The sequence below is a fragment of the Cellulosimicrobium sp. 22598 genome (genome assembly GCF_052044445.1).
Taxonomy (GTDB): Bacteria; Actinomycetota; Actinomycetes; order Actinomycetales; family Cellulomonadaceae; genus Cellulosimicrobium; species Cellulosimicrobium cellulans_G.
Genome location: NZ_JBQEMZ010000009.1, coordinates 1 through 57,671, shown reverse-complemented (window position 1 = coordinate 57,671; position 57,671 = coordinate 1). Strand labels below are relative to the sequence as shown.

Genomic DNA, 57,671 nt, shown 5'->3' with positions numbered 1-57,671 from the left:
CGCGCGTCAGCGTGCGGCCGCTCACCGGGCACCTCCGGCCGCGAGCGCCTGGCGGTGGGTCCAGCCGCGGAGGGTGGCGATGGCGAGACGGAGGGCCTCGTCGGGGCCGGCGATGCCGTCATGCGCGCCGAGGTGGAGGGCCCAGGCGGCGCGGACGAGGATGTCGGTCTCGGTGATGTCGGGGTCGAGCGCGGCGTGGAGGTAGACGAGGCTCTCCATCTCGGCGAACGCGGCCTCGTAGCGGGCGGCCGCGCGGGTCTCGTCGAGGTCGTCGCGCATGCCGGCGACGTCGGCGCGGATCGCGTCGAGGTCGGCGCCGATGAGAAGGTGCAGGATCTGGACGTCGAGACCGTTGTCGTCGCACACGCAGTCGTTGAGGTACTGCCTGCAGCGGGCGCAGGTTTCGTCGTCGTCGTAGCAGCTCGGGCGGCCCGGCTGGCGGAGCAGTCGCGCGGGGTCGGGGACGGTCGCGCGGCGGTGCGCGGTCCTGGGCAGGGTGGCGGTCGTCATGGGTTCTCCTCGGGGTAGGGCGTGCCGAGCGCGGACGGGGTGAGCGGGATGAGGACGAGGCGGAGGCGGAGCGGTCCGTTCGGGTAGGTGCGCTTGAGCCAGGGGCCTTCGACGACGCCGTCGTGGTCGTCGACGAGCACGCCGGCGTCGACGAGGCCGTCGATCAGGGGCTTGATGGTCGGGTAGAGGTTCGGGGTGTCGCGGCGCCGGTTGTCGGGGAACCGGAACTCGGCCCACACGCGCACAGGTGTGCGGACCGGGTGCGGGAAGCGACGGTCACGACCGAGGACGGCGCCGAGCTGCCGCCACGGGACCGTGAGCCGCGAGAGGTGCCTCGTCTGCCCTCGCAGGTCGTTGACGTTGAGCGGCTTGCCCGGGAAGCGGGTGCCGGGGATCTCGAGCACGACGACGGTCACGCGGCCACCGCCTCGGGCTCGGCGTGGCACCCGCACGCGCACGCGACGAGCTCCTCCGCGACGAAGTCCCACGCCGTTCCGGCGCACGCGCGGTGCTTGCCCTGGGCGCAGTCCGGCGAGTACGGCATCGGCTGCAGCAGGTCGTCGACGGTCACGCGGCCTCACCCCACATCTGCTCGAGGTACTGCCGCTCGAAGTCCGCGAACGTCATGCGCCCGTGCTCGCGCCACCAGGCGATGAGCTCCTCGGACGCCCACCGCTCGGCGTGGTCACGACGGCCCTTGAACAGCGCGAACTCGTCGACGCCGGCGGCACGCCCCTCGCGGTTGAGCAACACGGTGTTGCACGCCTCGACGGCGGCCGCGTACTGCTGCTCGCGATAGAGCTCGTACTCGGCGCGCACCCGCTTCCACTGCTCGACCGCGGCGTCGAAGATCGCGCTCATGCCGTCTCGCCGGCGTGCGTCGCGCGGTGCTTCGCGAGGACCGCCGGCGTCACGTGCAGCACGCGACCCTTCGTCGCGTCGACGTAGTCCGCATGGTGCTCGACGAACCGCTTGCAGACGTGGCACCACAGGGCGACGGCGGTGCCCTCCTCGGCGCTCACGCTTCACCGTCCGCAGCGAGGGCGTAGTCGCCCTTCGTGGTGGCGACGATCCCCGCGACAGCGTGGAGCAGGTCGCCCGCGGCTCGCAGGACGGCGTCGAGGCCGACACCGGGCGTGCGCGCGGCGGCCTGGACGCCGTCGACGAGACCCGCCACGACGTCGGGCACCGCGAGCGCCGGCGGGGTAAGGACGGCGTGCGCGTCGATGCGCTGCGGGATCGTCCCGCCGGTCGTCAGAACGGCAGTGAAAGGCAGCCCGGCGCGGCGCTCGTCGAGCTCGCAGGCGTCGCACCAGTCTCGCGAGGACAGGCACCCGACCAGCTCGCCGCACTCGGCGCACGGGCGCTCGTCGGTCTCGGGGATGCTGTCGTCCGCGAGCGCCAAGGGCGTGGACTCGGGATCGGGACGGGTGAGGGCGAGGTCCGTCACGTCGGGCTCGACGGGCGCGCCGCCGTCGGCGCGCAGGTACGCGCCGAGGAGCCGCTGAGGGACGCGCCCGGTAGCCGGGCACGCGAGGCCGTGCTCGCGCGCCCACGCGCGCACCTGCTGCGTGGTGACGCCCGCGTCCGCGAGCCGCTGCGCCATGAGCTCGGCGGGGCTCGTGCCCGACATGGTCGCCGCGGTGCGCTCGTGCGCGGCCGGGCGTGCCGGGATGTCGTAGCGGGCCATGATGCGCTGGACGACGTGCTGGCCGATGTCGAGGCGCTCCGCGACCTGCGCCTGCGTGAGGCGCTCGTCGCCGGTGTAGAGGGCGCGGACGGCCTCGACGAGGGTCGGGTCGTAGTCCTTGGCGGAAGCGCCACTGTTCGTCTTGCGGTCGTCGCGGATCTCCACGCCGGGCGTGCCCTTGAGCACGCGGCGGACGGTCGATGTCGAGTGGCCGCGGCGCTTCGCGATCTCCGGGATCGAGTGACGGTCCTCGACGTACTCGCGCACGATCCCGGCCGCGTCGAGCGGCGGGTGCGCCCGCGCGGTGCGGGTGGCGGGCTTCGGGGTCGGGCGCGGGATGGGCTTCGGGGCCGGAGCCTCGACGACGGCGAGCGCCTGGTGCTCGTCGTCGCGAGGGCCGGGCTCCGGCGCCGGCTCGGCACCGGGCGAGACGTCCGGCTCTACGTCGGGCGCAGCGGCCTGCTCGACGACCGGCTCAGGCTCAAGGACGGGCGTCGTGTACTTCGCCTCGGCGAGCGCCGACGTGGCCACGGCCGCGGCCTGCGCCTGGGAGGCGATCGCGTCCTTCTCCGACGTCGCGAGCCCGGCGAACGGGGACCGGGCAAGCTGTCGCCCGCGCTTCGCCTCCCTGCGGGCGCGCACGACGTCGCGGTCCTCGCGCTCCTCCATCGGGAGGCCGTGCGCGACGTCGCCGACGACGCCGCCGGCGACGGTGTTGCCGTGGGTGCGCATCACGCGACCTTCCCGAGCTTCGCGGCGAGGTAGTCGGCCTCGAGCTCGGCGCGGCGCGCGTCGACGTACTTGTCCGCGGCTTGCACGACGGCGACCGGGAGGCGCTCGGGCATCGTGATCGACCCGCGGTGGCCGTGCGCGATCGCGTCGAGCGCGGCGTCGACGGCGGCGTGCTCGAACGGGGAGCCGTGCCAGGCGCCGCCCGCCGTCGCGCCGCACGCGCACGTCCAGGTCCAGCCCTCCCCCGACTCGGTCAGCACGACCGCGACGTCGCAGACGGGCACCTCGGCGCCGCGGTGGCGGGCCCGGTGCAGGCGCGCCTCGTGCTCCTCGATCCACGACTTGGCCGTTGGGCCGCACACCCAGGGGCAGTGCTCGCAGCGCGCGAGCCACATGCCCTTGCGGTTCGCAGGGTCGAGCGGCTCGACGACGACGCGCGGGCGGCCGATCCTCACGAGATCAGCCACGGCGCACCTCCTCGACGGCGTCGAGACCGAGCACGGCGTCGCGGAGCGCGTCACCCAGCCGGTAGCCCTCCGACGTCTCCGCTACGACGGTCTGCATCTGCTCCCAGTGCTCGACGAGCTCGCGCGCGGCCGCGACGACGGGGCGCGCGGCGCGCAGCTCGGCGAGGTACGCCTCGACGTGCGCCATGGCGCGCTCGGCGCGGCTCGCGGCTGCGTCGGCGTCGTGCCGCGCACCGGCGAGCAGCGCCTTGAGCGACCCGACGACGGCGTCGTGCGCGGCCTGTACCTGGTAGGCGACGCCGGGCGGCACCAGCTCGAGGCCGGGCAGCAGATCCGACGTCGGCGCGGACGCGGTCGGGTCGAACCCGCAGGGGCACGCCCCCGAGCGCGCGGTGCAGCCGGAGACGGGGCACCATGCGCCCTCGGGGGTCTTGTGCTGAGGGATCTCGACGAGCGCCGGCGTCGGCGCGGTCTGGTCGGTCGTCTCGCTCATCGCGAGGTCCTCTCTGCGTAGGGCTGGTGGGTGATCGCGGGGACGGGCGCCGGGTAGCAGTGCCCGCACGTGCGCTTGGGGTGTCGGACGCCGTGCTCGTCGGGGCCGTGCACGCCGGCGCGGTGGTCGCCGTGGCATCCCCCGCACGTGCCCGCCGACGTGAGGCGGAGGTCGTGTGTCTCGCACCGGCCGCGCGGGACGTCGACGAGCAAGCCCGCCGCACGCACCCGGGCGAGGTTGTCCCTGTGCTCGTCGATCCCGCGGGTGCGCGTCACGTCCGCTCCTCGTGCGTCGCGTCGGCGACGGCCATGAGGCCGTCACGGTGACGCTCGAACCGCAGCACGGTCGCGGGCGTGGCGGGCGGGATCGGGAGTGCGAGGAGCCGGTCAGCACGGCGGCCGACACGCGACGGGACCGGAGGGCTGGCCGCGTACCCGCCGCGGGACGGGGCGACCCACCGGGTCCCCGGCGAGCGCGCGGCGCGCAGCTCGCGGGCGACCGCCCGCTCACCGCGACGCACCTGCCGGCGGGCCCACACTCGACGGCGGCGCGCCCGGTGGGACGCGCGGGCCTCGGCGAACACCGCGGCAGCGATGCCCGACGCGTAGGCCACGAGGACGATCACGGCGCCCGCGACGATCGACGCGGCGAAGATCCACAGGAGCCACAGGAACTCGTTCTGCACGGTCTCGGTCCTTCCTGGGGTGCACGAAGCCACGCGGCCGGAGCGCCGCGAGGGTGAAGCCGGGGTGGGGTCAGGCGGTGCGCGCGGCACGGGCCGCGGCGGCGCGGCGCTCACGACCAGCGCGGATCTTGTCCTCGAGCTGCTTGAGCGTGAGGTGGTGGGACGGGTGCCACGCGAGGCGAGCGGCCTCCTCGACCGTGCGGGCGTCCTGCGCCTTGCACGACGCGGCGAGGATCGCGCCCGCGCGTCGGAACGCCTCCCGCCGCCTGCGCTCCTGGTCCGCGAGCGCCAACGCGGCCGGGACGGTCACGCCGACACCGCGAGGTCGGGAGCGGGCTGGTCGTCCGAGACGATCTCGAACGCCTCACCGAGGCCAAGACCGAACGCGCGGCAGAAGAGCGCGATGAACGTCGCGGACGGCTGCGCGCCGTCGTCGACGCGACGGAGCGTCGTGCGGTCGACCCCGACGAGTCGGGCCTGCGCCTCCTCGGACGGAAGGCTCCTCGCCTCCCGGAGCCTCTTCGCGAGCCCGGGCCGGAGCCGGAGCCGAACCTCGTTCATGACTACCTCCGTTGCAGTCTGTCCGGTTGGTGCTGCAACTATGCATCATGATGGGGACAGAATGCAACACATGGGCGCGATTGCCCGCCCTGTCTCGGATGAACCTGCGCGTTCCCCTTGACGGGTGATGCAAAAGTGCATCACTGTTGGCCCATGAGCGCAGCCACCGACCGCCTTGAGCAGTTCTTCGATCGCATCTCGCGAAACTCGTCCCGCCGCGCGATCGCCGACGCTGCGGGCCTCGATCCGAGCACGCTCACGCGCCAGCTCTCGCGTGGGCGCGTGCCCGTCCAGACCGTCGTCGCGGTCTGCCGCGCCTACGACGCTGACCTCGTCGCGGGCTTCCTCGCGGCCGGCTACGTCTCAGAAGCCGAGGCCGAGCGGATGTCGTCCGGTGGTTCGCTCGAGGCAGCAACGGACGAGCAGCTCGTGAACGAGATCCTCCGGCGCCTGCAAGCCGGGTCTGCTAGCGCCGCGCTGACCGAGCCGATCCCCAGCCCGCAGGAGGACGTCGGCCACGCTGAGGTCGTCGACTTCCGTGAGCGCCGGCCCGAGCTGCCGTCCCACGTGCCCACGCACGTCGCGGCCCTGTACTCCGATGTGTCGCACCACGACGCCGACGTCGAACGAGAGGAACTGCCGTAGATCATGAAGCACTTGCTGGGGGTGGCCGAGGAGCGGGGGCTGTGGGTCGAGTGGGACCCGCGCCTCGGCGAGAACTTGTGGGGGTACACCGACGTCCCCGCGCGAACGGTCGTGCTGAACTCGCACATGTCGGTCACGCGGCAGAAGTATGCGCTCGCGCACGAGCTCGGCCACGCATGGCACAACCACACGTGGACCGGGCGGCCCCACGAGGACGCCGTCGCCGAGCGACTCGCCGACGAGTACGCGGCGCACCTCCTGATCGACCCGGCCGCGTTCGTGCGCGCAGAGCAGCTCGTCGGCCCGCACGCCGGCGCGATCGCGCTCGAGCTCGACACCGTTGCCGAGGTCGTCACGATCTGGCAGCGCCTCCTGCGGAAGGTTCCCCGCGTGGGGTATGCGACGCCCCTGCGCGCGCCGGGGCGGATCGCGTGAGGCCGAACCTCCGAATCGTCGGCGAGCGCCCGCTGCGCGCCGTCCTGTACCTGCGGCAGTCGAAGACCCGCGAGGACTCGATCAGCATCGAGCTGCAAGAGGCGTCGTGCCGTGAGTACGCCGCGCGCATGGGCTACGACGTCGTCGACGTGCTCTCTGACCCGGGGATCTCCGGGCGCACGTGGGACCGGCCCGCGGTACAGCGCAGCCTCGCGATGATCGAGGCCCGCGACGCCGACGTCATCATCGTGTGGAAGTGGTCCCGGCTCGCCCGCAACCGCCGCGATTGGGCCGTCGCTGTCGACAAGATCGAGGGCGCCGGCGGGCGGCTCGAGTCCTCGACCGAGGCCGTCGACACGACGACGAGCACGGGCCGCTTCACGCGCGGCATGCTCGCGGAGCTCGCGGCGTTCGAGTCTGACAGGATCGGCGACATGTGGCGCGAGACTCACACCCGCCGGCGCAAGCTCGGCCTCCCGCACTCCGGGTCACCCCGCATGGGCTACACCTACGACCCCGAGAGCAAGACCTACTCCCCCGACCCCGAGACCGCCGACGTCGTGCGCGAGCTCTACCGGCGCTACACGGCCGGCGACGGGCTGCAAACGCTCTCGACGTGGCTGCGGGACATCGGCATCGAGTCACCCCGCTCCAAGACGCTGTGGACCCACCGCGGCGTCGCATCGTTCATGGACGGCGGGTTCCCCGCCGGCTACCTGCGGATCCATGACCCGGCGTGCCCCGAGCGGCACCCGTCGGGAAAGAGCTGCGGCCGGTGGGCGTTCGTCGAGGGAACGCACGAGGCGCTCATCGATGAGACGACCTGGGAGGCGTACCGCGCCGCACGCGCGAAGCGCACCGTGCTGCCCCGCCGCCTCGTCGCGCCCGCGAGCGCCATGTCCGGGCTCGGGGTCTGCGGCACGTGCGGGCAGCACATGTCACTCCACCGGGGACAGAAGACGATCCACCGCATCCGGTGCGCCAACCGGCAGTGCACCGGCCCCGCGATGATCCGCTACGACGCGTTCGAGGAGGCGGTCCTCGCGTGGCTGCCGACCGTCGCGCAGGGCGTCGACGAGGAGGCCGGAGCAGCCGAGGGCGCGAACGCCGCGCAGTCCGTCGAGCGCGACCGGTTGCGTCGCCAGCTCGACGAGACCGAGCGCGCGCTACAGCGCCTCACGGTCGACCTCGCGCGCGGGCTCGTGCCGGCGTCCGCCTACGAAGGCGCGCGCGACGAACTCGACAGCGAGCGCCAGGCGCTCGAGGCGAAGCTGCGCGCGTTCGAGCGGCGCACCGCGACGCCGGCGCACGCCGAGGCCGCGGCCCTACTCCTCGAGCGGTGGGACGAGCTGCCGCCCGCCGAGGTGTCGAGCATGCTCCGCGAGCTCGTCGTCGTGCGCGTCACGCGACGAACCGATGACCAGCCCGCGACCGCGACCCCGCGCGGCACGTGGGAGACCGACACCGCCTAACCTGCTACTGTCCCGTTCACGAACCATCGCCGTGGCGATGGTGAGCAAGTGGGCTCGTCCTCCCTCGATGACGGTCGCGCGCGGCTGCCAGGACGGCCGCGGCACGCCGGCCATCCCATCACACGCCACCGACAGGACGGCTCCCTCTCCTCACGCGGGCGGCGTGGTCTCGCTCACGCTCACGAGGGCGACGCGGGCGGGCCGGAACGCGCCGGCGAGCACCGCGGAGACCGCGGCGAGCACGGCGAGGACGACGAACCCGACCCGGAGGTGGTGGGCGGTCGCGAAGACGCCCGTGAGCACGCCGCCGAGCACCGCGCCCGCGTAGGTGAAGACGTTGAGGCGCGCGACCGCACGGTCCGTGACCGTCGCGACGATCCCGGCGGGAGGTTCGACCGGCGCCACGCCCGCGTCCACGTCGACGAGCACGTCCTCGACGACCCGGTCCGGGGCGACCGCGTCCTCGACGTGCCCGCCCGGGGTCGCGGGCCCGGTGCTCACCGAGCCCACCGCCACCGCCTCGCGGGCCCGGTCCCCGATCGCCGAGAAGGCGAGCGGCGCGACGACGCCGAGCCCGAGCCCGGTCGCCGCCAGCCCGAGCACCGCGACCGGCCAGGCGGGGGCCGCGGCGACCGCGACGAACCCGAGGGCGCCGAGCGTGCCGCCCAGGCGCACGACCCGCACCCGGCCGAGACGCTCGACGAGACCGTCGCCGACGAGCCGCGACACGATGAGGGCTGCCTGGTACGCCGCGTACCCCAGCGGGGCGGCGGCGCCGCTCGCCGCGAGGACGTCGCGCAGGAACGTCGCGCTCCAGCTCGACACGGCCGAGTCGGCGACGGGGAACGCGAGCATCCCCGCGCCGAGCAGCGCGATCGTGCCCGCCGCGACCCACGGCACGGTCCCGAGCGCTCGCGCGCCGCGACCGTCGCCCGCCACTCCGACAGCTGCCGGGCCTGCCTCGGTCGGCCGCTCGGTGGCCGGAGTCCCGCCCGGGGGAACGGCACCCGGGACGGTGGCGCCGCCGTCGGGCAGCCGCAGCGCGAGCCAGCCGGCGCCCACGGCGACGAGCAGCGCCACGAGCGGGAGCGCGACCGGCTGACCGAGCCCGACGAGCGCGCTGCCCGAGACGGCGAGCGCACCCAGCACGCCCCCGGCGGCGTTGGCCGCGTAGAACGAGGCGAGCAGGCTGCGACCGTGCCCGCGCTCGACGTCGATCCCGAGCATGTTCATCGCGGCGTCGACGGCGCCGAGCGCGAGCCCGTAGAGCCCGATCGCCCCGAAGAAGAGGAGCCACGACGGCGCGGTCCCGATGCCCGCGACCGCGACCGCGGCGAGCAGCAGACCCCCCACGACCACGGCCCGCGCGCCGCGCCGCGCCGCCACGACGCCGGAGAGCGCGCTGCCCAGCCCGGCGAGGACGCACACGCCCAGCACGACGAGCGTGACGACGTCGTCGCCCATGCCGAGCCGTTCCTTGTACCCGGGGATGCTCGTGAGCACCACCGCGAACCCGAAGCCCTGCACGGCGTACGCCGCCGTCGTCGCGATGCGCGCCCTCGTCACCCGCGCAGACTAGCGCCTGCAGGCAAGCCCGGGAACGACGCAGGGCGCGGCCGCGGGACTGCCCACGGCCGCGCCCTGGGGCGTGCTCAGGCGGTAGCGCGCTCCGCCGCGTCGACGACGTTCGCGAGGAGCATCGCGCGCGTCATGGGCCCGACCCCGCCGGGGTTCGGCGAGATCCAGCCCGCGACCTCGGCGACGTCGGGCGCGGCGTCCCCGACGACCCGGCTCTTGCCGGTCTCCGGGTCGACCTCGCGCGAGACGCCGACGTCGATGACGACGGCGCCCGGCTTGACCATGTCGCGCGTGATGATGCCCCGGACGCCCGCCGCCGCGACGACGACGTCGGCGCGGCGCACGAGCTCGGCAAGGTCCGTCGTCCCGGTGTGCGTGAGCGTCACGGTCGCGTTGACGGCCCGGCGCGTGAGCAGCAGGCCGATCGACCGGCCGACGGTCACGCCGCGGCCCACGACCACGACCTCCTTGCCCGCGAGGGAGATCCCGTGCCGCTCGATGAGCTCGATGATCCCGCGCGGCGTGCACGGCAGCGGCGAGGTCACCTCCTCGTTGACGCGCAGCACGAGGCGCCCGAGGTTCGTCGGGTGCAGCCCGTCGGCGTCCTTGGCCGGGTCGATGAGCTCGAGCACGCGGTTGGTGTCGATGCCCTTCGGGAGCGGGAGCTGCACGATGTACCCCGTGCAGGCCGGGTCCTCGTTGAGGCGGCGGACCGCGGCCTCGATCTCCTCCTGCGTCGCGTCGCCGGGCAGGTCCTCGCGGATCGAGGACAGCCCGACCTCGGCGCAGTCGCGGTGCTTGCCCGCGACGTACCACTGCGAGCCCGGGTCGTCGCCCACCAGGAGCGTGCCCAGGCCGGGCACGACGCCCTTCCCGGCGAGGACCTCGAGGCGGTCCTTGAGCTCGGCCTTGATGGTGGCGGCGGTCGCCTTGCCGTCGAGGATCTGCGCGGTCACTGGTGGAGGCCCGGGTACAGCGGGAAGTCGGCCGTGAGCTTCTGCACGCGGGCGCGCAGCGCGTCGGCGTCGGTCGCGGCGCCCTCGCGCAGCGCGGTCGCGATGATCTCGGCGACCTCGGTGAACTCGGCGTCGCCGAAGCCGCGGGTCGCGAGCGCGGGCGTGCCGATGCGCAGGCCGGACGTGACGCGCGGGGGGCGCGGGTCGAACGGCACGGCGTTGCGGTTCACGGTGATGCCGACCTCGTGCAGGAGGTCCTCGGCCTGCTGGCCGTCGAGCGCGGAGTGGCGCAGGTCGACGAGCACGAGGTGGACGTCGGTGCCGCCCGTGAGGACGGAGACGCCGGCCTGGGCCACGTCGGCCTGGGCGAGGCGGTCGGCGATGATGCTCGCGCCGCGCAGCGTGCGCTCCTGGCGGTCGCGGAAGTCGTCCGAGCCCGCGATCTTGAACGAGACGGCCTTGGCGGCGACGACGTGCATGAGCGGGCCGCCCTGCTGGCCCGGGAAGACGGCGGAGTCGATCTTCTTGGCGTACTCCTCCTTGCTCAGGATGAAGCCGGAACGGGGGCCGCCGATCGTCTTGTGCACCGTGGAGGAGACGACGTCCGCGTAGGGCACCGGGGACGGGTGCAGGCCCGCGGCGACGAGGCCCGCGAAGTGCGCCATGTCCACCCAGAGCTTCGCGCCGACCTCGTCCGCGATCTCGCGGAACGCGGCGAAGTCGAGGTGGCGCGGGTAGGCGGACCAGCCGCCGATGATGACGTCGGGGCGCGACTCGAGGGCCTGCTTGCGCACCTCGTCCATCTCGACGCGGTACGACTGCGGGTCCACGCCGTACGCCGCGACGTCGTACAGCTTGCCGGAGAAGTTGATCTTCATGCCGTGCGTGAGGTGGCCGCCGTGCGCGAGCTCGAGGCCGAGGATCTTGTCGCCCTTGTTGATGAGCGCGTGGAGCACGGCCGCGTTCGCCGTGGCGCCCGAGTGCGGCTGGACGTTGGCGTGCTCGGCGCCGAACAGCTCCTTGGCGCGTGCGATCGCGAGGTTCTCCGCGATGTCGACCTGCTCGCAGCCACCGTAGTAGCGGCGGCCCGGGTAGCCCTCGGCGTACTTGTTGGTGAGCACGGAACCCTGCGCCTGCAGGACGGCGCGCGGGACGAAGTTCTCGGACGCGATCATCTCGAGGGTGTCGCGCTGGCGCGCGAGCTCCCCGTCGAGGACGGCCGCGATCTCGGGGTCGAGCTCGGCGAGCGGGGTGTCGAGGACGTTGTCGGCTGGCTGGGCGCTCATGGCGTCTCCTCCGCGGGTGCTTGGCAGTGTGTCGTCGGTGGTCACGTTCCCGGCTCGCCGGGTACGCCCCACCAGGGGGTGACCCGGGGCCCAGGCGAACGACCCGTCGTCTGCACAGCGTGTCGCTCCCCGGTGGTGATCCACCCTGCCCGGGCGAGTTCCACCGGGCGGCGCCAGTCGCGACGCGTCGATCCTAACCCACGTGCCGGGCGGCCGAGGGGGACGACGGCGCGCCGTCGGGCACGACACCCGACGGCGGGCCGCCCGTCCCCGTCAGCGCAGGGACGCCCGGCGCTTGCTCACGAGGTCGAACGCGACCGCCGCGAGCAGTACCAGGCCCTTGATCGCCTGCTGCCACGCCGCGTCGACCGCCATGATCGACAGGCCCATGTTGAGCACGCCCATGATGAGTGCGCCGATCATGGCCCCCGAGATGCGGCCGATCCCGCCCGTCACGGCGGTGCCGCCGATGAAGCACGCCGCGATGGCGTCGAGCTCGTAGTTGACGCCCGCCGCCGCCACGCCTGCCCCGGCGCGGGAGGTCGTGATGACGGCGGCGACCGCCGCGAGCACGCCCATGTTGACGAAGATGCCGAAGTCGACCCGGCGCGCGCTGACCCCCGACAGGACGGCCGCGTGCCGGTTCCCGCCGATCGCGTAGACGTGCCGCCCGAACACGCTGCGGTTCAGGACGAACGAGTAGGCGATGATGAGCGCCCCCACGATGAGCAGCACGATCGGCGTGCCACCCGCGCTCAGGGCGAGCCAGTACGTGACCACGCCGATGAGCAGGGCCGCGACGACGATCTTGACGACGAACGCCGCCATCGGCTCGACCGACAGCCCGTGCTTGCGGAGCGACGTCCGCGAGCGCCACTGCGCGACCGCGAACGCGAGGATGCCGAGCACGCCGATGCCGAGCGTGACGACGTCGAGGTCACCGACGAAGCCGAACCAGTTGGGCACGGAGCCGTTGCTGATCTCCTTGAACCCCTCGGGCAGGCCGGCGACCGTGGTCCCGACGAGGACGATCGCGAGGCCGCGGAAGACGAGCATGCCGGCGAGGGTCACGATGAACGCCGGGATCCCGACGTACGCGACCCAGAAGCCCTGCCAGACGCCGACGAGCGCACCGACGACGAGCGACAGCGCGACCGCGACCAGCCACGGCAGGTCCCACTGGGTCATCATGATCGCGCACAGGCCGCCGACGAACGCCACGACCGACCCGACGGACAGGTCGATGTGGCCGGCCACGATCACCATGACCATGCCGATGGCGAGCACCATGACGTAGGCGTTCTGCTGCACGAGGCTCGCGACGTTGTTCGGGTAGAGCAGGCGCCCGTCGGTGAGCACCTGGAAGAGCAGGACGATGACGAGCAGCGCCGCGACGATGCCGTACTGGCGGACGTTGCGGCCGAGGTACTCCCTGACGGCGTTCATCGGTCGATGACTCCCTTGTCCATGGTCATGTAGTGCATGAGGGTCTCCTGGGTCGCCTCGGCGCGGGAGACCTCGCCCGTGATCCGCCCCTGGCTCATCGCGTAGATGCGGTCGCAGATCCCGAGGAGCTCGGGCAGCTCGGAGGAGATCACGAGGACGGCCTTGCCCGCGTCGGCGAGCGCGTTGACGATCGAGTAGATCTCGTACTTCGCCCCGACGTCGATGCCGCGCGTGGGCTCGTCGAGGATGAGCACGTCGGGGTCCGCGAAGACCCACTTGCCGAGCACGACCTTCTGCTGGTTGCCGCCCGAGAGCTTGCCCGCGAGCGACTCGACCGTGGGCGCCTTGATCCGGAAGTCGCGGCGGTAGCGCTCCGCGACCGTCGCCTCCTCCTCACGCTGGACGAACCCCCAGCGGGCGACCTTGCCGAGCGCGGACGCCGAGATGTTCTCGCGGATCGTCTGGATGAGGTTCAGCCCGTAGCGCTTGCGGTCCTCCGTCGCGTAGGCGAGCCCGTGCGAGATCGCCTCGGCGACAGTCCGCGTGCGGACAGGGACGCCGTCCTTGTAGACCTGCCCGGAGATCCGCGTCCCGTACGCGTGCCCGAACACGCTCATGGCCAGCTCGGTGCGCCCGGCACCCATGAGACCGGCGAGCCCGACGATCTCACCGGCGTGCACAGTGAGGTTCGCGTGGTCGACGACGACGCGCTCGGTGTCGACGGGGTGGTGGGCCGTCCAGTCCTCGATGCGCAGCACCTCGCGCCCGACGGACGGCTCCCGTGCGGGGAACCGGCTCTCGAGCTCGCGACCGACCATGCCGCGGATGATGCGCTCCTCGCTCACGGGCTCCTCGCCGCGGAGGTCGAGCGTCTCGATCGTGCGGCCGTCGCGCAGGATCGTGACGCGGTCCGCGATGGCGGCGATCTCGTTGAGCTTGTGCGAGATGATGATCGAGGTGATCCCCGCCTCGCGGAACTGGTCGATGAGACCGAGCAGGTGGGCGCTGTCCTCGTCGTTCAGGGCTGCCGTCGGCTCGTCGAGGATGAGCAGGTCGACGCGCTTCGACAGCGCCTTCGCGATCTCGACGAGCTGCTGCTTGCCGACGCCGAGGTCCATCGCGAGCGTCGAGGGGTTCTCGTGCAGTCCGACGCGTTCGAGGAGCTGCGAGGCCTCCGCCGCGGTGCGGTTCCAGTCGACGACGCCCCCGCTCGCCTTCTCGTTGCCGAGGAAGATGTTCTCGGCGACCGACAGGAACGGGACGAGCGCCAGCTCCTGGTGGATGATGACGATCCCGCGCGCCTCGCTGTCGCGGATCCCCCGGAACTCGCACGGCTCGCCGTCGAGCACGATGTCGCCCGTGTACGAGCCGTGCGGGTACACGCCCGACAGGACCTTCATGAGGGTCGACTTTCCCGCCCCGTTCTCCCCGCAGATCGCGTGCACCTCGCCGCGACGCACCTCGAGCGTCACGTCCTGCAACGCCTTGACCCCGGGGAACTCCTTGCTGATCGCGTGCATCTCGAGGATGTTCCTCGTCTCGAGCACGTTCTCGAGAACCATCCCTGCTCCTGTCTCGTCACGGGCGCGCCGCGACGCGTCGTGCGGATCGTCCGGCCGCCCCGCGGGCTCGCGGGGCGGCCGGGCGGGTCGGGGCGGCCTGCGCCGCCCCGACCGGGTCACAGACCGAGCTGCTCGGCCGTGTAGAAGCCCGAGTCGACGAGCTTCTGCTGGACCGTGTCGGCCGTGACGACCTCCGGCGGGAGCAGGTACGAGGGGACGACCTTGACCCCGTTGTCGTAGGTCTCGGTGTCGTTGACCTCGACCTCGGCCCCGTCGACGATCTGCTCGACCATGGTCGCGACCTGGTCGCCGAGCGTGCGGGTGTCCTTCCAGACGGTCATCGACTGCGTGCCCGCGAGCATGTTCTTCACGTTGGCCTCGTCGGCGTCCTGGCCGGTGACGATCGGCCAGTCGGCCGACGTGTACGCCGCGCCCTCGAGCGCCTGCTCGATGCCGAGCGCGAGCGAGTCGTTCGGCGACAGGACCACGTCGACCTTCTTGTCCGTGTAGAACGAGTTGAGCCGGTTCTCCATCTCCGACTGCGCCTTCGCGGACTCCCAGCCCTGGATGCCGATCGACGCCCAGTCGTCGACCGTGGCGGGCGCCTTGCCGGAGGGGACGACGAGCTGGCCGGACTCGATGTACGGGCTCAGCACGTCCCACGCGCCCTTGAAGAAGAACTTCGCGTTGTTGTCGTCGGGCGAGCCCGCGAACGGCTCGAGGTTGAACGGGCCCGCGCCGTCGGCGAGCCCGAGCTGCTCCACGATGAACTCGCCCTGGAGCGTTCCGACGAGCTCGTTGTCGAACGTCGCGTAGTAGTCGACGTGCTCGGAGCCGTTGATCAGGCGGTCGTAGGCGATGACGGGGACGTCGTTCTCCGCCGCCTGGTCGAGGACCGGGCCCAGCGCGGTCCCGTCGATGGAGGCGATGACGAGGACGTCAGCGCCCTGGTTGATCATGTTCTGGAGCTGCGTGATCTGCTGGTCGACCTTGTTGTCCGCGTACTGCAGGGTCGTCTCGAAGCCGGCCTCCTGGAGCAGCTCCTCCAGGTGTGCGCCGTCGTTGTTCCAGCGCTCGAGGCTGCGCGTCGGCATCGCGATGCCGACGAGCGTGTCGCCCGAGTCCGCGGCCTCCGAGGCGCCGTCACCCGAGTCGCTCGCCCGCTCCGCGCTGCACGCGGCGAGCGAACCGACCAGGAGTGCGGTCCCCGCGAAGGCGGTGACCTTGCTGCGCCATGACGTCATCGTCGTCTCCCTCTCGTCGTCGAAAGGCCGTACCCCCGAGGTCGGGTGGCACGGCGCTCCGCCGGGCGGTCGTCCGTCGTCGGACGGGAACGCTCCCACGGGCTGGGAGGGACCGTAGCCGCGCTTGAGTTCGCCGGTCAAGCGCACGAGAGACCCCGCAATCATTTTGTGTTCGAGCATCGAAGCCATGAGGATCCGCGCTGCGGCCGACCTCCGCGGCGCCGCACCGTGTAGCCTGCGCGTGTGAACAGCGACCGGTCCACCCCCGGGTCGCAGGCGTCCCTCCGAGAGGCGAACCGACTTCGCATCGTCGACGCGGTGAGGCGCTTCGGGGGTCTCACCCAGGTCGAGCTCGCCGAGGCGACGGGGCTGTCGACAGCGACCGTCTCGACGATCGTCAAGGAGCTCACCGGCGCGGGCGTCGTCGACACCCGCCCGGCGTCCCGGTCCGGGCGGCGTGCGCAGATGGTGACGCTCGCGCGCCGGCTCGGCGTCGTCGCGGCGATCCAGTTCGGGCGCCGCCGCCTCACGGTGGCGATCGCCGACCCGACGCGCGAGATCCTCGCCGAGCAGCACATGCCCCTGCCCGTCGACCACCGCCTCGACACCGGGCTGGACCGGGCCGCCCTGCTCGTCGTCGAGATGCTGGACCGCGTCGGTGCGGCGCCGGACGAGCTGCTCACCGTCGGCGTCGCCCTGCCGGCGCCGGTCGACGAGGACACCGGCATGATCTCCGTGCGCGGGGTGATGCGCGGGTGGGACGACGTCCACGTCGGACAGGTGCTCGCCAAGCGGCTCGCACGGCCCGTCAAGGTCGACAACGACGCGAACCTCGCGGCGCTCGCCGAGCACGAGCTCGGCGCGACGCGCGCGTACCGGGACTCGATCTTCGTGCGCGCCTCCTACGGCACCGGCGCCGGCATCGTGCTCGGGGGCCGAGTCCATCGAGGCTACGCCGGGACGGCGGGCGAGATCGGTCACATGCAGGTCGACCCGGCCGGCCCGATCTGCCGCTGCGGGAACCGCGGGTGCCTCGAGACCGTCGTGGGGTCCGACGCGCTGCTCGCCCTCGTCCGGACGAGCCACGGGGACCTCACCCTGCACGACCTCGTCCAGGGCGCGCTCGACGGCGATCCGGGGTGCCGCCGCGTCGTCGCCGACGCGGGGGACCGGATCGGGTCCGTGGTGGCCGGTCTGGCGACCGCGCTGAACCCGCAGGCGGTCGTCGTCGGGGGCGAGCTCGCCGAGACCGGCGAGGTCCTGCTGGCCCCGTTCCGCGAGTCGATGCGCCGCCACCTCGTCCCGAACACCATCGCCCCCGTCGAGGTCCTCGCGTCGGACCTCGGCTCTCGCGCCGAGGTCCTCGGCGCGCTCTCCCTCGCGCTCGCCGCGACCGACCTGGCCACCGACGGCCCGGTGGTCGCCCCCTCCCCCACCGAAGGTGACCCGACGTGACCACCCGCCCTGCTGTCCCGGCGCTCGCCCTGCACGGGATCGACAAGTCGTTCGGCGCCGTCCAGGCCCTCACCGGCGTCGAGCTCGAGGTCCACCGCCACGAGGTCGTCGCTCTGGTGGGCGACAACGGTGCCGGCAAGTCCACGCTCGCCAAGATCGTCGCGGGCGTGCTGACGCCCGACGCCGGCTTCATCGAGTCCGACGGCGTCCCGGTCGTCATCCCGACCCCGGCCGCCGCCCACGCGCTCGGGATCGCGACCGTCTTCCAGGACCTGGCCCTGTGCGACAACCTCGACGTCGTGTCGAACCTCTACCTCGGCCGCGAGCTGCGCCGGGGGCGGGGCCTCGACGAGGCGACCATGGAGGGGACCGCGCGGCGCGTGCTGGCCGACCTCAACGCGCGCGTGCCGTCGGTACGGGTGCCGGTCTCGTCGCTCTCGGGCGGCCAGCGCCAGAGCGTCGCGATCGCCCGCACCCTCCTGGGCTCCCCCCGCATCGTCGTGCTCGACGAACCGACCGCGGCGCTGTCCGTCGCGCAGTCCGCCGAGGTGCTCACGCACATCCTGCGGCTGCGGGACATGGGCCATGCCGTCATCCTCATCAGCCACAACATGACCGACGTCCGCGCGGTGGCGGACCGGGTCGAGGTGCTGCGGCACGGCCGGAACAACGGGAGCTTCTCCGGCCCCGACGCCAGCTACGAGGAGATCATCGCGGCGATCACCGGCGCCTCGACCCTCACGTCCCCGCGCCACGACCCGTCGGTCTCGGCCACGCAGGACCCACGGCGCGGGTGAGGGCGCCCGGGACTACTCGTGCCCGACGGCGTCCGACTCGTTGCGCGCCTCGGCCTCGCCCAGGATGCGGCGCAGGTAGGTGTAGGTGAGGTCGCCGGCCGCCTTGTCGTACTGCTCCTCGTACCCGTGCTTGGTGTACATCGCGAGGTTCTGCTTGGAGTCCTTGCCCGTGAAGACCCAGATCTCCGAGGTCTGCTCCGGGAGATAGGGCAGCACCTCGAAGAGCATCTGCGTCCCGATGCCCCGGCCCTGCATGTCCGGCGCGACCGCGAGCCGCCCGAGCGTCGCCTTGCTGTCCTCGATCTCGACCCGGACCGAGCCGACCAGGCGCGGGCCGAGCCACGCGCCGATCGTCACGACGTCCTCGCGCGCGAGGTCCTCGCGCAGCTCGTGGAGGGTCTGGGTCAGCGGGGGGATGTTGGGGTCCTGGTAGAGCTGCGCCTCGGTGACGAACGCCGCCCGCCGCAGGGTCAGGAGCTCACCGGCCTCGGCGTCGTCGACGAGGCGGGTCGTGATCTGCGCGTCGTTCATGAAGACATCGTGTCAGACATCGCGCGGCGCGACCGCGCGTGTCCGGGTGATGTCGGGCTGCCGGACGGCGGTCCCGGCACCGCCGGGACGCGGCTACCCTCTGAGGGGTGTCCACGACAGATCCCCGTGGCGCCGACGTCCCCGACACCTCGGCGCTCCGCACCGCGCAGACCCCGATCGGCGACCCCACGCACTGGGTCCTCACGCTCTCGTGCCCGGACGGGCCGGGGATCGTGCACGCCGTCGCCGGTGCCCTCGCGCGGCTCGGCGGCAACATCACGGAGTCGCAGCAGTTCGGCGACCCGCTCTCGGGGCTGTTCTTCATGCGCGTGCAGGTCACCGCGGCCGCGGAGCGCGCCGAGCTGGAGCGGGCGGTCGAGGAGGTCGCGGCCCGGTTCGCCATGACGTGGCAGCTCGACGTCGTCGGGCGACGGGTCCGCACGCTGCTCATGGTCTCCAAGGCCCCGCACTGCCTCGTCGACCTGCTGTACCGCGAGCGCTCCCAGGGCATGCCGATCGAGGTCGTGGGCGTCGTCGGCAACCACCGTGACCTCGAGGACATCGCGACGTTCTACGGCAAGCCGTTCCACCACGTCCCCGTGACGAGGGACACCAAGGCCGACGCCGAGGCGCGCCTGCGCGAGCTCGTGCGGGACCTCGACGTCGAGCTCGTCGTCCTCGCGCGCTACATGCAGATCCTCTCGGACGACCTGTGCCGCGAGATGCCCGGCCGCATCATCAACATCCACCACTCGTTCCTGCCGAGCTTCAAGGGCGCGCGGCCCTACGCCCAGGCGCACGACCGCGGCGTCAAGCTCATCGGCGCGACGTCGCACTACGTGACCGGCGACCTCGACGAGGGCCCGATCATCGAGCAGGACGTGGAGCGCGTGGACCACTCGCGCCGCGTCGAGGACCTGGTCGCGATCGGCGAGGACGTCGAGCGCCAGACGCTCGCGCGCGCCGTGCGCTGGCATGCCGAGCACCGCGTGCTGCTCGACGGGCACCGCACGGTCGTCTTCCGCTGATGCCCTGACGGCGGCCGCACGCGGCCGCCGTCAGAGCGGCAGCTTGAACCCTTCGTGGGACTGCTCGTAGCCGAGCGACCGGTAGAAGCGGTGGGCGTCGTCGCGCTGCTTGTCGGACGTGAGCTGCGCGAGGGCGCAGCCGCGGTCCCGCCCCCACGCGTGGGCCCACGCCATCATGGCCCGCCCGACGCCCTGGCCCCGCAGCCGGCGGTCCACGCGCACCGCCTCGACCAGCAGCCGGGAGGCTCCGTGGCGGGAGATGCCCGGGACCACGGTGAGCTGCATGGTGCCCACGACCTCGCCGTCGCGCTCCACGACGACCAGGGCGTTGTTCGGGTCCGCGTCGATCGCGGCGAACGCCGCCTCGTGCTCCGGGCCGACGTCGCCGGTGCGGTCGCGTGCGATCGCGTCGTCGGCGATGAGCTCGACCACGCGAGGCAGGTCGGCGGCGACGGCCGTGCGGAACACGAGCCCCGCCGTCGGGCGGACGGCGGGCCGGGGCGAGGTGGTCACGGCTCGCGACCGTATCACCCGCCCCGCCGGGAGAGCACGAGGACGTCCCGAGGAACGCCGCGGCCGACCGAGGGAGACCCGAGGCCCCGCAGAGGTAGAGCCGAGGTGCGCCGAGGTAGAGCCCTGGTGATGACCAGGGCTCTACCTCGGCGTTCGACTCAGGAGCAGGTGACCGCCTCGTGCTCGACGGTGAAGGTCGAGGTGACCTCCTCGCCGTCGACCACCGCGGTGGCGGTCACCGTGGCCTCGCCGGCCGCGACCGCCTTCTGGCGCGTCGCGAACGACTGGTAGGCGTTCCTGCCGGGCGCGACGTCCGCGACGGCCTTCTCGCCGAACGGCGTGGCGAGCCGGACGTCCACCGGCACGGCGCCGTCGTTCGTCGCGCGGACGGCGACGTACGCCTTGCCCGCGAGGCAGCGGGGCTGCACCTCGACGGAGACGGGCAGGTCGCCGCCCGCCTGCGGCTCGACGAGCACCGCGACGGTGCGCGCCGGGACCGTGACGGTCCCGGACGCCGCGTCCCACGTGGTGCCGCGCACGGCGTCGTCGCTCCCCTCGGCCTGGACCGGCGAGAGCACGTACTCGCGGCCCGCGAGCGCGGACAGCGGGACGGTGACCTCGTCCGGCGAGGCGTTGAAGACGGCGAGGAGCCCGTCGAGCGCGGGGTCGACGTCGGTGCCGACGGTGTCGTCCACCGACATCGCCACGACCCCCGGGACCTGGTCCGTCCCGGCGTCCGGGAAGGTGACCTTCTCCCGGATGAGGTCCGCGTCGCCGAGCCGGAACAGCTCGGTCGAGTGCCGCAGCCGCAGGAGGTCCTGCGCCTGCGCCGACGCGGTGGCGATGTCGTCGGGCGACGGCTTGAGCGCCGGGTCCGCGAGGAGCGGCGCCATGAGCGGCCACTTGTCCTCGTTGTCGGCCGCCATCGGCAGGCCCTTGCCGAAGCCGTTGTCCTGACCGGTCCAGTCGATCGCGTTGAACCAGTCGCCCGAGTCGTAGCTGTTGCGGTCGAGCGACTTGGACCGCAGCAGGTCCGTGCCCGCGTGCCAGAACGACGGCGTCTGGGAGAGCGCCGCGGTCGCGAGCGAGACCGTGTTCATGCGCACGCGCTCGTCCATCGGCGTGTCGGCCGGGAGCTTGAGCGCGAGCAGGTCGAACAACGTCTCGTTGTCGTGCGCGTCGACGTACGTCACGACCTCCTCGGGCGAGTCGGCGTAGCCGGCCGGCGCCCCGCGGTAGTCGATCTCGTCGCCGCGCTTCTCCTCGCCCGTCGACGTGACGAGCGTGTAGTCGCGCAGGTTGCCCGCGAGGCCGAGACGCACGAGGTCGGTCTGGTGACCGAGGTCGGCGAGCTCGTCCGCGGACCCGTCGTTCACGGTCCCCGGCTCCCCCGCCCGGGCGGGCTGCCCGTTCGGGTCGGTCGCCAGGCCCGTGCCGAAGCCCTGCGTGAACGTCGAGGCGCCGTCGACGGGCGATCCGCCGTGCACGGCGTCGCGCAGCCGGTCGGAGAACGTCCCGATGCCCGTGCCGCCGAGCTGGCCCTGCGTGGCCTGCTCGAACAGCGCGTTGCCCGCGACCTCGCCGAAGTCCCAGCCCTCGCCGTACAGGTAGACGGACTTCCCGTCGACGCCGTCCTCGGCGAGCGTGAGCTCGTCGAGCGCGGCCCGGACGTCGAGCATGTTCTGCTTCGAGTGGTGGCCCATGAGGTCGAAGCGGAACCCGTCGACGCGGTAGTCCTTCGCCCACGTGACGACCGAGTCGACCATGAGCTTGCCCGCCATCGCGTGCTCGGTCGCGACGTTCTGGCAGCACGTGCTCGTCTCGACGGAGCCGGTGGTCGGGTTCTGCCGGTGGTAGTAGCCCGGCACGACCTTGTCGAGGACGGACTTCGCGTCCTGTCCGCTCGCGGCGGTGTGGTTGAACACCTGGTCGAGCACGACCTGCAGCCCGGCACCGTGGAGCGAACCGACCATGGTGCGGAACTCGGCCACGCGCGCGCCGCCGTCCGCGTCGACCGCGTACGACCCCTCCGGCGTGCTGAAGTGCCACGGGTCGTAGCCCCAGTTGAAGCCGTCCTGCGCCTGCACCGCCGCGACCGCGGCCTGCTGCTCGGTCGAGTCCGGGGCGAACCCGGAGAGGTCGCCCGTGGTCGCCTGAGCAGCACGGTCCTCGGGGATCGACGCGATGTCGAACGTCGGGAGCAGGTGCACCGTGGTGACGCCCGCGTCCGCGAGCTCGCGCAGGTGCGTCATGCCGGCCGAGTCCGTCTCCGCGAACGCGAGGTACGTGCCGCGCCGCTCCGCCGGGACCGTCTCGTCGGAGATCGAGAAGTCCCGGACGTGGAGCTCGTAGATCGTCTGGTCCACCGCCCGCTCGACGACCGGGGCGGGCGTGCCCTCCCAGGCGCTCGGACGGAACGCAGGGTCGTCGAGGTCGACGGCCACCGAGTGCGTGGAGTCGAGCGTCAGGCCCACCGAGTACGGGTCGGTGACGACGTTCGTCTCGACCTTCCCCGTGCTCGGGACGTAGACGCGCACCTCGTAGAGGTAGCGCGCGCCCTTCCAGCCGACGGCCGCGCCGCCGAGCTTCTTGTCTGCCGCCTTGCCGTCGAGGGTCCACGTGCCGTCGGCCTGGCGGGCGGCCTCGAACCGGCGCGGGTCGTCGTCGAGCGACGCCCCCGCGGGCCACGCGAGCACCGAGACGGCCTTCGCCGTCGGCGCCCACAGCGCGAACGACGCCCACTTGCCGTTGGCGTGCCACGAGACGCCGAGCTCGCGCTCGGCCGCGTCCTGCGCGAACAGGTCGTCGACGACGCCCGGCACCTGGACGCCGGTCGCGGCCGTGAGCGCGCCGCCGTCGGCCCGGGTGACGAGCAGCTGGCCCGTGAGCGCCGCCTCGACCTCCGCGCGGTCGAGCGGCTCGCCGTCGTCGAGCACGCGCAGCGCGGTGTGCCCGGCGAGCGCCGGGAACTCGGCGGCGACGTCGTCGGGCAGGCCCGACGGGTCGACCTGGAGCGTGTACGACGCCGTGCCCTCCGGCGCCTGCACCTCGCCGTCGGCGCCGCCCGGGGTGACCGAGAGCCCGCCCTCCGGGGCGGACCACAGGGTCCACTCGTCGCCCGTGCCGAGGTCGCCCGGCCACGCGACGACGCCCTCGCGCACCCAGTGCGCGGCCTGCTGGCCGGTGCCGGGGAGCGGCGGGTTCGCGACGTCGATCGTCAGGACGTGGGACGCGAGGTCGTAGGAGAACGTGACCTGCTCTCCGTCGCCGAAGGAGAACTGGTAGTTGGCCCCGTCGCGCGCGCCGCCGACGCCGTAGTTCTCGGCCCAGCTCAGGCCGTGCGCGACCTTGGCCTCGTACGCGCCGGCCGCGAGGCGGTCGGTCGACCAGGTGTAGACGCCGTCGCCGTCCGGGTCCTTGAGCCAGGAGGCGAGGCAGTCGGGCGCCCACGAGCCGGGGCAGCCGACCTGGTCCTGGAACGAGCCCGCGAGCGTGACGATCGGCCCCTGCGCGGTGCTCGAGAAGTCCTTGCTCACCGGGTCCCAGTAGAACGTCACCGGGCCGCCGGTCGTCGTGTACGTCGCGTTGCCACCGTCCTGTACACCGCCGACGCCGTAGTTCAGGGTCCACGACCCGTTGAGCGCGACCTTGTACTCGTACGTCCCGGCCGGGATGTCGAACGTGCCCGCGTAGACGCCGTCGGCGCGCTTCGTGAGCTGCGCGGCCTCGCACGCCGGGGCCCAGTCGCCCGCGCAGCCCATGGCCGCGTTGTGGCTGCCGGGCACGGTCACGAGGTCGATCTCGGGCTCGGGCTCCTCGCCCACGACCCCGCTCACGTCGACCCCGACGCTCGCGAACGTGGACGCGGCGGCGCGGTCGCCGTCGGCGTCGGTCGTCACGGCGCGGTACTCGACGAGCGTGCCGTCGGCGAGACCCGCGACGTCGTGGAAGACGCGCGGCGCCGTGTCCTCGGCGGTGCCGAGCGGGTGCCACTCGGCGCTCCCGACCTCGCGCCACGCGAACGACGTCTCGGCCCACGCGTCCGGGTCGACCGTGGCCGTCACGGGCGCGACGCCCGTGACCGCTCCCCCGGCCCGCGGCACGGTGACGGCGATCTCGCCCGACGAGTCCGCGCCGACCTCGCGGTCGGCCCGCAGCACGACGGTCCCCGTCGCCGGGACGGTCAGCGCGACCACGCCGTCGGCGTCGGCGGTGACGGGGGCGGCCTGCTCGCCGTAGAGCACCTCGTACGAGGCGCCGGGCGTGAGGGTCGTGAACGTCGCCGTCCGCTCCTGCGCCGCGTTGTTCAGTGCGACCAGGTGCTCGATCTTCTCCTCGCGGTCGACGCGGCTGAACGCGTACACGCCCGCGCCGTTCTCGACGTAGCGCTCCACCTGGGCGCCGTCGGCCAGCGCCGGGTGCGCCTCGCGCAGCGCGGCGAGCCCGGCGATGTGCGCGTACAGCGGCGCGTCCGTGCCGAAGCGGTCGACGCTGCCCGCCTGCTCGCCGGTGACGAGCGGCTGGTCGGCGTACTCGTCGACCTGGGTCGCGAACAGGGTCTGGCGCGCGTCCTTGTCGCCGCCCGTCCCCGCGAAGCCCTGCTCGTCGCCGTAGTACACGACCGGCTGCCCGCGGGTCAGGTACATGAGGTCGTGCGCGAGCTCGTCGCGCGCGAGCGGGTCGTCCGTGCTCGCGAGCATGTACCCGACGCGGCCCATGTCGTGGTTGCCGAGGAACGTCGGCAACGCCTGCGCGTTCGTCGTGGGCGTCGTGTACATGTCGTCGCTCGCGAAGAGCGACGCGAGGCCCTTGGCGCTGTTCCCGCTCGCGAAGCTCGTCGCGGCGGACTGGAACGTGAAGTCGAGCGTCGAGCTCATGTCCGTCTTGCGCACGTAGGGCGAGAGCTTCGCCGCGTCGGCGTCGTACACCTCGCCGAACATGAAGAAGTCGTCCTTGCCCTGCGCGTGCGCGTAGTCGAGGACCTCGGTGGTCCACGTCTCCCAGAACTCGAAGTTCACGTGCTTGACGGTGTCGATGCGGAAGCCGTCGATGCCGAGGTCGATCCAGTCCTGGTAGACGTCGACGAACCCGTCGACGACCGTCGGGTGCTCGGTCATGAGGTCGTCGAGGCCGTCGAAGTCCCCGTACGTCACGGACTCCCCGGTCCACGTCGAGTTGCCGCGGTTGTGGTAGAGCGTCGGGTCGTTGAGCCAGGCCGGGACCTTGAGGTCCTCCTTGCCCGCGGGGACGACCGGCGTGTACGGGAACGACGTCGCGGCGTCCAGCGCCGGGAAGTCGCCGGTGCCCGCGTGGTCCGCCGGGTCGAACACGGTGCCGTCGGCGTCGCGGTACGGCGACGTGGCCTGGTCGACGTACGCGTACTGCTTCTCCTCGTAGTCGATCACGTCGGCCGTGTGGTTCGTGATGATGTCGAAGTAGACCTTGATCCCGCGGTCGTGCGCCTCGTCGATGAGCGCCTCGAGCTCGGCGTTGGTGCCGAGGTGCGGGTCGATCTGCGTGAAGTCGGTGATCCAGTAGCCGTGGTAGCCCGCCGACGCGTCGGCGCCCGTGCCCTGGACCGGCTGGTTCTTGAACGACGGCGTGAGCCAGATCGCCGTCGTGCCGAGGCCCTCGACGTAGTCGAGGTTCTGCCGCAGGCCCGCGATGTCGCCGCCCTGGTAGAAGCCCTTGTTCGTCGGGTCGAACCCGGAGACGAGCGGGTCGTCGCCGAGCCCCGCCGTGTCGTTCGACGGGTCGCCGTTCGCGAACCGGTCGGTCATGACGAAGTAGAAGCGCTCGTCCGACCCGGGCTGGCGCACGGGGGGCACCACGAGGTCGGCGTCCTGCGCCTCGTCGTAGCCGCCCGCGAGCCCGAGCGGCGTGAGCGCGATGCGGTGGGTCGACTCGTCGAAGGTGACGCGCACGGTCGCGTCGCCGCCGAGCACGAGGGGCGCGTTGTCCTGGCCGCCGTCGCGCCCGTACGCCTCGTCCCAGGCGTCGTCGTAGGCGACCTTGTACTGGTAGGTGCCCGCGGGCACCTCGAAGTCGGCGGACCAGACGCCGGCGGCGTCGGTGGGCGCGAGCTCGGTCGCCGCGCACGCGGGGTCCCAGTCGGCGGCGCAGCCGAGCTCGGACTGGAGGTCGCCCACGAGGGCGAGCGTGCGCTCGTCGGCCCCCGCGGCGGGGGCGGCGAACGCGGCGAGCGTGACGCCCGCCAGGCCCGAGGTGGCGAGCGCGACGGCGGTGACCGACGCCGTCGTCCTGGCCCCGCGCGGACGGCGGGGCGACGGGTCGGATGGGTGGGGCGACGGGATGCGCGGAACGCGGCGACGTCGCGGCGTGGAGGTCATGAGGACTCCCTCGTCCGGTGGCTGGTGCGGGACCGCACGCGTGAGCGGGCAAGGCCGGCAAGACCACGGACGACGAGACCGGCAGCGGGCGACGTCGACCGCGGCTTCCTCAGCGTACGGCTGAGCCGAACTGTACTGGTTGCAGAAACTTGCAGCAAGGCTCAGAAACCCCGGAGACGCCGAACCCGGGGTCGCTCCCCACGGAACACGTCCGGTGAGGAGCGACCCCGGGTTCGGCGGGGAGCGGGAGGGGAGGTCAGCCCGCCAGGTGACCCCAGCGAGGGGCCAGGTCGCGCCACGGCCCGACCTCCGCGACGCGGCCCTCGTCGAGCACGACGACGCGGTCCGCCCGCGCGAGCGCCGCACGCTTCGACGTCGCGCCGATCACCGTGGTCCCGCGCTCCCGGAGCGAGGTCCACAGCTCGATCTCGGTCGCCGCGTCGAGCGCGCTCGAGACGTCGTCCGCGAGCAGGAGCTCGGCGTCGGTCGCGAGCGCCCGTGCGAGGGCGAGCCGCTGCACCTGGCCGCCCGAGAGCCGGACGCCGCGGTGGCCCACCAGCGCCTCGTGGCCCCCGGCCTCGACGACGTCGCGCTCCAGGCGCGCGGCCGCGACCGGGCCGTGCACGTCGCGCTCGTGCCCGAGGCGCACGTTGTCGGCGAACGTCCCCGAGAGCACGCGCGGGACCTGCGCCACGTGGGCGACCTGTCCCGGCCGCAGGAACGTCTGGGCGTCGACGACGTCGGTCCCGTTCCACCGGATGTGCCCCGTGTGCTCCATGAGGCCCGACAACGCCGAGAGCAGGCTCGACTTGCCCGCCCCGACCTGCCCGAGCAGGAGGACGAGCTCGCCACGACGCACCGCGAGGTCGACGCCCTGGACGCCGATCGTGCCGTCGTCGTGCAGCGCGGTGACGTCGGACAGCTCGAGCCGCTCGAGCGGCTGGCGCGGCCCCGGGTCGGGCACGGGGGCCTCGCCCGTGAGGAGGTCGACGCCGGGCGGCAGGTCCATGAGATCCGTGCCCCCGGCGAACCGGCTCGTGGCGCGCTGCCACGAGCGCGTGCCCGGCGCCTCCGTCACGACCGCCCCCGCGACCACGCCGAACCAGCCGAAGCCGGTCACCGCGTTGGCGACCAGGAGCGCGGTCGCGAGGTCCCACGTGCCCGCGAGCAGCCCGGCCCACGCCGCCACGACGCCGAGCTGGATCATCACGAGCGGGACGCCGTCGAGCGCGGCCTGCACCCGGTGCTCGAAGATCGCGGCCCGCACGCGCCCCCCGTCGACCTCGCGCAGGTGCGCGTGCACCTGCGGCGTCCGGGCGGCGAGCTTGACCGTGCGCGCCGAGTCGAGCGCCGAGACCAGCGCTCGCCCGAACCGGGCGCGCGCCGCCGACGACCGCGTGGCCGACCGGCCCGCGATCGGGCGGCCGAGCGCGGACGCCGCCGCGGACACGACCATCACGGCGAGCAGCACCGCGCCCGCGAGCCACGACCCGCTGAGCAGCGCCGTGACCCCCGCGACGACGAGGCCGTTGACGAAGTCGACCCACCGGTCCGCGTACCGGACGAAGCGGTCGGCGTCCATGGCGCGCGCGACCACCTCGCCCGGGGGCGTCGCGGTGAGCCGGTGCTGGCGCGTCTGGCCGGCCATGACGGCCATGCGCACGCGCAGCAGCACCTCGATCCACCAGCGCGGGTAGACGTACAGCGCCCACGCGAGGCAGAGGGGCGCGAGGACGAGGAGCACGGCGAGCGGCACGAGCAGCTGCGCCGGGAACCCCCCGTCCAGGTCCTGCACGGCGCGGCCCCAGAGGAAGCCCGTGACGGCGCCCTGCGCCGAGACGAGGCTCGTCACGAGGAACAGCAGGGCGCCGACGACGCCCCACGCGGGGCGCACGAACAGCGCGTGCAGCACCCCGCGAGCGAGGCTGGGCCCGTCGCCGGGGTCCGCGAGGACCGGCGGCGTGCCACGCCGTCGGCGGCCTCCGACCGACTCCGCTGCCCGGTCCGCGGCCGCGCCGTCGGCGTCGCCGGGACGGCCCGACGCGCCCGGGACGGGCGACACGTCGCGCGCGCCGTCGTCGTCGAGCAGGGCCTCGCCCGCACCGGGGTGCGCGCCGACGACGCCCGTCCCGGTCTCCTCGGCGACGCTCGCGGCGAGCAGGTCGCGGTACGGGCCCGCGACGCGGGCGAGCGCCGCCCGCTCGCCCTGCTGCACGACCCGCCCGTGGTCGAGGACCGCGAGCAGCCCGGCCCGCTCGATCGTCGAGAGACGGTGCGCGACGAGCACGCCCGTCCGCCCGGCGAGCAGCCGCTCCGAGGCCGCGACGACGCGCGCCTCGGTCAGCGGGTCCATGCGCGCGGTCGCCTCGTCGAGCACGACGACCTGCACGTCGCGGACGAGCAGCCGCGCGAACGCGACGAGCTGCTCCTCCCCCGCCGACAGCGACGTGCCGCCGGGTCCGAGCAGCGTGTCGAGGCCGTCGGGGAGGCCCGCGACCCAGTCGTCGAGGCGCAGCTCGCGCACCGCGGCCTCGACGTCGGCGCGCGGCACGTCGGCGAAGAGCGCGACGTTCTCCGCGAGCGTGCCCGCGAGGATCTCGGTGCGCTGCGTCACGACCCCCACCGCGGCGCGCAGCGCCTGCAGGTCGAGGTCGCGCACGTCCACGCCGCCCACGAGCACCGCGCCCCGCGGCGGCTCGACCGCGCGCGAGAGGAGGGACGCCAGGGTCGACTTGCCCGACCCCGTCCGCCCCACGAGCGCGACCGTCTCGCCCGCGGGCACCCGCAGGCTCACGCCGTCGAGCGCGAACGTGCCCTCGGCGTAGGAGAAGTGGAGGTCGCGCAGCTCGATCCCCACCGGTCCGGCGGGTAGCGTGCGCCCGCCCGTCGGCTCGGGCTCGACCGCGAGCATCTGCCGGATGCGCGTGAGCGCCCCGATGCCCTCCTGGATGTCCGGCAGGTGGTGGACCAGGTTGTCCACCTGGCCCACGAACATCGCCGTCACGAGGAACAGGGTGACGAGGCGGTCGACGCCCAGGTCGCCGTCGGCGGCGAGCGCGGCGCCCGCGACGGCCACGCCCGCGAGCAGCGACGCGAGGACGAGCCCGGCACGCCGCAGCATGCGCGACTCGATCACGAGCACGGCCTGGAACTTCCGGTGCACCTGGGCCGAGCGCTCGGCGAGGCGCCGGACCGCGAACGACTGGCCGAGGCTCGTGCGCAGGTCGTCGCGCGCCGCGACGGACTCCTCGAACGCCGCGGCGTGGTCCGTCCACGCGGCCTCCTCGATCACCTTGCGGCGCGCGATCTCGCCCAGCATGGGGCGCACGATCACCGCGGCGACCGCGCCGAGCACCGGGAAGAGGATCCAGGCCGGCCACCAGGTGAGGCCCGCGACGACCCACATCGGCAGGACGCCGACGACCGTGCGGCCCGCGCCCCAGAGCTGGCGGCGCACCAGCGTGCCGACCGCGTGGGTGTCGTCGTCGACGCGGTCGAGCACCTCGCCGACCGCCTGCTCCGTGAGCGTGGCGAGCGGCTGGTGGAGCGCGGCCGTGAGCAGGTCGCCGCGCAGGCGCCCCTCGGCGCGGTCGACGACGCCGGCCCACACGACCTGGCCGACGGTGTCGAGCAGCGCGGCACCGACGACGCACAGCGCGAGGAGCTGGAGCGTCGCCGTCGTCGGGTCGTCGGCGAGCCAGCCCGCGATGACGGTCCCGAGCGCGGCACCGACCGCTCCGAGCGTGAGCGCGACGAGGGCGACGACGGCCAGCGGCCCGCGCAGGCGCCGCCAGTCCAGGCGGCGGGCGGGGTCGACGGGCGCGCGCGACGCACCCGCCGCCGGGGTGGGGTCCGGGGTGGTCGGGGGGTTCGGGGGCTGCTCGGTCGGCAGGGTGGCGTCGATCATGGCCCGTCGACCCTACGGCGCGGCACCCCCGACGGCGCAGCGATTTTCCGCTCGGTCACCCACCCCCGGACGCCCCGCACCGCCGCTCCCGTGCGGCCCTCCCCGGAGCGTCCCCGGTCCCGCGGTCCGGACCGTGCCTCGGACCACGGGACCGGATCCCGGCTCAGACGAGCCCGAGCTGCTCCACGGCCTGCCGCTCCTCCTGGAGCTCCGCGACCGACGCGTCGACGCGCCCGCGCGAGAACTCCGACAGCTCGATGCCCTGGACGATCTCCCACGACCCACCGCGGGACACCACCGGGAACGACGAGATGAGGCCCGTCGGGACGCCGTACGACCCGTCGGACACGACGCCCGCGCTCGTCCAGTCGCCCTCCGGCGTCCCGAGCACCCAGTCGCGCACGTGGTCGATCGCCGCGTTCGCGGCCGACGCCGCGGACGACGCACCGCGCGCGTCGATGATCGCCGCGCCGCGCTTCGCGACCGTCGGGATGAACGTCCCCTCGAGCCACTCGCGGTCCTCCGCGAGCCGCGCGCCCGGGGTCCCCGCGACGTCCGCCTGGAAGATGTCCGGGTACTGCGTCGCCGAGTGGTTGCCCCAGATCGTCACCTTGCGCACGTCCGACACCGGCACGCCCGCCTTCTTGGCCACCTGCGTCAGCGCGCGGTTGTGGTCCAGGCGCGTCATCGCGGTGAACCGGTCCTTCGGCACGTCCGGCGCGTTCGACGCCGCGATGAGCGCGTTCGTGTTCGCCGGGTTGCCGACGACCAGGACGCGCACGTCGTCCGCCGCGCCCGCGTTGATCGCCTGGCCCTGCGGCTTGAAGATGCCGCCGTTGGCCTCCAGCAGGTCGCCGCGCTCCATGCCCGGACCGCGCGGGCGCGCGCCCACGAGCAGCGCGACGTTCGTCCCCTCGAACGCGGCGGTCGGGTCGTCGAAGATGTCGATGCCGGCGAGCAGCGGGAAGGCGCAGTCGTCGAGCTCCATCGCGGTGCCCTCGGCGGCCTTGACGCCCTGCGGGATCTCCAGGAGGCGCAGGCGCACGGGGGTGTCGGGGCCGAGCATCTGGCCCGACGCGATACGGAAGAGCAGGGCGTAACCGATCTGACCGGCCGCGCCGGTCACCGTCACGTTCACGGGGGAAGTCATGCGCTCACTCTCCCACAACGCGACCCGCCCGGACGCGCGGAGCGGCGCGCCCGCGGGGCGCACCCCGCCGCCAGGGTCCGGGGACGACGACGGCGGCACCCCCTGCACGAGGGGGCGCCGCCGTCGGGCGTGCGGTGCGGGCCGGGTCAGCCCAGGCGCGCCTTGAGGTTCTCGTCGAGCGCGGCGAGGAACTCCTCCGTCGTCAGCCACTCCTGGTCCGGGCCGACGAGGAGCGCGAGGTCCTTCGTCATCTTGCCGGACTCGACCGTCTTGATGACGACGTCCTCGAGCGTCTGCGCGAACTCGGTGACCTCGGGCGTGCCGTCCAGCTTGCCGCGGTGCATGAGGCCACGCGTCCAGGCGAAGATCGACGCGATCGGGTTCGTCGACGTCGGCTTGCCCTGCTGGTGCTGGCGGTAGTGGCGCGTCACCGTGCCGTGCGCGGCCTCGGCCTCGACGGTCTGGCCGTCCGGGGTCATGAGGACCGACGTCATGAGGCCGAGCGAGCCGAAGCCCTGCGCGACGGTGTCGGACTGGACGTCGCCGTCGTAGTTCTTGCAGGCCCAGACGTAGCCGCCCTCCCACTTCATGGCCGAGGCGACCATGTCGTCGATGAGGCGGTGCTCGTACGTGAGGCCCTTCGCGGCGAACGCCTCGGCGAACTCGGCGTCGAACACCTCCTGGAAGATGTCCTTGAAGGCGCCGTCGTAGGCCTTGAGGATCGTGTTCTTCGTCGAGAGGTACACGGGGTACTCGCGCTGGAGGCCGTACGCGAACGAGGCGCGCGCGAAGTCGCGGATCGACTCGTTGAAGTTGTACATGCCCATCGCGACGCCGCCCTCCTCGGGCATGGTCACGACCTCGAACCTCTGCGGCTCGGAGCCGTCGGCCGGCTCGAACGTCATCGTGATCTTGCCGGGGCCGGGGACCTTGAAGTTCGTCGACTTGTACTGGTCGCCGTGGGCGTGACGGCCGATGATGATCGGCTTGTTCCAGCCCGGCACGAGGCGCGGGATGTTGGAGATGATGATCGGCTCGCGGAAGACGACGCCACCGAGGATGTTGCGGATCGTGCCGTTCGGCGAGACCCACATCTTCTTGAGGCCGAACTCCTCGACGCGCGCCTCGTCGGGCGTGATCGTCGCGCACTTGACGCCCACGTTGTACTGCTTGATCGCGTGCGCGGCGTCGACGGTGACCTGGTCGTCCGTCGCGTCGCGGTTCTGGATCGACAGGTCGTAGTACTTGAGGTCCACGTCGAGGTACGGGTGGATGAGGCGGTCCTTGATGAACTGCCAGATGATGCGCGTCATCTCGTCGCCGTCGAGCTCGACGACCGGGTTGACGACCTTGATCTTGCCCATGCGCAGATCGCTCCAACTGTCGGGGACTGGTGCCCCCGGGAGCCGGACGGCGACCGTCGGCCCGTCGGGCCCGGTCCGTCGCACACAGGGGCGTTGCTGACCGCGGTCCAGGGTACTCGACTTCTCGACGTCAAGATACTTTCGGGGCTTCCGTCACCCGACCGCATCGTGAGACGGACCGTCCGTTCTCAGGTGGAGCACCGCCGATTTCCACACTTCTCCCGGGTGGTGGTGGCAAGATGCCCCCAGATGCCGGAATGGCCGGGCACTCGGTCAGGCATCGTGCCGTCGTCCCGACCGCCTCCCGGTGCCGCACCGTGGCGGCCGGGCCCGGGACTGCCCGAAGTACCCACCGAACCAGACAGGATCATCATGTCCCAGGACACCACCGCTCCCGGCGCGCCGGAGGGCTTCGTCGAGGACCCGAGTCCCGCGCCCACCGAGGCCGTCGCCGTCGTCCAGCCGAGCCTCCTCGCGCGTCTCGGCGCCGAGGTCTTCGGCACGTTCTTCCTCGTCCTCGCGATCGTGGGTGTGGCGCTGTACACCTTCGTCAGCCAGCAGAACGCCCTGGCCGTCGGCCTGGCCGGTGGTATCGCGGTGGTCGCGGGCGCCGCCGCCGTGGGCAACGTGTCCGGTGGCCACTTCAACCCGGCCGTCACGCTCGGTGCCGCGATCGGCGGCCGCACCGCGTGGCGCGACGTCCTGCCGTACTGGGTCGCGCAGCTCGTCGGCGCGCTCCTCGCCGGCCTCGTCCTGCTCGCGACCGTGCCCTCCACGCTCCCGCAGCTCCTCGGCCAGGACGGCCGGGGCGGGGTGTTCGTCGCGACCGCCAACGGCTACGGCAGCTTCTCCTCGCTCTCGACGGCGTCGCAGGGCGGCACGGAGTTCGGCCTCGTGCAGGCGCTGCTCATCGAGACCATCGTCACCGCCGTGTTCGTGGGCGTGATCCTCGGCGTCACCGACAAGCGCGCGAGCGTCCAGTACGCGCCCGTCGTGATCGGCTTCACGCTGACCGCCCTCATCCTGGTCGCCGCGCCGATCACCAACGCGTCGATCAACCCGGCACGCTCGATGGCCTCGGCGGTCTTCGCCGGCGACGGGGACCTGTGGAAGCAGCAGTGGGTCTTCTGGGTCGCCCCTCTCCTCGGCGCCGCGATCGCGGGCCTGTTCTACCGTGCCTTCGCCTTCGCCCCCAAGCAGGACGACCTCCTCGGCGAGGACCAGGTCGTCACGCTGACCGAGGCCGGGGCCCCGGCGTACTCCGCGGCGGCCGGCGCGGCGGGTGCGGGCGCGGTCGCCGCCGTGGTCGAGGAGGAGGTCGTCGTCACGGACGAGAACGGCGACGTCGTCGCGGTCGAGGAGGTCGTCGAGGTCGTCGAGGCGGACGAGCCCGAGGCCCCGGCGACGGACGACGCCCCCGGCACGGACGAGGCTCCCAAGGCCTGACGTCCCGCACGCCCCGACGGGCCCGGACCGCGACCGCGGTCCGGGCCCGTCGTCGTCCGCGGCACCGCGTCCGGAGGGTTGCCCCCCGGCCCCTCCCGGGGGGCGTGGGCAGGCGCCCGCGACGGGTCAGATCTCGCCCTGGTCGAGGGTCAGCGCGAGGAACGCCATGACGACCGCGGGCGCGAGGAAGAAGAAGACGTCCAGCCCGCGGGAGCGCACGGTGATCCCCACGGGACCCGGGCCCGGGACGACCGCGCGGCACACGCCGGCCACCGCGAGCAGCCCGGCGAGCGTGAAGCAGCCGGCGCGCGCGCCGACCAGCACCGCGACGAGCGTCGAGACCGCGACGCCCGCGAGCACGAGCCACATCGCCGGCTGACGCGACGGGGCGAGGCTCGCAGGGGGTTCCGGGACCGGGGGCCGGGCCTCGTCGTCGGGACGCGCCCCCGCGGGGCGCCCGTCGTCTCCCGGCTCGTCGTCGACGTGGTGCCACGCCGGCACGAGCGTCGCCGGCGGCCGGTGCCGCGTCCCCCCGTCCGCGGTGACGTCGGTCACGCTGCTGCACCTTCCACGCCCGGAAGCCTACCGTCGTGGCCTAGCGTGACGTGCATGTCGTCCGCCGAGCCGCCGGTCCTCCCGCCACCCTCCGCGCACCGCGCGTCCCCTCCCGCGACGGACGCGGGAGCGCCCGCGTCGGTCGTCGTCGTGGGCGCGGGGCTCGCCGGCGCCCAGACCGTCGGCGCGCTCCGGCGTCGGGGGTACGCGGGGCGGGTGACGCTGCTCGGCGCGGAGGGCGTGCCTCCCTACGACCGGCCACCGCTCTCGAAGGAGCTCCTGAGCCGCCCGGGCCCGGCGTGGCTCGCCGAGGACCTCGGCGTCGACGTCGAGGCGCTCGCCGACGAGGTGCGCCTGGCCGACCCGGCAGTGCGGCTGGAGCGCCGGGCGACGCCCGACGGCGCCGTCTGGGAGATCACGACGCGGTCGGGCGAGCGCCGGGCCGCGGCGGCCGTGGTGCTCGCGGTCGGCTCCACGCCCGTGCGGCCCGACGGCTGGGAGCACGCCCGCCTCCTGCACACGGTCCGGGACGCCGAGGCCCTCCGCGGCGCGCTGCGACCGGGGCTCCGCCTCGTGATCGTGGGCGCGGGCTGGATCGGCGCCGAGCTGGCAGGGGTCGCCGCCGGCGCGGGGGCGCACGTCACGGTCCTCGAGGCCGCTCCCGCCCCGCTCCGGCGCCAGCTCGGTCCGGCCGTCGGCGCGCACCTCGCGCCCTGGTACGCGGCCGTCGGCGCCGAGCTCGTGACCGGTGCCGCGGTGGCGGAGGTCCGGCCCGACGGCGTCCGGCTCGCCGACGGGCGCGAGCTGTCGGCCGACCTCGTGCTGGCCGCCGTGGGCGCCCGCCCCGCGACGGACTGGCTCGACGGCGCGGTCCCGCGCGACGTGCGCGGCAGCGTGCCCGTGGACGCCACCGGCGCCGTGCCGGGGCTGGCCGGGCTCTGGGCCGTCGGCGACTGCGCGACGCGCGAGCACCCGCTGCTCGGCGCGGTGCCCGGTGGCCACTGGTCCGCCGCCCTCCACGACCCGGACGCGACCGTCGCCGCGCTGCTCGGCGACGAGCCCGACGCTCCCGGGCACGCCCCGTACGTGTTCTCCCAGCAGCTCGGGCACGACCTCGCCCTGTTCGGCGTGCCCGACGAGGCCGACGACGTGCTCTTCCGCGGCGACCCGTCCGGCGGCCCGACCGGCCACGAGGGCTGGGCCGCGTTCTACCTCGCCCCGGGGACGACCTCCGGCTCCACCTCGGACGGCGGCACGACGGCGGACGGCGGCCCGGAGCGTCGGGTCACCGAGGTCCGGGCGGTCCTCCTGGTCGACTCGCCGCGCGACGTCGGCCCGGTCCGCAAGGCGATGAACCGCGCCGGCCGCCTCGGCGTCGACCTCGACGTCGCGCTCGACCCGACCCGCCGCCTCCGCGACGCCCTGGTCTGACGCCCGGCGCGCGACGGCCCCACCGGTCCGGAGACCGGCGGGGCCGTCGAGCAGGGCCGTGTCAGTGCGCGAAGTGGCGCGTGCCCGTGAAGTACATCGTCACACCCGCGGCGCGCGCCGCCTCGATCACCTCGGCGTCGCGGATCGACCCGCCCGGGGCGACGACCGCGCGGACGCCCGCGTCGAGCAGGATCTGGAGGCCGTCGGCGAAGGGGAAGAACGCGTCGGACGCCGCGACGGCGCCACGCGCACGCTCCTCGCCGTCGGCGAGGGTGTTGGCGCGCTCGACCGCGAGACGGCACGAGTCGACGCGGTTGACCTGCCCCATCCCGACCCCGACGGCGGCCCCGTCGCGCGCGAGGAGGATCGCGTTGGACTTGGCGGCGCGGATCGCGCGCCACGCGAACGCGAGGTCCGCGAGGGTCGCGTCGTCGGCGGCCTCCCCCGTCACGAGGGTCCAGTGCTGCGGGTCGTCGCCGCCGGTGACGGTGCCGTCCTCGGCCGTCACGACGCCGTCGATGTGGTCGACCGTCTGGACGAGCAGACCGCCCGAGATCGGACGGAACTCGACGGGGTCGCTCTGCGCGCCCTCCGGGAGCACGAGGACGCGCAGGTTCTTCTTGGCCGCGAGGATCTCGAGCGCGCCGTCCTCGTAGCCCGGTGCCACGACGACCTCCGTGAACACGGGCTTGAGCGCCTCCGCGAGCTCGGTCGTCACCACCCGGTTCGCCGCCACCACGCCGCCGTACGCGGAGACCGGGTCGGTGGCGTGCGCCTTGCGGTAGGCGGCCGCGATGTCGTCGTCGGTCGCGACGCCGCACGGGTTGTTGTGCTTGACGACGGCGACGGCCGGGCCGGAGTGGTCGTACGCGGCCCGGCGCGCGGCGTCGGCGTCCACGTAGTTGTTGTAGCTCATCGCCTTGCCCTGCAGCTGGGTCGCCGTGGCGAGCCCGCCGCGCCAGTGCGTGTACAGCGCGGCCTGCTGGTGCGGGTTCTCGCCGTAGCGCAGGACGTCGGCCCGCTCCCAGGTGGCGCCCGTGAACGCGGGGAAGGCCACGTCGTCGGGCGCGTACGACGACGCGAACCACGACGCGACGGCGACGTCGTACTGCGCGGTGTCCGCGAACGCCTGCGCCGCGAGGCGCTTGCGCTGGGCGAACGTGAAGCCGCCCCCCTGCACGGCGGCGACGACGTCGTCGTACCGCGCCGGGTCGACGACGACGGCGACGCTCGGGTGGTTCTTCGCGGCCGCGCGGACCATCGAGGGACCGCCGATGTCGATCTGCTCGACGACCTCGTCGGGGCCGGCGCCGGACGCGACGGTCGCGGCGAACGGGTAGAGGTTGACGACGACGAGCTCGAACGGCGCGATGCCGAGCTCGTCGAGCTGCGCGAGGTGGTCGGCCTTGCGCGAGTCCGCGAGGATGCCGGCGTGAACGCGCGGGTGGAGCGTCTTGACCCGGCCCTCGAGGCACTCGGGGAACCCGGTGAGGTCCTCGACCTTCGTCACGGGCACGCCCGCAGCGGCGATCGTCGACGCGGTGGAGCCGGTGGAGACCAGCTCGACGCCCGCCGCGTGGAGCGCGGTCGCGAGCTCGACGAGGCCCGTCTTGTCGTAGACGCTCAGGAGCGCGCGCCGCACGGGGCGCTGCGCGTCGTCGGCGAGCTGGACGTCGGGGGCGGAGGGCACGTGCGGGGCCGGGTGGGACATGACGAGGGGCTCCTCTGGGTCGCGGTCGCCGCGTCGACGGACGCCGACGCGAGGCAGAACCCAGGCGCCCAGGCGGTCGACGCTCCAGCAGGTAGATCCGGCCGCTCCCCGGTGGTCGTTCCCACCCTCGCCAGTCGCGTCCGGGACGAGTCTACCGGGTGCCGCGCGGGCGGCTCAGGCGCCCGCCGACCGCCCGACGACGGCCCGGCGGCCCTCGACGCGCAGGCCCTCGCGCGCGGCGCGGCCGACCGTCTCGACGAGGAGCGCGCGCTCCGCGACCTTGATGCGCTCGTGGAGCGACGACTCGTCGTCGCCGTCCTCGACCGGGACGGCGACCTGGGCGATGATCGGGCCGGTGTCCACGCCGTCGTCGACCACGTGGACGGTGCACCCGGTGACGCGGACGCCGTACGCGAGCGCGTCCCGCACGCCGTGCGCGCCCGGGAACGACGGCAGGAGCGCCGGGTGCGTGTTGATCGTGCGGCCGGCGAAGCGCCCGACGAATGCCGGACCGAGGATGCGCATGAACCCGGCGAGCACCACGAGGTCCGGCCGGAAGACGTCGACGGCCTGCGCGACCGCCTCGTTCCACGCGGCCCGGTCGTCGAAGTCGCCCGGGGCCACGACGACGGCGGCGATCCCGGCCTCGCGGGCCAGGTCGAGGCCGCCCGCGTCGGCCTTGTCCGACACGACGCCCACGACGCGCGCCCCGTAGGCGGCGTCGTCGTGCGCGGCGAGGATCGCGGCGAGGTTGGAGCCCGCGCCCGAGACGAGGACGACGACGCGGGCGGCGGAGGTGGACTCGACGGGGTGGCCGGACGGCGTCTGCACGGTGCTCCTGCGGGTTCGGGGTGGCTCGGGGCGGCTCAGGTGGCTCGAGCGTCGGGCTCGGCGGAACAGGGAGGGCGCCCTCCCGGGCACCCGGTCTCCGATGGGAGAATGTACCGCGAGCCGCCCGACCGACCGAGGAGCTGCCCGTGGGCAATCCGTACGCACCGCCCCGTCCCGACGCGCCGCAGCACCCTCGTCCGGAGTCGCCGCAGCCGCCGGAGGAGGGCGCGCGTCCGGGCGCTCCGGTCCCACCGGGCTCCGGCCCGGGCACGCCCCTCCCACCGCCCCCGCCCGGCCGGCCGGACCCGCTGACGCCCGGGGGCGGCCGTCCTCCGGCACCGCCCGAGCCCGCGGAGCCGGACCCCGAGCTCGCGCGACAGGCGACGCGGCGCGTGCTCCACTTCGGCCTGCTCCTGCTCGCGGTGATCGTCGTGAGCACCATGCCGTTCCCGTGGCAGGCCGTGAGCCTCGCGCTCGCGCTCGGGGCGATCGTCGTGGGCGTCCGCGCGCTCGTGGCCGTGTGGCGGGCGCGGGTGCGCGGTGCGCTCGTCCCGGCGCTGGGCATCGGCGTCGGGCTCTCCGCGATGCTCGCGCTGCAGATGGTCTCGACGCTCGTCACGTGGGACGTCGCGCTGGCGCACCAGCAGTGCCTGGACGGCGCGATCACGGTCTCGGCGGAGAAGCGCTGCGACGTCGAGCGGACCCAGGCTCTCGAGGAGAAGTTCGCCCGCTGGTTCCCCACGCCGGCCCCCGCGTCGTCGTGACGACGGCCTGACCTCAGGCCCGCGCCACGACGGCCGTCCCGTGCCCTGAGACGACGAGCGGTCCGTCCACGTGCGGGACGAAGACGGACTCGCCGGGCAGGAGGCGTCGCGCGTCCGCCGCGACGACGCGCACCTCGCCCTCGACGCACACGACGATCCGCGGGCCGTCCTCCGGCCCCGGCAGCTCGTCTCCCGCGCGCGGGGTGGCGACGCGCAGGCCCAGGTCGGCGGCCGGCGCGACGTAGTCCACGACACCGGGCACCACGCGCACCGGACGCAGGAAGCCGGTGAGCCGCGGCGTGAAGTCCGTGATCGCCAGCAGCTCCGCCACGTCCACGTGCTTCGTCGTCAGGCCGGCGCGCAGGACGTTGTCGGACGCCGCCATCACCTCGACGGCCATGCCCCGCAGGTAGGCGTGCAGCGTCCCGGGGGCCGTGTAGAGGGCCTGGCCGGGCTCGAGCCGCTCGTGGTTCAGCAGGAGCGGAGCGAGGAGTCCGGGATCGCCGGGGAACTCCTGCGCGAGCTCGTGCACCACGGCCAGCTCCGGCCGGGCGCCCACGGCGTCGCGCGCGGTCTCGGCGACGGCCTCCACCCACGGCGCCGTGCTCTCCCGCTGGCCGAGGAGCCAGGTGAGCGCGCCCCGGTGGGCGTCGTCGCGCCGCTCACGCAGCAGCACGACGAGGGGGTCGAGCGCGGGCACCTCGAGCTCGGCGACGAGCTTCGCCGCCTGCTCCGGCTCCCGGAGCCCGCTGAGGAGCTCGAAGGGCGTGAGGGCGTACACGATCTCCGGCTTCGCGGAACGATCCCGGTACGTCCGCACCGGGTCGGTGCGGGGGACGCCGCGCTCGTCCTCGGTCGTGAAGCCCGCCTCGGCCTGGGCGGTCGTCGGGTGCACCTGGACCGACAGCGCGCGGGCGGCGGCGAGGATCTTGGCGAGGAACGGCAGGCGCGGGCCGGACCCGGCCAGCACGCGGGGTCCGAGCATCGCCTCGGGCTGGGACGCCACGAGCGCGTCGAGAGCGACCCGGCGTCCACCACCGTCGGCGGTGGACGGGTCGTCGGGGTGGGCTCCCATCCAGACCTCGGCGACGGGACGACCGTCGACGGGGCGGCCGAGGAGCTGCTGCACGAGCGTGGTCGAGCCCCACGGGTAGCGGCGCACGGGGTTGTCGAGGAGGTACATCGTCAGCGCCGCCCTCCCCCGACCGCCGCGCCGCCGCTCGGCGGCCCGCCGCCCTCTGCAGGCACCGTCGCGAGCGCGTCGAGGACACGGTCGCGGACCGCGCGCATCGTCCCGACGTCGGCGGCCTCGACGTTCAGCCGCAGGACGGGCTCGGTGTTCGACGCCCGCAGGTTGAGCCACCACGGGTCGTCGCCGTGCCAGCGGCGGACGGTCGTGCCGTCGAGCTCGTCGACGTCGAGCGACGCGGCGTCGTAGGCCTCCCCGAGGACGTCGAGCACCGCGGCCGTCGCGGTCTCCGGGTCCGCCACGGCGACGTCGACCTCCCCCGAGCGCACGTACGGGTCGAGGCCACCGACCAGCTCCGAGAGCGGACGGTCCTGCTCCGAGAGCGCTGCGAGGACGTGCATCGCGGCCAGGAGGCCCGAGTCGGCGCCGAGGAAGTCACGGAAGTAGAAGTGCCCGCTGTGCTCGCCCCCGAAGACGGCGTCCTCGGACGCCATGAGCGCCTTGATGAACGAGTGGCCCACGCGCGTGCGAACCGTCCGCACCCCTTCGGCGCCCAGGATCTCGGGCACCGCGCGCGACGTGATCGCGTTGTGCAGCACGACCGGCACGCCGCCCTCGCCCCGCACCCGGCGTGCCTCTCGGAGCCCGACGAGCGTCGTGAGCACCGAGGGGTCCACCCTCCGGCCCCGCTCGTCGACGACGAAGCACCTGTCGGCGTCGCCGTCGAACGCCAGCCCGAGGTCCGCACGCCGACGCACGACCTCCGCCTGGAGCACCGCCGTGTTCGCCGGCACGAGCGGGTTGGCCTCGTGGTGAGGGAACGACCCGTCGAGCTCGAAGAACAGCGGGACGATCCCGAGCGGGAGCGGCGGCAGGCCCGCTGCCATCCCGAGGACGGCCGGGACCGTGAGCCCTGCCATGCCGTTGCCGGCGTCGACGACCACGCGCAGCCGGCGACCACCGGAGAGGTCGACGAGCGAGCGCAGGCGCTCGGCGTAGGACCGCAGGACGTCGACGGCCTCGTGGCCGCCGCGCGGCCCGGCGTCGACGGGCTCGCCCGCGAGCAGCTCGTCGGCTCGGTCCCGGACGGCGCGCAGGCCGGTGTCCTGGCCGACCGGGCGTGCCCCGGAGAGGCACAGCTTGATGCCGTTGTACCGGGCGGGGTTGTGGCTCGCGGTGAACATCGCGCCCGCGGCGTCGAGGAGACCCGACGCGAGGTAGAGCTCGTCGGTCGAGCACAGACCGGCGTCGAGCACGTGCGCGCCGGCCTCCCGGGCGCCGTCGACGAACGCGGCCAGCAGCCCGGGGCCGCTCTCGCGCATGTCACGGGCCACCACGACCCGACGCACCCCGTCGGCGCCCGGCCGGACGACCGTCTCCACGAAGGCCGCGCCCAGCGCGCGCACGACGTCGTCGTTCAGCTCGTCAGGGACGACACCGCGCACGTCGTACGCCTTGACGACGCGCCGGAGCGCCTCGTGCGCGGTGAGGTCCGCGGCCCGGCCCTCAACCATCGAGACGCACGAGCTCGGCGACACCGATCCGGGAGTCGGCCATGCCGTAGAAGACGAACCGGCGTCCCTGGATCTCCTCGACGGCCGTGGGGAACACGACGTTGCCGAGCGTGCCCTCCAGCTCTGCGGCGGTCTCCGGGACGAGCAGCGGCTCGGGCGTCCGGGCCAGCACCCGGCGCGGGTCGCCCGGGTCCAGGATCATCGCGCCCGCCGTGTACCGGGAACCGTGAGCCAGGGCGAAGCCGGAGAAGTCGGCGCCCGTCACTCCGTGGTGGAGGACGAGCCAGCCCTCGGGAACGCGCAGGGGTGCCGGGCCACCACCGATCTTCGACGACTCGTACGCCATCTCCGGCGTGGCGACCGGCGCAGAGCTCTCGACGTGCGTGAGTGCTCCGAGGTCGCGCGTCACGGCATCGAGGTCGACGTAGCCGATCCAGATGGACGGCCGCGGGTCGGCGACCCCGGCCGGCGGACGAGCCCCCTCGCCGGGGCGGAGCCAGTCGAGGTCCCACATCGGCCGGTGCAGGAGCGCGAGCGCGGGTCGGCCGTCGGGACCCGGGACGGCCTCGGGGAAGAACACCACGTCCTTGTTGGGGAAGAGGTTGAGGTCGGTGTCCAGCTCGGGCTGGTAGGCGAACCGCAAGGGCCCGAGCCGGCGCCACGACACGGTGTCCCGGGAGACGGCCAGCGCGGGCTTCGGGCCCAGCGGCCCGTACGCGACGTAGGTCATGACGTGGAGGTCCAGGGGCTCGACGAACGTGATCCGGGGGTCCTCGACCCCCGCGTTCTGCCGCCCGTGCTCCCAGCCCTCGTCGGGGGCGAGCACCACCCCGAGCCGCTCCACGCCCACGGGCACCCCGTCCTCGAGGACGACGCGCGCCCGACCGATGCGCGAGACGTTCCCCTCGGCCACGAGGCGGGGGTAGAGGTACAGCGTGCCGTCCGGCCCCCACGCGGTGCCGGGGTTGAGCACGCCCTCGACCTCGAGGGGCTCCCCGGGCAGGGGCGACATGATCGTCCCGAGACGACGCAGGGCGTACGGGACCGTCATGAGGGACTGAGAGTGGTTCACCTGGGTCATTTCCTAGCCTTGAGAGGTCGGGGCGGGGCGGGCGCGGTCTCGCGCCGCCCCGCACGGTGACGGGTCAGCCCTTGACGGCCGAGCCGAGGTTCGCGGACGTGAAGTGCCGCTGGAACAGCAGGAACAGGACGACGGCGGGCACCGCGAGCACGCACGCGCCCGCCAGGACCGCGCCCATCGGGTTCGCCTGGAACGACGAGTTCGCCTGCGAGAAGTTGGCGAGGCTCACCGCGAGCGGCTGCATCGACGCGTCCTTCGTCACGAGGAACGGCCACAGGAACTCGTTCCACGGACCGATGAACGTCACGAGCATCGCGGTGAGGACCGCCGGGCGGACCAGCGGCACGGCGATCGACCGCAGGATCCGCAGCTCGCTCGCGCCGTCGATGCGCGCCGCGTCGAACACGTCGCGCGGGATCTGGAGGAAGTACTGCCGGAAGATCAGGACGGCGACCGAGTTCACGGCGAACGGCAGGATCATGCCGAGGTAGTTGTCCGCGAGGTCGAAGTACCGCACGACCATGACGTAGAGCGGGATCATGAGCAGCTGGAACGGGATCGCCTGGACGAGCAGGACGAGCGCGAACACGAGCCCCTGGCCGCGGAAGGACAGCACCGACAGCGCGTACCCGACGAGCAGCCCGAACACGAGCGTGCAGCCCACGACGCCCGCCGTCATGATCAACGAGTTGAGCAGCGACCGGGCGAGGTCGATCGACTCGTTGACCCCCACGAAGTTGTCGAGCGTGAGGTTCCGGGGCAGCGGGAGCAGGCCCAGGACGCTCGTGTCCCGCTCCCTCTGCAGCGCCCCGAGGAGCATGTAGTAGAACGGCACGAGCGCGAGGAACGCACCGAGCAGCAGCACCGCGAAGCGCAGCACGCGCAGCAGCCGGCCTCCGCCGGAGCCGCGGGCCCGGGTCGCGTCCCGCCGCGTGGTCGAGGTCGTGGAGGCCATCAGCCTTTCCTCTCCGTGAGACGGCGCGAGGCCAGCGACAGGAGCATGACCGCGAGCACGAGGATCATGCCGACCGCCGCGGCGATGTCGGGCTGCCCCTGCTGGATGCCCTTCTGGTACATGAGCAGCGCCGGGGTCATCGAGGCGCCGTTCGGTCCTCCCCCGGTGAGGAGGTACGGCTCGGTGAAGATCTGTCCGGTGGTGATGACGGAGAGCAGCACCACGAGCGAGGTCACCGGCCGTACGGCAGGGAGCGTGACGGCCCGGAACCGGCGCCAGGGCCCGGCGCCGTCCATCGCTGCCGCCTCGTGCAGCTCCTTCGGCACGTTCTGCAGCGCGGCGAGGTAGAGCAGGACGTAGAACCCGAGGTTCTTCCACGTCACGTAGACCGCGATCAGGGGCATGATCAGGCTCGGGTTCGCGAGCCACGTCGGCTCCGGCGCGAGGCTCCCCAGGAGCCTGTTCACGACCCCGTTGCCGTTGAACATGAAGATCCACACCGCGAGCGTCGCGACGGACGCCGTGACGTACGGGACGTAGTACGAGACCCGGAAGAAGCCCTTCCAGTGCACGACGGCATCGAGGCCCGACGCGAGGAGGAGCCCGAGCACCACCGTGAGCGGCACGTTGATGAGGCCGAACACCGCGAGGTTGCCGAACGCCTGACGCACCGCCGGGTCCGCGAGGACCTGCCGGAAGTTGTCGAGCCCGACGAAGGGGTGCGGGACCTGCACGCCGGGTGCCGTGAAGAAGAAGTCGTGGAACGACATCCACACGCCGAATCCGAACGGCACGAGGAACACCACGACGACGAACGCCACGTACGGGGCGCTGAGAAGGATGCCGAGGGGGTTCTCCCCGAGCCAGCGCTGGAGTCGCCGGCCGCGGGGCCGCGGCCGGTCCTGGCGCGGGCCACGGAGCGCCGTGGCCCGCGCGGACGGCTGCACGTCCTCGTCGTGAAGGGTGGCCATGAGTGCGTCGCCTCGTCCTGTCAGCCCGCCAGGCCGTCGATCGTCGCCGCGGCCTCGCCGAACGTCGTCTCGAGGTCGCCGGACCCCGACTGCACGGACCCGCTCCACGCGTCGCGGAAGACCTGCATCTTCTCGGCGAGCCCGTCCACCGTCGGGACGTCGACGGCGAGCGGCACGGACGCCGCGAACGGCTCGAAGAAGGTGTTCTCCGCCAGGAAGTCGGCCGCGAGCTCGGGCACGTCCGTGCGGGTCGGGAACTGGCCGGTGATCTCGAGGAGCGCGAGGTCGTTCTCGTCGTTCGTCGCGAACTTGAGGAAGTCCCACGCGGTCTGCTGGTTCTTGCACGAGGAGTAGAGGCCGACGTTCTTCGAGTCCGCGAACGTCGACGTCTCGTCGGCGGGCACGCCGTCGGCGGTCGGGAGCGGGACGACGCCGAAGTCCACCTTGCCGTCGAACTGCCCCTTGCCCCACGGGCCGGCGACGCCCATGGCGGCGACACCGTCGGCGAACGGACCGGCCCACATGTCCCCGCTGTACGCCTCCGCGGACGAGAAGCCCTCCGCGTAGAGCGTCTGCCAGAAGCCGAGAGTCTCCAGGCCCTCGTCGCTCGTGAACGTCGCCCGACCGTCCTCGATGAGCTGCGTGCCGCCGGAGTTGGCGAGGAAGAACGGGTAGAAGTCGAAGTTGACGTTCGTGTAGTCCGCGGTCGCCGGCGGATAGATCGCGAAGTCGGCCGCCCCGGCGTCCTTGATCGCCTGCGCCGCCGCCAGCACGTCGTCGTACGTCTCGAGCTGCGGGTCCTCGGCGTCCAGGCCGGCGGCCGCGAACACGTCCTTGTTGTAGTACAGCATGAAGGGGTTCGTCTTCCAGGGAAGCTGGTACAGGTCCCCGTCGGCGCTGCGGAACCCGTCCGCCGCGGCGCCCGAACGACCCGTGACGTAGTCCTCCGCGTCGTCGAACGTCGTCGACAGGTTCACCAGGCCACCCTGCTTCTGGAACGCGGGCACGGCGGCCGGGGCCGTGTTGAACACGAGGCACGGCGTGTTCCCCGCCGTGATCGAGGCGGCGATGACGTCCTCGGACGAGCTGCCCGCGGGGATCGCCTGTGCGCTCACCTTCTGGTCCGGGTGCTCGGCGTTCCACGCCTCGACCACCTGCTCGCCCCAGGCGACCTCCTGCTCGTTGGTCGAGTACCAGACGTCGATCGGTCCGCTCGTGAGACCTCCCTCGGACCCGCCGGTACCGCCGTCGCCGCCCGATCCGCACGCCGCGAGCGGCAGGACCACCGCAGCCGTCGTCGCCAGCGCTGTCATCCGTGCGCCACGCTTCATTGCGCCCAACTCCTCATCCGGGCTCGTCACCCGCTCGTCGCTCTGGCCCCCGCCCCTCGGTCCCCCGCACGGCGGCCCGCCGACGCCGTCGTCCTGACGGCGTCGACGCGATGATTAAACCGGTTTGAACTAGGCGCGTCAAGATCACCCGGACAACCGGGCTGCGCAAGCAGTCACGGCGGGCCCCTGCCCGCGGTCGATCCCCGCGGATGCCCGGACTTGCAGCGCTCAGCGCGCCTCTCAGCCGCGATGCGGTCGACGTCCTCCCCGACGAGAGTGCGCGCGACTGCTACTAAACAGCGGGTCAAACCGTGCGCTATCCTGACGAGGTGAACGCAGCGGAGCACTCGACCCTCACCCCCGGCGACCGGACCACCCGGACGGCCGGCGCCAAGCGCGTGACGATCGGTGACGTCGCGGCCCGCGCCGGGGTCTCGAAGAGCGCCGTCTCGTTCGTGTTCAACAACCGACCCGGCGTCAGCGCAGCGGCACGCGAGCGCATCCTGCGCGCCGCCGACGACCTCGGCTGGCAGCCCAGCGCCCGTGCGCGCGCTCTCTCCCGGTCGCGCACGCAGGCCGTGGGCCTCGTGATCCGGCGGGAGCCCGAGCTCCTCGCCACCGACCCCTTCTTCCCGCTCTTCATGGCGGGCGTCGAGATCGGCCTGTCGGAGCAGAACTACTCGCTGGTCCTCCAGGTGGTCAAGGACCAGCACGGCGAGCGCGACGCCTACGAGCGGCTCGCGCGCGAGTCGCGCGTCGACGGCGTGTTCCTCACCGACGTCCGAGCCGGGGACACCCGCCCCCGGGACGTCGGCGCGCTCGGGCTGAGCGTCGTCGTCGTCGCGCCCGAGGAAGCGGACACCGAGGCGGACGTCGTCATCGGGATGGACGACGCAGCCGGGGTCCGCCGCGCGGTCCACCACCTGCACTCGCTCGGCCACCGGCACATCGGCCACGTCATGGGTGTGCCGGGCTACGTCCACACCGAGGCGCGGCGCCGAGCCTGGGAGGACACGCTCGACGAGCTCGGTCTGCCCGTGGGCCCCGTCGTGACCGCCGACTTCACGGGCAGCTCCGGCGCGCGCGCGACGCACGAGCTCCTCGACCTGCCGCGGCCCCCGAGCGCGATCGTCTACGGCAACGACCTCATGGCGATCGCCGGGATCTCCGCAGCCACCGACCGCGGCATCCGTGTCCCGGAGGACCTCTCGGTCGTCGGCTTCGACGACATCCCGCTCGCCCCGTACATCGTGCCGCCGCTGACGACGGTCCGGCAGAACGTGGTCGCCTGGGGCACGGCCGCGGCCCAGACGCTGGTGGCGCTCGTCGAGGGGAAGGAACCGCCGGAGATCCGGTTGCCGTCCGTCGAGTTCGTCGTGCGGGGCAGCACCGGGCCGACGCGGCACCGGCGCCCGTCCTGAGACGGGCGCCGGTGGGCGCGGGTCAGCCGCAGCTCTTCGCCGCGTACTCCTCCTGAACCGTCACCGGTGCCCGACCGGCCACGGTCGCCGTGACCGTCGCGGTGCCGGCGTCGGCCCGTGCGGCCCGTGTGCTGAACGACTGGTATGCATGGCGTCCCGGCGCGACGTCCGCGCTGGCGCGCTCGCCGAACGCGGTCGACAGCACGACGGCCGCCGCGGCGTCGCCCGTGTTCGTCGCCCGTACCGCCACGTGCGCGGTTCCGGCCATGCACCGCACGACCGCCTCGACCTCCGGCGCCCCGCTCGGCACGCACGCCTCGTCGCAGACCCGCAGCGACGCCAGGACGGCCTTGTGGTCGGAAGGCCAGACGGCGTCCGGCGTGAGGATCACGTCGGCGCTGTCGTCGTCGACGCGCTCGTCGCGCACGATCGTCGACTGCGGGCCCACGACCTGGGCGCCGTGAACGGCCACGCGGTCGTCGGGTGCCACGAAGACGTAGTCGATCCGGTCCCGCTCGTCGGCCTCCGGCGCCCACGTCAGCTCCGAGGTGGGGAACAGCGTGTTGTCCGCGGGCCACGTGAAGCCCGGGTTCGACACGGGGTCGGGGTGGACCTCGCGGAACACGTCCACGAGACCGCCGTCGAGCAGGGTCTGCGTCGTCTGCCACGGGACGACGACGCCGTGGTGGTCGAACAGGTCGGCCGTCGCCTCGGTCCAGTCCTGCGCCGACGGCTCGTTGAAGTCGCCGCCCACGACGACCAGGCGACCGGCCGCGCGCTCCGCCCGGACGTCGTCGAGGAGCGCGGCCGCGGACGCCGGGCGACCCGACTGGAGGTTCGCCGCGAGGATCGCGCCGACGTCCGTCACGGGCGCGTCGAGCCGGTCCCACGTGCCCCACCCGGCGGGCCAGTCGCCGAGGACCGCTCCGCCGTACCCGCGCGGCAGGTACGTCGTGTACCAGCGGTACTCGAGGTGCCCGCCGTAGGCCGCCACCTCTGTGCCGTTGACGTCGAGCACGGCCTTCGACCACCGGTCGCCGACCGTCCCGGTCTCGAGGATCGGGTAGCGCGACACGATGCCGGTGCCGGTCGCGAGAAGATGGTCGTACCCCAGGAGCGCCGCCACGTCCGCCGGGGTGTCGTTGCGTTCCGGCATGAACGTCACGTCCGCATCGGTCTCGCGGAGGACGTCGGCGATCTCGCGCGCCCCGTCCGGGATCTGCGAGCCACCGTGCCACAGGTTGAAGGTGAGCACGTTCAGCTCGCTGACGCCGTCGACCTCAGGCTTGGGCTCGGCGGGCTCGACCGGCCGCACCGCCTCCACGGTCAGGTCGACCGGCCCGGCGAGCACGTCGTACCCGTCGTCGGCGAGCAGGTAGACGTCGTAGTCACCCGGACCGATCGACGCAGCCCCGCGCGTCCAGCCCGCGCGGTGCTGCGGGCCCCAGGTCACGCTGCCGGACGCGTCCGGCACGTAGCGCCAGTCGAGCGAGGGCGGCCCGCCCGGCAGCACGCCGTCGCGGTAGACGCCGAGCCAGTTCTTCGCGCTGACCGCCGCGCCGGCGGCATAGGTGATCGTCACGGACCCGTCGGCCGTGATCCGCGGCGTGTCGAGGCGGAGCGAGGGCTCGGTCGTCGCCGCGGCCGGGGCGACGGCGAGCGCCACGAGGGCAGCGCCGGCGACCGCCGCCGTGGCTCGGCGACGGAGTCGTGTCAGGTGGGGAAGCATCGGTGGTTCCTCTCGGGACGGGTGACCGCGACGACGCGGTCAGGGACCTCTGACGGAGCGGACCGGGCCGTCGCGGCGGTGTCCTCCGACACCGCCACGACGGCCCGGCTGCGGCCGCCGCGGCTCAGCCGCAGCGCTTGGCCTCGTACGGTGCCTGGACCGTCACCGGCTCGCGACCGGGTGCGGTGGCCGTGATGCTCACCGCTCCGGCGTCCACCACGGCCGCTCGGGAGCTGAACGACTGGTAGGCGTTCCCTCCCGGCGCGACCGCGGCGTACGTCCGGTCGCCGAACGGTGTCGACAGCACGATCGCCGCCGTCTGCTCGTCCGTGTTCGTCGCGCGCACCGCCACGTAGGCCGTGCCGGCCAGGCAGCGCGCCGTCACCTCGACGGTCGGCGCCGTGGTCACCGGGGCCCGCTCCACGAGACCCTCGAGCGCCGCCGCGAGGGCCGCCGTCTTCTCGTCGACGTCGCCCTGGGTCGCGCCCTCCGCGCGGGCCGCCTCCTTCGCCGCCTCGAGCGCGGGCAGCAGGGGCGCCCAGCTCTCGGGCGTGTACCGCCTGCTGTCCAGCGCGTCGGCCTGCGCGACGAGCCGGTCGAGCTCAGCCGTGTCGACCGCGACGACCACGTCGCACCACGCGATCTCGTCACCCTTCGCGTGCGTGACCAGGACGGCGGTCCTCCCGGCCTGGCCGGTGGCCAGTTCGAGCTCCACGCGCCCGTCGCCGACGCGGGGGTCGCCCACGACCGACGCCACCGACTCGTCGAGCGAGAAGGCGATGAACTCGTCGTCCGGTTCGAGGGGCGTGACGCTGGCCGTCGCCACCGCGCTGGACGCGGGATCCGCGGCCACGGGCGACGCGTCGCACTGCAGGTTGTACCCGCCGTACACCTCGAGCTCGAAGATCGAGAGCCCGTACTTCGTGACGGGCAGGCCGATCACCCGGACGTAGCGCACGTCGGACTCGGGCAGGTCCACGACGTTCCGCAGCTCTGCCGAGGTCTTCTCGACCCGGGCCAGCTGCTCCCAGGTCCGGCCGTCGAGCGACCCTTCGACGCGGAAGTCGTTCGACGTCGCCGCCTCCCAGGTGACGACGACCTGGTTGATGCTGCGGGTTCCCTCGAGGTCGACCTGGAGCCAGCGCTCGATCGTGTACGGCGCGTCCTGGCGCTGGGAGGACCAGCGCGTCGTGAGGTTGCCGTCGTTGGCGTTGCGGGCGCCGGCGGTCGCGTTGTAGGTCGAGTCGGCCTGGACCGGCCGGGCGAGGGCCAGGTTCTCCCGGCCCGCCGGCACGGTCGGCGCGTCGACGACCAGGTCGTCGGCGAACACCTCGAGCTCCCACAGCGAGACGCCGTACTGGGTCGTGCTGCGCTGGACCGTCTGCATGCGCACGTAGCGCGCCCGCTCGTCGACCGCGACGGCGTCCGTCCCCCCGTCGCTGCCCGCGCCCGTCGTGGCGTAGGCGTCGCGCCAGGCGGTGCCGTCGTCGGAGACCTGGATGCGGTACTGGCGGGCGAAGGATGCCTCCCACCACAGCCGCACGGCGCCGATCTGCTGCACGGAGCCGAGGTCGACCTGCGCCCAGGCGCTGTCCGAGAGGTTCCCGCTCCAGCGGGTGTCCATGTTGCCGTCCGTGATGCTCGCGGCGGCCCCGCCCGACGAGCCGGAGGCGGTCACCGGCCGACCGAGGGCGAGGTTCACGCTCGAGTCGACGTCGAGCTCCCGGACGGCGTACCCGTCGTCGCCGGGACCCTCCAGCAGCACGAGGCGGACGAAGGCGGCCGCGGTCGGGGTCAGTTCGAGCCGGGTGCGACCCCCGGCACCGTCCTGGACGAACCGGTGGTCCGTCCAGGTCGCGCCGTCGAGCGACGTCTGCAGCAGGAAGCGCGACGCGTGCTGGTCGCCCCACGACACCGTGGCGCCGGTGACGAACGCCCCCGGCGCGAGACGCCTCGTCAGCCACGCCGTCCCGTCTCCGTCGGAGCGCCAGGCCGTGGCGTCGTCCCCGTCGCCCGCGAGCGCCGCGCCGTGCCCCTCCAGCGCGCTGCTCGCGGTGAGGTCCGAGTCCGTCCCGGCGTCCGACGAGAGGGGCGCCGTGACGGTCTTGCCCAGGCTCGCGCCGGAACCCAGGGCGAACGTGCCGCGGTGCTCGCCGTCCGGACCGCCGAGCACGACGGAGACGACGAGGCCCGGCCGGTCGGGGTTCGCGACGCTCGCCACCGGGACCTCGCCCGACTCGTCCACGAGGACGATCGCGGGCTGGTTCACCTCGAGCGTCCGGCCGGCACCGAGATCGAGGCTCCCGGCCTGGTAGAACGTCGCCATCGTGCGCCGGAGCCCGGCGTGCCGCACCGCCTGCACCGCGGCGTCGTTGCGGAGCACCTGGACGGCGGGCGCCGCGGCATAGGCCTCGACCTCCTGCGGGGAGGCGGCGGGGAGCACCACGTACTCGTAGCCGGCGTCGCTCGGACGCACGCCGTGGTCCACGTAGAGCGTGAAGGCGTCCCGGCTCACCGGGTCCTGACCGACCCAGCTCCCCGTCTGCGCCGTGTTCGAGACGAGCACTCGCTGACCGGCCGGGAAGACGTAGCCGACCTCGTCGTTGTAGGCCCACGACGGACCCTCGAGCGCAGCGCCCACGGTCCCCGGAGCGACGGGTCGGCCGTCGGCCGAGGCGTTGTCCTTCGCCACGGCCTGGTTCACCGTCGTGTGCACCGGCGCGTCGGACTCCGAACGGATACCGGCGCCGAGCGCGACCATCTCGTCGTCGAGGTAGAAGTAGCTCTTCCTGCCCTGGGTGTCGGCACGGTCGAGGCTGTGCACGCTCACTCCGTAGGTGCCGTCCGAGACGCCGCCCGTGAAGCTGCCTCCGTTGCCCGTCCGGCCGGCCGTGCCACGCGTCTGCTCCTTGACGTAGGGAGCGGTGACGCCGGGGTAGTGGAACCAGTCGAACGCCGGACCGAGGTCGACGTACTCCCGGTTGGTCACCTGGATCGCTGTGGCGCCCGCCGCGTTCCACACGATCTCGTTGCCGACCTCCGGGCGGAAGGTGGAGCGGTACTCGCTGCCGACGGTGCGGCTCGAGTTGAGCCGCGTGAAGATCCCGTACCCGTCGCGCAGGTGGGACGAGAACTCCGACCGCCAGAAGTACTTGTTCCCGGTGACACCGTTGGTCCGGGTCGTGCCCCTGATGCTGTCGATCAGCTCCTGGTAGTCGGTCGCGTACAGCGGGTCCGTGCGCTCCATCTTGGTGAGCGGCTCGAGGAACTCGGCGGCGTACCCCGTGACGCCGCCGACGGTCTTCGGCTCTCGATAGCCGAGGTACAGCATGCCGACCTCGCCGCGGATCATCCACCGCGTGCCGTTGACGACGTAGAACGCGATCGTGTCCAGGTGCTCCCGGGTGAACGCGAGACCCGTGCCGCGCGCCGCGTCGGCCCACAGCGCCACGTTGGTGAAGAGCGCCATGCCGTACCCCTCGCTGTACAGCTGCGCCCCGTGCGCCCAGAAGCTCCCGTCGGGCTGCACCGCCTCGTTGGTCGCCCCGGAGCGGTCGACGGCGACGGTCTGGACCATGGTGTCGAAGCCGGACACGATCTTCTCGTGGTCACGGGTCGCGAGCGCCTCGAAGAGGTAGTTCGTCGTGCGCCACGCACCGTTGGCGCCGACCGGGTCGAGCCTGCCGGTGTTGTGCTCGAGCGCGACGGCCTTCGCCTCGGGGCTCAGCTCGTCGCCGAGGAAGACGGTGAGACGCCCCATCGCCATGGACTCGCCGATCTCGGTCTCCCACCAGTTCGTGTTGCCCGGGTCGACCGCGTCCCAGTGCACGAGTGCGCGCTCGACCGCGGCGAGGACGGCGGGGTCCTCGAAGCCCGCGGCGTCCGGGTCGCGGTAGGCCTGGGCGAGCGCGAGCATCCGGTAGAGCGCGATGTACGCGGACCAGGTCGCACCGTTCGCGGAGCTCGTCCGGTCCGCGTAGTCGACGTCCGGCCACGATCCGTCGGCACCCTGCGACGCGACGTAGTCGAGAGCCTCGGAGGTACGTGCCAGGTAGATGCCGTTCGCGATGATGACGTCGTCACCCTGCCCCAGGTAGTACTCCCGGAGGCGCGACGTGATCGTGTCGACGTCGTCGCCGGGCGGCGCCGCGCCCGCGGGCGCGACGACGAGTCCGACAGCGCTCAGCACGAGTGCCAGGAAGGCGGAGATCAGGGCTCTGACGCTTCTCATGGGGTGCTCCCTTGTGGTGGTCCGTGGCGCGCGCACGGTGCGGTCGGGACGGCGCAGGCCGACGTCGGTCGTCGTCCGTCGGGAGCAGCGCGGGACAGGTCGCCTCTCGGCACGGGCGCCGACGGCGGTGCCGGACTTCTGACGCGTCATCGCGCAGGTGCTCCTTCACGGTGAGGCGGCCCGTGCCGCCTCCGACGGACGGTTCGACCGCCTGGCGAGGCGCCAGGCGGGCCGCGTCCTGCCTCGCCTCCTGTGGCGAGGTCGCCGGCCGCGCGCCCACGGGTGACGCCTCCCTGCGCCGACGGTGACGTGGCGCTAGTAAACCGGTTCTTGACAGCGCAGTCAAGATGACACCTGCCCCTTCGGCACACGTGGCAAGGCGGAATCCGCCCGGAACGCTCTGCCTCGGCGTGATGCGCCGCATGCCCCGTGGCTGCCCCCTCCCCCGAGTCACCACGTCTGACTAAATCGGTACAGGAGTCATGGGCCACGGCACGGAGATCCCCCGTCGCCCGCTCGTGACGTCGAGTCTCTAGGGTGGGGCCATGACGACCGCTCCCGTGACCGCTCGACCCGGTGCCGACGAGCGCCTCTCCCGGCTCATCCGGATCCCCACGGTGTCCGCCGAGCTGGAGGAGCGAGGGCTCGCGCCCTTCGACGAGCTCGTCGACCTCCTGCCCGAGCTCTACCCCCTGGTCCACGAGCACCTCGACCGCGAGCGCATCACCGACCTCGGGCTGCTCTACCGGTGGCGCGGCCGGTCCGACGAGGCGCCGCTCGTGCTCATGGCGCACTACGACGTCGTCCCGGTGGACGAGAGCGACGCCTGGACGTACCCGCCCTTCGAGGGGCGCGTCGCCGACGGCTGGGTCCACGGGCGCGGCGCGCTCGACGACAAGGGGCCCCTCGTCGTCGTGCTCGAGGCCGTCGAGAACCTGCTGGCCGCGGGCTTCACGCCCGCGCGGGACGTCTACCTGTCGTTCGGCGGCAACGAGGAGTCGTACGGGGCCGCCGCCGCGGCGATCGCGACGACGCTGCGCGACCGTGGCGTGGTCCCGTGGCTCGTGCTCGACGAGGGCGGCGCGGTCACGGACTCCCCGCTCCCCCTCGTCCCCGGGAGCGCGGCGATGATCGGCGTCGGCGAGAAGGGCGTGCTGACGCTCCGCCTCACCGCGCGCGGCGAGGGCGGGCACGCGTCGGCCCCGCCCACGACGACGGCGGTCCGGCGGGTCGCGCGCGCCGTCGAGCGCCTCGGTCCGCGCACCTTCCCCGCCCGCACGCCGGTCGCCATCTCGCGCATGCTCCGCCTCTTCTCGGACCGCGCGACCGGCCCCGCGCGGGCGGCCCTGCGCACCCTCGCCGCGGCACCGCCCGCCGCGGCGCAGGCCTTCGCCGCGATGGGCGGCGAGGCCGCCGCGATCGTCCGCACGACCGTCGCGCCGACGATGCTCTCCGGGGGCACGGCCGCGAACGTCCTGCCGTCGCAGGCGTCCGCGACCGTCAACCTGCGGATCGCGCTCGGCGAGACCGTCGCGGGCACCGTCGAGCGCGTCCGCCGGCGCGTGGCCGACCCGCAGGTCGAGATCGAGGTCGTCGAGGCCAGCGAGCCGTCCCCGGAGTCCCCCGTGGACGACGAGCGGTTCGCGCTCCTCGCGGCGTGCGTCGGCGTCTCGCACCCCGACGCGCTCCCCGCCCCGTACATCACGATGCAGGCGACCGACGCGCGGCACTTCCACCGGTTCTCGCCCGCCGTGTACCGGTTCGCGCCGCTCGCGATGTCCGCCGAGCTGCGCGCCACCATCCACGGCGTCGACGAGCGCGTCCAGGTCGCCGAGCTCGCGCGGGGCGAGCGGTTCCACCGCGCGCTCCTCGAGCGGCTACCCTGACGCTCCCCACCTCCGGGGCGCGCGACGACGCGCGCCTCCCCACGCAGAAGGAGCAGCGATGGCTCGCTCGCTCACCGGGCGCCTCGCGGGTTCGACCCTCGCCGGCGTCGTCGGGTTCCTCGCCTTCGTCGAGCTGACGAGCGGCGTCCTCCAGGGCTACTACACGCCGATGCTCACGGACATCGCGCGGCACCTCGGCGTGCACGACGCCGACGTGAACTGGCTCGAGGGCTCGCAGCTCATGCTGTCCGCGCTCGTCGTGCCCGCGCTCGCCAAGCTCGGCGACATGGTCGGCCACCGCCGCATCCTCCTGTGGTCGACGGCGGTCACCGCGGCCGCGTCGCTCGTCCTGCCGTTCACCGACTCGTTCGCGGTGTTCCTCGTGGCGTGGGCCGTGCAGGGGTTCTACGTCGTGTGGCTGCCGCTGGAGATCGCGCTCGTCTGGTCGCGCGCCCGACGCCTGGCGAACCCCGCGGCCGTCACCGCGCGGGCCGCGGGCGTCCTCGTCGCGGCGCTGGAGACCGGCGCGATCGTCGGCGCGCTCGCGGGCGGGGCGCTGGTCGACGCGCTGCCGCTGCGCGTCGTGCTCCTCGTCCCGGCGCTGCTCGTCGTCGTGTGCTTCGTCGTCGTGCTGCTCGGCGTGCAGGAGTCGCCCGACCCCGCGGGCGGGCGCTTCGACACCGTCGGCCTCGTGCTCGTCTCGCTCGCGCTCCTCGCGCTGACCGGCGGCCTCAGCCTGCTGCGCCTCGAGGGCGTCGCCGCGGTCGCACCCTGGGCGCTCGTGCTGCTCGGCGCCGCGCTGCTGTGGCCGTTCGCCCGGTGGGAGCTGCGCCAGGACGACCCGCTCGTCGACGTGCGCATGTTCCGCTCCCCCGCGCTCGGCCCGGTGTTCCTCACCGCCGGCCTGTTCGGCGTCTCCGTGCTGGGCGCCCAGGCGCCGCTGTCCACGTTCGCCCGCACCGACCCCGCCGAGCACGGGTACGGGCTCGGCACGACCGGCTTCCAGACGTCCCTGCTCATCGGCGTCTACCTGATCGGCATGATCGTCGGCGCGCTGTCCTACCCCCGCGTCGCCCGCCGCGCGACGCCGCGCCTCACCCTGGTCGGCGCGTCCACCCTCGTGGGCGTCGGCTTCCTGCTCTTCCTGCCGTTCCACGGGACGTACGCGAACGTTCTCACCAACATGGTGATCGTCGGGCTCGGCTCCGGCGCGCTCGTGGCGGCGCTGCCCGCGGCGGCTGCCGCCGCGGCTCCCCCGACGCTTACCGGCGTCGCCACCGGCCTCACGAACTCCGTGAAGACCGTCGGCGGGGCGATCGCGTCGTGCGTCTTCGGCATCGCGCTCGCGGGCGCCGCGCTCCAGGGCGGCGCCACGGAGGGCACGGCCGGCTCGTTCGGCGGGTACGTCACCGTCTGGGTCGTGTGCGGCACGACGGCGCTCGTCGCCGCCGTCCTCCTGCTCGCCGTCGTACCGCGCCAGGCCTTCACCGACCCCGCCGCCGCAGCCCCCGCCGAGGACAAGCCCGCGATCACGTCACCGACCGCCTGAACCTCCCGAGCCCGAACCCTCGCGCGGCCGAGGCAGAACCGTGGTCACGAGGTAGAGCCACGGTCACGCGAGGTAGAGCCGTGGTCAGCCCAGGTAGAGGCCTGGTTTCGTGCCCGACGGCGGTCTGGTCACCTTGGGTGGTCGGGGTGGGTGGTGGTGCCGCGTCTACCATCCGCCGCTCGTTCCTCGCGGCTCCCGCCAGGCCCGCCACGACGCGGC

The 57,671-nt window shown here is 73.5% G+C and carries 47 protein-coding genes and 2 riboswitches (1 of these 49 running past the window's edge); of the genes, 12 read left to right on the top strand and 35 right to left on the bottom strand.

Annotated elements, in window-relative coordinates; all coding sequences use genetic code 11:
• From ACTJIY_RS11340 to ACTJIY_RS11285, 12 genes are all read right to left on the bottom strand, one after another.
• Window positions 1-25: the start of a hypothetical protein gene (locus ACTJIY_RS11340; protein WP_440674412.1), read on the bottom strand. Its footprint begins 410 nt before the window's first position; the window shows 25 of its 435 coding nt (coding positions 1-25); its start codon is at window positions 23-25; its stop codon lies beyond the left edge, outside the window.
• Entirely contained in the window at window positions 22-510 is a 489-nt protein-coding gene (locus ACTJIY_RS11335; protein ID WP_440674411.1) for a hypothetical protein, read from the bottom strand. The genes ACTJIY_RS11340 and ACTJIY_RS11335 overlap by 4 nt, the downstream gene beginning before the upstream one ends.
• Complete coding sequence (locus ACTJIY_RS11330; RefSeq protein ID WP_440674410.1) at window positions 507-926, bottom strand: hypothetical protein; 420 nt, start codon at window positions 924-926, stop codon at window positions 507-509. Before ACTJIY_RS11330 ends, ACTJIY_RS11335 begins: the two co-directional genes overlap by 4 nt.
• Entirely contained in the window at window positions 923-1,081 is a 159-nt protein-coding gene (locus ACTJIY_RS11325) for a hypothetical protein (protein ID WP_440674409.1), read from the bottom strand. Before ACTJIY_RS11325 ends, ACTJIY_RS11330 begins: the two co-directional genes overlap by 4 nt.
• Window positions 1,078-1,371, bottom strand: coding sequence for a hypothetical protein (locus ACTJIY_RS11320; RefSeq protein ID WP_440674408.1), 294 nt, complete (start codon window positions 1,369-1,371; stop codon window positions 1,078-1,080). The genes ACTJIY_RS11325 and ACTJIY_RS11320 overlap by 4 nt, the downstream gene beginning before the upstream one ends.
• Window positions 1,368-1,532 (bottom strand): hypothetical protein, encoded by a 165-nt coding sequence (locus ACTJIY_RS11315; RefSeq protein ID WP_440674407.1) that lies wholly within the window; start codon window positions 1,530-1,532, stop codon window positions 1,368-1,370. The genes ACTJIY_RS11320 and ACTJIY_RS11315 overlap by 4 nt, the downstream gene beginning before the upstream one ends.
• Window positions 1,529-2,932 (bottom strand): Lsr2 family DNA-binding protein, encoded by a 1,404-nt coding sequence (locus tag ACTJIY_RS11310; protein ID WP_440674406.1) that lies wholly within the window; start codon window positions 2,930-2,932, stop codon window positions 1,529-1,531. The genes ACTJIY_RS11315 and ACTJIY_RS11310 overlap by 4 nt, the downstream gene beginning before the upstream one ends.
• Complete coding sequence (locus ACTJIY_RS11305; RefSeq protein WP_440674405.1) at window positions 2,932-3,399, bottom strand: hypothetical protein; 468 nt, start codon at window positions 3,397-3,399, stop codon at window positions 2,932-2,934. Before ACTJIY_RS11305 ends, ACTJIY_RS11310 begins: the two co-directional genes overlap by 1 nt.
• Window positions 3,392-3,892, bottom strand: coding sequence for a hypothetical protein (locus ACTJIY_RS11300; RefSeq protein WP_440674404.1), 501 nt, complete (start codon window positions 3,890-3,892; stop codon window positions 3,392-3,394). Before ACTJIY_RS11300 ends, ACTJIY_RS11305 begins: the two co-directional genes overlap by 8 nt.
• 271 nt (window positions 3,893-4,163) lie before the next feature.
• Window positions 4,164-4,577, bottom strand: coding sequence for a hypothetical protein (locus ACTJIY_RS11295; RefSeq protein WP_440674403.1), 414 nt, complete (start codon window positions 4,575-4,577; stop codon window positions 4,164-4,166).
• A 70-nt stretch (window positions 4,578-4,647) separates the two neighbouring features.
• A complete protein-coding gene (locus tag ACTJIY_RS11290; protein WP_440674402.1) occupies window positions 4,648-4,887 on the bottom strand; it encodes a hypothetical protein in 240 nt (79 codons plus the stop codon).
• Window positions 4,884-5,138, bottom strand: coding sequence for a helix-turn-helix domain-containing protein (locus tag ACTJIY_RS11285; protein ID WP_440674401.1), 255 nt, complete (start codon window positions 5,136-5,138; stop codon window positions 4,884-4,886). The genes ACTJIY_RS11290 and ACTJIY_RS11285 overlap by 4 nt, the downstream gene beginning before the upstream one ends.
• A 153-nt stretch (window positions 5,139-5,291) precedes the next feature.
• On the opposite strand from ACTJIY_RS11285, the gene ACTJIY_RS11280 reads away from it, so the two are divergent.
• Genes ACTJIY_RS11280 through ACTJIY_RS11270 form a run of 3 tightly spaced genes read left to right on the top strand, consistent with a single transcriptional unit; the run spans window position 5,292 to window position 7,690 of the window.
• Window positions 5,292-5,783 carry a hypothetical protein gene (locus tag ACTJIY_RS11280; RefSeq protein ID WP_440674399.1) on the top strand — a complete coding sequence of 164 codons (492 nt, stop codon included), beginning with the start codon at window positions 5,292-5,294 and terminating at the stop codon, window positions 5,781-5,783.
• 3 nt (window positions 5,784-5,786) lie between these two features.
• Window positions 5,787-6,218 carry an ImmA/IrrE family metallo-endopeptidase gene (locus ACTJIY_RS11275; RefSeq protein ID WP_440674398.1) on the top strand — a complete coding sequence of 144 codons (432 nt, stop codon included), beginning with the start codon at window positions 5,787-5,789 and terminating at the stop codon, window positions 6,216-6,218.
• On the top strand, window positions 6,215-7,690 hold the full coding sequence (locus tag ACTJIY_RS11270; protein WP_440674397.1) for a recombinase family protein: 1,476 nt from the start codon (window positions 6,215-6,217) through the stop codon (window positions 7,688-7,690). Before ACTJIY_RS11275 ends, ACTJIY_RS11270 begins: the two co-directional genes overlap by 4 nt.
• Before the next feature lie 150 nt (window positions 7,691-7,840).
• Here the strand turns inward: ACTJIY_RS11270 and ACTJIY_RS11265 are convergent, their stop codons facing one another.
• The 6 genes from ACTJIY_RS11265 to chvE all read right to left on the bottom strand — a co-directional run bounded on the left by ACTJIY_RS11265 (window position 7,841) and on the right by chvE (window position 15,762).
• Entirely contained in the window at window positions 7,841-9,256 is a 1,416-nt protein-coding gene (locus ACTJIY_RS11265) for an MFS transporter (RefSeq protein WP_440674396.1), read from the bottom strand.
• An 86-nt stretch (window positions 9,257-9,342) separates the two neighbouring features.
• A complete protein-coding gene (locus ACTJIY_RS11260) occupies window positions 9,343-10,224 on the bottom strand; it encodes a bifunctional methylenetetrahydrofolate dehydrogenase/methenyltetrahydrofolate cyclohydrolase (RefSeq protein ID WP_440674395.1) in 882 nt (293 codons plus the stop codon).
• Window positions 10,221-11,510 (bottom strand): serine hydroxymethyltransferase, encoded by a 1,290-nt coding sequence (gene glyA / locus ACTJIY_RS11255; RefSeq protein ID WP_440674394.1) that lies wholly within the window; start codon window positions 11,508-11,510, stop codon window positions 10,221-10,223. The genes ACTJIY_RS11260 and glyA overlap by 4 nt, the downstream gene beginning before the upstream one ends.
• Window positions 11,511-11,591: 81 nt before the next feature.
• Window positions 11,592-11,701, bottom strand: a riboswitch (ZMP/ZTP riboswitch).
• Window positions 11,702-11,783: 82 nt separating this feature from the next.
• Window positions 11,784-12,956: a multiple monosaccharide ABC transporter permease gene (mmsB, locus tag ACTJIY_RS11250; RefSeq protein WP_253050910.1), complete on the bottom strand. Its 1,173-nt coding sequence runs from the start codon at window positions 12,954-12,956 to the stop codon at window positions 11,784-11,786.
• Window positions 12,953-14,518 carry a multiple monosaccharide ABC transporter ATP-binding protein gene (gene mmsA / locus ACTJIY_RS11245; RefSeq protein WP_253050909.1) on the bottom strand — a complete coding sequence of 522 codons (1,566 nt, stop codon included), beginning with the start codon at window positions 14,516-14,518 and terminating at the stop codon, window positions 12,953-12,955. Before mmsA ends, mmsB begins: the two co-directional genes overlap by 4 nt.
• Window positions 14,519-14,634: 116 nt before the next feature.
• The gene (gene chvE / locus ACTJIY_RS11240) at window positions 14,635-15,762 is read right to left on the bottom strand and encodes a multiple monosaccharide ABC transporter substrate-binding protein (protein WP_253050908.1); all 1,128 of its coding nucleotides are present in this window, start codon (window positions 15,760-15,762) and stop codon (window positions 14,635-14,637) included.
• Window positions 15,763-16,005: 243 nt separating this feature from the next.
• Here chvE and ACTJIY_RS11235 point away from each other — a divergent pair, with 243 nt between their 5' ends.
• Window positions 16,006-17,217: an ROK family transcriptional regulator gene (locus tag ACTJIY_RS11235; protein ID WP_440674393.1), complete on the top strand. Its 1,212-nt coding sequence runs from the start codon at window positions 16,006-16,008 to the stop codon at window positions 17,215-17,217.
• Window positions 17,214-18,014, top strand: a complete 801-nt coding sequence (locus ACTJIY_RS11230; protein ID WP_440674392.1) for an ATP-binding cassette domain-containing protein — start codon at window positions 17,214-17,216, stop codon at window positions 18,012-18,014. Before ACTJIY_RS11235 ends, ACTJIY_RS11230 begins: the two co-directional genes overlap by 4 nt.
• Window positions 18,015-18,026: 12 nt before the next feature.
• On the opposite strand, the gene ACTJIY_RS11225 is transcribed toward ACTJIY_RS11230, so the two are convergent.
• Entirely contained in the window at window positions 18,027-18,545 is a 519-nt protein-coding gene (locus ACTJIY_RS11225) for a GNAT family N-acetyltransferase (protein ID WP_253050905.1), read from the bottom strand.
• A gap of 176 nt (window positions 18,546-18,721) precedes the next feature.
• Between ACTJIY_RS11225 and purU the strand changes: the two genes are divergently transcribed.
• Window positions 18,722-19,573 carry a formyltetrahydrofolate deformylase gene (gene purU, locus ACTJIY_RS11220; protein ID WP_253051428.1) on the top strand — a complete coding sequence of 284 codons (852 nt, stop codon included), beginning with the start codon at window positions 18,722-18,724 and terminating at the stop codon, window positions 19,571-19,573.
• 30 nt (window positions 19,574-19,603) lie between these two features.
• Here purU and ACTJIY_RS11215 read toward each other — a convergent pair whose 3' ends face one another.
• From ACTJIY_RS11215 to ACTJIY_RS11195, 5 genes are all read right to left on the bottom strand, one after another.
• Window positions 19,604-20,086, bottom strand: coding sequence for an N-acetyltransferase family protein (locus tag ACTJIY_RS11215; protein WP_440674391.1), 483 nt, complete (start codon window positions 20,084-20,086; stop codon window positions 19,604-19,606).
• Between the two features lie 158 nt (window positions 20,087-20,244).
• Window positions 20,245-26,436 (bottom strand): pullulanase-type alpha-1,6-glucosidase, encoded by a 6,192-nt coding sequence (gene pulA / locus ACTJIY_RS11210; RefSeq protein WP_440674390.1) that lies wholly within the window; start codon window positions 26,434-26,436, stop codon window positions 20,245-20,247.
• 256 nt (window positions 26,437-26,692) lie between these two features.
• On the bottom strand, window positions 26,693-30,343 hold the full coding sequence (locus tag ACTJIY_RS11205; RefSeq protein WP_440674389.1) for an ATP-binding cassette domain-containing protein: 3,651 nt from the start codon (window positions 30,341-30,343) through the stop codon (window positions 26,693-26,695).
• Window positions 30,344-30,506: 163 nt separating this feature from the next.
• The gene (locus ACTJIY_RS11200) at window positions 30,507-31,493 is read right to left on the bottom strand and encodes a malate dehydrogenase (protein WP_440674388.1); all 987 of its coding nucleotides are present in this window, start codon (window positions 31,491-31,493) and stop codon (window positions 30,507-30,509) included.
• 146 nt (window positions 31,494-31,639) lie between these two features.
• A complete protein-coding gene (locus tag ACTJIY_RS11195; RefSeq protein ID WP_440674387.1) occupies window positions 31,640-32,857 on the bottom strand; it encodes an NADP-dependent isocitrate dehydrogenase in 1,218 nt (405 codons plus the stop codon).
• A gap of 372 nt (window positions 32,858-33,229) precedes the next feature.
• Between ACTJIY_RS11195 and ACTJIY_RS11190 the strand changes: the two genes are divergently transcribed.
• The gene (locus ACTJIY_RS11190; protein WP_253050899.1) at window positions 33,230-34,303 is read left to right on the top strand and encodes an MIP/aquaporin family protein; all 1,074 of its coding nucleotides are present in this window, start codon (window positions 33,230-33,232) and stop codon (window positions 34,301-34,303) included.
• Window positions 34,304-34,429: 126 nt separating this feature from the next.
• Here ACTJIY_RS11190 and ACTJIY_RS11185 read toward each other — a convergent pair whose 3' ends face one another.
• Window positions 34,430-34,858: a DUF3017 domain-containing protein gene (locus ACTJIY_RS11185; RefSeq protein WP_440674386.1), complete on the bottom strand. Its 429-nt coding sequence runs from the start codon at window positions 34,856-34,858 to the stop codon at window positions 34,430-34,432.
• A 54-nt stretch (window positions 34,859-34,912) separates the two neighbouring features.
• On the opposite strand from ACTJIY_RS11185, the gene ACTJIY_RS11180 reads away from it, so the two are divergent.
• Window positions 34,913-36,289, top strand: coding sequence for an NAD(P)/FAD-dependent oxidoreductase (locus tag ACTJIY_RS11180; protein ID WP_440674385.1), 1,377 nt, complete (start codon window positions 34,913-34,915; stop codon window positions 36,287-36,289).
• 61 nt (window positions 36,290-36,350) lie between these two features.
• Here the strand turns inward: ACTJIY_RS11180 and purH are convergent, their stop codons facing one another.
• A complete protein-coding gene (gene purH, locus ACTJIY_RS11175; protein ID WP_440674384.1) occupies window positions 36,351-38,000 on the bottom strand; it encodes a bifunctional phosphoribosylaminoimidazolecarboxamide formyltransferase/IMP cyclohydrolase in 1,650 nt (549 codons plus the stop codon).
• 59 nt (window positions 38,001-38,059) lie between these two features.
• Window positions 38,060-38,148: riboswitch (ZMP/ZTP riboswitch) on the bottom strand.
• Between the two features lie 26 nt (window positions 38,149-38,174).
• Complete coding sequence (gene purN / locus ACTJIY_RS11170; protein ID WP_439159193.1) at window positions 38,175-38,831, bottom strand: phosphoribosylglycinamide formyltransferase; 657 nt, start codon at window positions 38,829-38,831, stop codon at window positions 38,175-38,177.
• A 146-nt stretch (window positions 38,832-38,977) separates the two neighbouring features.
• Here purN and ACTJIY_RS11165 point away from each other — a divergent pair, with 146 nt between their 5' ends.
• The gene (locus ACTJIY_RS11165) at window positions 38,978-39,595 is read left to right on the top strand and encodes a hypothetical protein (protein WP_290444897.1); all 618 of its coding nucleotides are present in this window, start codon (window positions 38,978-38,980) and stop codon (window positions 39,593-39,595) included.
• Between the two features lie 13 nt (window positions 39,596-39,608).
• Here the strand turns inward: ACTJIY_RS11165 and manA are convergent, their stop codons facing one another.
• The 6 genes from manA to ACTJIY_RS11135 form a co-directional block, all read right to left on the bottom strand.
• Window positions 39,609-40,778: a mannose-6-phosphate isomerase, class I gene (gene manA, locus ACTJIY_RS11160; protein ID WP_253050894.1), complete on the bottom strand. Its 1,170-nt coding sequence runs from the start codon at window positions 40,776-40,778 to the stop codon at window positions 39,609-39,611.
• A 2-nt stretch (window positions 40,779-40,780) separates the two neighbouring features.
• A complete protein-coding gene (locus tag ACTJIY_RS11155) occupies window positions 40,781-42,298 on the bottom strand; it encodes a phosphomannomutase/phosphoglucomutase (protein ID WP_440674383.1) in 1,518 nt (505 codons plus the stop codon).
• A complete protein-coding gene (locus ACTJIY_RS11150; RefSeq protein ID WP_439159276.1) occupies window positions 42,291-43,370 on the bottom strand; it encodes a glycoside hydrolase family 130 protein in 1,080 nt (359 codons plus the stop codon). The genes ACTJIY_RS11155 and ACTJIY_RS11150 overlap by 8 nt, the downstream gene beginning before the upstream one ends.
• A 73-nt stretch (window positions 43,371-43,443) precedes the next feature.
• A complete protein-coding gene (locus ACTJIY_RS11145) occupies window positions 43,444-44,334 on the bottom strand; it encodes a carbohydrate ABC transporter permease (RefSeq protein ID WP_440674382.1) in 891 nt (296 codons plus the stop codon).
• The gene (locus ACTJIY_RS11140) at window positions 44,334-45,305 is read right to left on the bottom strand and encodes a carbohydrate ABC transporter permease (protein ID WP_440674381.1); all 972 of its coding nucleotides are present in this window, start codon (window positions 45,303-45,305) and stop codon (window positions 44,334-44,336) included. Before ACTJIY_RS11140 ends, ACTJIY_RS11145 begins: the two co-directional genes overlap by 1 nt.
• Window positions 45,306-45,325: 20 nt before the next feature.
• On the bottom strand, window positions 45,326-46,618 hold the full coding sequence (locus tag ACTJIY_RS11135; protein WP_253050889.1) for an ABC transporter substrate-binding protein: 1,293 nt from the start codon (window positions 46,616-46,618) through the stop codon (window positions 45,326-45,328).
• Between the two features lie 347 nt (window positions 46,619-46,965).
• Between ACTJIY_RS11135 and ACTJIY_RS11130 the strand changes: the two genes are divergently transcribed.
• Window positions 46,966-48,057, top strand: coding sequence for a LacI family DNA-binding transcriptional regulator (locus ACTJIY_RS11130; protein WP_440674380.1), 1,092 nt, complete (start codon window positions 46,966-46,968; stop codon window positions 48,055-48,057).
• Window positions 48,058-48,079: 22 nt separating this feature from the next.
• Here ACTJIY_RS11130 and ACTJIY_RS11125 read toward each other — a convergent pair whose 3' ends face one another.
• Window positions 48,080-49,786 (bottom strand): endonuclease/exonuclease/phosphatase family protein, encoded by a 1,707-nt coding sequence (locus ACTJIY_RS11125; protein WP_440674379.1) that lies wholly within the window; start codon window positions 49,784-49,786, stop codon window positions 48,080-48,082.
• Window positions 49,787-49,910: 124 nt separating this feature from the next.
• Window positions 49,911-54,017, bottom strand: a complete 4,107-nt coding sequence (locus ACTJIY_RS11120) for a polysaccharide lyase family 8 super-sandwich domain-containing protein (RefSeq protein WP_440674378.1) — start codon at window positions 54,015-54,017, stop codon at window positions 49,911-49,913.
• 545 nt (window positions 54,018-54,562) lie between these two features.
• On the opposite strand from ACTJIY_RS11120, the gene ACTJIY_RS11115 reads away from it, so the two are divergent.
• Together ACTJIY_RS11115 and ACTJIY_RS11110 are read left to right on the top strand one after the other, a co-directional pair.
• On the top strand, window positions 54,563-55,903 hold the full coding sequence (locus ACTJIY_RS11115) for a M20/M25/M40 family metallo-hydrolase (RefSeq protein WP_440674377.1): 1,341 nt from the start codon (window positions 54,563-54,565) through the stop codon (window positions 55,901-55,903).
• A 58-nt stretch (window positions 55,904-55,961) separates the two neighbouring features.
• Window positions 55,962-57,452, top strand: coding sequence for an MFS transporter (locus ACTJIY_RS11110; RefSeq protein WP_440674376.1), 1,491 nt, complete (start codon window positions 55,962-55,964; stop codon window positions 57,450-57,452).
• The last annotated feature ends 219 nt before the right edge of the window (window positions 57,453-57,671 follow it).

Coding starts and splice junctions, on each gene's coding strand:
- ACTJIY_RS11335 (WP_440674411.1), bottom strand. CDS start 510: ATGACGACCGCCACCCTGCCCAGGACCGCGCACCGCCGCGCGACCGTC.
- ACTJIY_RS11320 (WP_440674408.1), bottom strand. CDS start 1,371: ATGAGCGCGATCTTCGACGCCGCGGTCGAGCAGTGGAAGCGGGTGCGC.
- ACTJIY_RS11310 (WP_440674406.1), bottom strand. CDS start 2,932: ATGCGCACCCACGGCAACACCGTCGCCGGCGGCGTCGTCGGCGACGTC.
- ACTJIY_RS11300 (WP_440674404.1), bottom strand. CDS start 3,892: ATGAGCGAGACGACCGACCAGACCGCGCCGACGCCGGCGCTCGTCGAG.
- ACTJIY_RS11285 (WP_440674401.1), bottom strand. CDS start 5,138: ATGAACGAGGTTCGGCTCCGGCTCCGGCCCGGGCTCGCGAAGAGGCTC.
- ACTJIY_RS11280 (WP_440674399.1), top strand. CDS start 5,292: ATGAGCGCAGCCACCGACCGCCTTGAGCAGTTCTTCGATCGCATCTCG.
- ACTJIY_RS11275 (WP_440674398.1), top strand. CDS start 5,787: ATGAAGCACTTGCTGGGGGTGGCCGAGGAGCGGGGGCTGTGGGTCGAG.
- glyA (WP_440674394.1), bottom strand. CDS start 11,510: ATGAGCGCCCAGCCAGCCGACAACGTCCTCGACACCCCGCTCGCCGAG.
- mmsB (WP_253050910.1), bottom strand. CDS start 12,956: ATGAACGCCGTCAGGGAGTACCTCGGCCGCAACGTCCGCCAGTACGGC.
- mmsA (WP_253050909.1), bottom strand. CDS start 14,518: ATGGTTCTCGAGAACGTGCTCGAGACGAGGAACATCCTCGAGATGCAC.
- chvE (WP_253050908.1), bottom strand. CDS start 15,762: ATGACGTCATGGCGCAGCAAGGTCACCGCCTTCGCGGGGACCGCACTC.
- ACTJIY_RS11225 (WP_253050905.1), bottom strand. CDS start 18,545: ATGAACGACGCGCAGATCACGACCCGCCTCGTCGACGACGCCGAGGCC.
- pulA (WP_440674390.1), bottom strand. CDS start 26,436: ATGACCTCCACGCCGCGACGTCGCCGCGTTCCGCGCATCCCGTCGCCC.
- ACTJIY_RS11205 (WP_440674389.1), bottom strand. CDS start 30,343: ATGATCGACGCCACCCTGCCGACCGAGCAGCCCCCGAACCCCCCGACC.
- ACTJIY_RS11200 (WP_440674388.1), bottom strand. CDS start 31,493: ATGACTTCCCCCGTGAACGTGACGGTGACCGGCGCGGCCGGTCAGATC.
- ACTJIY_RS11195 (WP_440674387.1), bottom strand. CDS start 32,857: ATGGGCAAGATCAAGGTCGTCAACCCGGTCGTCGAGCTCGACGGCGAC.
- ACTJIY_RS11190 (WP_253050899.1), top strand. CDS start 33,230: ATGTCCCAGGACACCACCGCTCCCGGCGCGCCGGAGGGCTTCGTCGAG.
- ACTJIY_RS11180 (WP_440674385.1), top strand. CDS start 34,913: ATGTCGTCCGCCGAGCCGCCGGTCCTCCCGCCACCCTCCGCGCACCGC.
- purH (WP_440674384.1), bottom strand. CDS start 38,000: ATGTCCCACCCGGCCCCGCACGTGCCCTCCGCCCCCGACGTCCAGCTC.
- manA (WP_253050894.1), bottom strand. CDS start 40,778: ATGTACCTCCTCGACAACCCCGTGCGCCGCTACCCGTGGGGCTCGACC.
- ACTJIY_RS11155 (WP_440674383.1), bottom strand. CDS start 42,298: ATGGTTGAGGGCCGGGCCGCGGACCTCACCGCGCACGAGGCGCTCCGG.
- ACTJIY_RS11145 (WP_440674382.1), bottom strand. CDS start 44,334: ATGGCCTCCACGACCTCGACCACGCGGCGGGACGCGACCCGGGCCCGC.
- ACTJIY_RS11140 (WP_440674381.1), bottom strand. CDS start 45,305: ATGGCCACCCTTCACGACGAGGACGTGCAGCCGTCCGCGCGGGCCACG.
- ACTJIY_RS11135 (WP_253050889.1), bottom strand. CDS start 46,618: ATGACAGCGCTGGCGACGACGGCTGCGGTGGTCCTGCCGCTCGCGGCG.
- ACTJIY_RS11125 (WP_440674379.1), bottom strand. CDS start 49,786: ATGCTTCCCCACCTGACACGACTCCGTCGCCGAGCCACGGCGGCGGTC.
- ACTJIY_RS11120 (WP_440674378.1), bottom strand. CDS start 54,017: ATGAGAAGCGTCAGAGCCCTGATCTCCGCCTTCCTGGCACTCGTGCTG.
- ACTJIY_RS11115 (WP_440674377.1), top strand. CDS start 54,563: ATGACGACCGCTCCCGTGACCGCTCGACCCGGTGCCGACGAGCGCCTC.
- ACTJIY_RS11110 (WP_440674376.1), top strand. CDS start 55,962: ATGGCTCGCTCGCTCACCGGGCGCCTCGCGGGTTCGACCCTCGCCGGC.